The sequence below is a fragment of the Streptomyces sp. NPDC044921 genome, from assembly GCF_056432865.1.
Genome location: NZ_JBWKIF010000026.1, coordinates 1 through 57,671 on the forward strand (window position 1 = coordinate 1; position 57,671 = coordinate 57,671).

Here is a 57,671-nt window from a genome sequence, read left to right on the forward strand (position 1 = left end):
CCGGTCCGGGAGTAACGGCTCGATCCGCGCCCACTGCGCGTCAGTCAACGGCACAACCGGAACAACGACCGACTGATCCAAACGAAACTGCCTAGGTCGCGCGGCAGTCGAGGCGGATGTTGAGCCCACCAGGAATCCCTGATTCGCTGCGCCGTCCCGCCCGCAGCTTGGAGATGTTCAGCCCATCGCGGCGGGCGATGATCGCGAACTGGTCGTACTTGCCGGTGAGCGACTTTCGTTCGAGGCTCTCCAGCGGCGTGCGGCCTCCGGGGGGCGGACCGCTGCCCGGCTTGCCGGGGAGTTGCCGGCTCACTTCGTTGTGTTCGACGCCGTTCAGATCGATGGGCGTGAACTTTTGCGGACGCCGTCGTTGAGCGACGTGCCTGCCTGGAGGCCATGTTCATCGAGCACCGCCTGAGTGCCCCCTGGAGGCTGTGTCTGGAGACGACCGACGTTGTCCTCGCGCAGGAGTGGCTTATCTCCCGGACCCAGGTTCCCGGCATCGAGGGCCTCGTGACCGAAGTAGTCAGCAGCGCTACCTCCCCCCGGTACCCGAGCCCTCATGACGGTGCGCCGCCGGGACACGACGGAGGAAATGCCTCGATTCGATGCGGGTGCCATACCATCCGCACGATGACCGGGGTGTTGCGGTCCGCAGATAGCGGACCGGCGCGTGGAGAATATCGACAGAATTCTTGTGTGCTGCCATCCAATCGAGGTAGTTGACATCGAACCTAGTCGTCTTGTCCAGAGGCTGAGGCCGCCGAGTCGACAGGAAGCCATACTCACAAACAATCACACCCTGGATCGGCTTTCTCTAGTCGCTTAGAAGTCGAACTAGCTTCTGGAAGTGGTTATCTTTCTCTGTGAGTTCTTCGATGTCAATCTGGGCCGCACGGACACGCAACTCGTTCGGCCTCATCGTACTTTTCGCCTCACGCTTGGAAGCGAAACCCAACCATCTCTCGCTCCAGGGGCCTGCGATAACTCCCTCTAGTCGCCCTGCAACGTATATGACTGCATCAGGTAGCTGCTCTGCGGCACTTGCTAGATCCGTGAAGATCACGACAGGTCCGACGCGAGATTCCGAAGCGGCCAGTGCAACGTTCGCAAGTCCCATGGAGCCCTGTGACTGAATTACGGTCAACTTTCGTGTCTTGATTCCCTTGGAAAGGAGATTCTCTGCGATTCCACGGATAAACAACTCGTCGCGCATCCCTTCCACTACCACGGTGAGAGGTTTGTCGCTAGGTTTAATCGTTGCAACGTAGGGAACGAATACCTCCCCCAGCTCAGCTGCCAGGCGGAGCTTGTGTCGGAGAACGTTCCCGAACCCGTGTGTCGCGGCGGCGAAAACGTCATCACGATCAAAAAGGAGCACGTTCAAATTTTTACCTACGCGTAAGGCGTCGACGGCATCAGGGCTGTATTCTGACATGGAAATGAAGATGCCAATTGTTCCAACGAGCTTGCCGTCTACCTTTCCTTTGAACTGGTAGATGGCGGACGCGGGAACCTGGTCTTTCCACCACTTCGCCTCGACTAGGTGAAAGCGTCCCTCATACATAAAGGAACCATCTATCTCTTCCCCTGCAGGTCGAAACGATGTCCTCGGAAACATCCCCTCCGCTGCGAGGAGCCTGTTCAGCCATTCTTCGAATTTGCGCCCCCGTGTCTGAGGTGTCATTCCCTGATCAAGCTTGGCTAGGTTCTCTAGTTCTTCACGTGGCGTCACAGGCGGAACACTACGAGCCTTTGGGGCCAGACCGCAGGCGTAGTTCGGAAAAGGTAGGTGTCCTCCATCGTCACCGCTGTCGAGGAGACTGCCCCGTCACCCCGTCACCCCGTCACCCCGTCACCCCGCCGGGTCCGCAGCGGTCCGCCCCGACTTTGGTGGGCGTACGCACGGTCAGATGCACAAGTCGATGGGGCTCGATGGCATCCGCCCCTCCATTGCATGACAGAAGACAGTTTCGCCTGGGGCAGACAGGAAAGATCCGCGAAAGACTGGCCACCACTCTCAGCGGCATGTCAACGTAGACGACCTTCCCGCAAAACTGCCAGGTCAGAAAGGTGATGACGCGGGACGGTCGACCGCTAGCCGCTTCTCCCGAAGTTCCTTCAACGTGAGACGCCGGCTGGCACGCTGCGTCGCCCCCGTCCCAGAGGTGCCGGAGCCGCCCGACGCGTGCAGCGCGCCCGAACTCCAGGGCTCCGCCTGCTGGCTGGCCGCCCATCCCCATGCAAGGAGGCTGTCCGTGCCGTCTACGGAAATGACCGTTGGAGATCTCATCGACCTGCTGTCCGCCTGCGACCGCGACGCCCCGGTCCGGCAGGCGATCAACCCGTTCTTCCCGATGGAGCACCGCCTCGCCCAAGTCGTCCAGTCCCTGAACGCAGCCGGGCAGACGGTCGTCCATCTCGCCGAGGGCAGCGATGAGCACAGCCAGCTCGGTGTCCTGCCGCCCGAGGTAGCCGTGACGCTGGCCTGGCAGTCTCCCGTCCAGCCACCGCGTCGGCCCCGCCGCACGGCTCGCGGCGGCCAGTAGATCCTCATCATCCTGGAGGTACCCCTGAATCCCGACTTCCCCCTCGACCCCGCCGCACCCGATCGGACCCAGGCCGCGCACTGGGTGGGCCCCCGCCACCTGGCCGGCGACGACGGACGGCTCTACGACACCGTCGCCGACACCCTCACCGGCCTTGGCTGGATGAGCCTGACGATGGTCCGCGGCCGGCAGGAGCCGGACGAGGCGCCGGAGGACCGACAGGTCGTACGCAGCACCGTCCTGCACCTCAGCCCCGACACCCTCCGATGGGCCCAGTGGGTCCTGGCGGACGAGCCGTTCCTGCTGGGGGACCTGCCAGTCGCCTGGCAGGTGTCGGCTCGCACGGACACGGCCAGTCCGCTCGCGCAGTGGTCCGCGTACTTCACCCCCGACGTCCCCGGAGAGGCCGTCGTCGACTTTCTCGTCGCTCTCGACGCACGGCAGCGCCCGGCCGAGAAGTTCGGCGGGACCGAGCTGGTCCTCGACGCTGTCACCACTCACGGCTGGCTCCTCGACATCGACCAGCCCCGTGCGGGAGCGATGGACGCGACCTTCACCTCCCACATCAGCTACGGCACGGTGCCAGCCCTCATTCAGGACGCCGACCCGCGCACCCTGACCGACAACACCGCGACGAGCCTGGACGGGTGGCAGGCATGGGCCGAGCCAGTGCTCGGCGCACGATGCCTGTGGGCGGCGTCGTTCAGCTCCAGCGTCCCGCACGACCTGGTCGCCGCCTTCGCAGGCTCGATCAGTTCCACCGCGCCAGTCCTGCGCCGGGTGCTCCCCGCGAGCACCGAAGACCGGCTCCTGCGCGCCCCGGCCATCTGACGCCACGCATCCCGATCAACTCCAGGCGGCAGTCAGGAGACCGAGGCTGCAGAATCACACGTGCGATCAGTGGGATCAGCAGAGCATCATGCCGGGATGGGCCACTACTCCTACCTCCAGATCGGCACCGCCAGGGCGCTCCTCTGCCGCGAAAGCTATTACCGCGACCTGGCCGCTCTGTTCGTCGAAACTGACTGCTACCGCCGGAAGGAGACGGCCGAAGACTGGGGCGCCGAGGGGCAGTACGGCTACGAAGCCTCGATCCGCGAGATGTCCCAGCGCCTGGAGACGCAGGGCATCACGCCATTGGTTGCCCTGGCCGATCTGGCCGAGGGTTTGGGTAAGTGGACCGAGCAGCCCGCCGGTGGAGAGGGCCCGCAGAATCCAGAGCTGGCTCCGCCGGACATCGAGCAGGTTGAGCGAGATGTTCGGTTCTTTCTCAGCTCCGATCTCGAAACTCTCCCCTACTCCGAGTTCAAGCGAGTGAGCGACAGCGGTGTGCTCATCGACTTCCTGCACTGGTACATGGACACCCGGAGTCTGGTACGTCTACTGCTGCACTGGGCGCCGGACCAGAACGCAAGGATCGCGCTCGACCTGAGCGAGCTGACCGGATGCTGTGTAGAGCTCGACCCCACGAAGCCCTATGCCAGCCAGGCGCGGGCAGAGCAATTGGCGGTCGCAACAACCAACCTTCCGCTGGTCGTGATCACAGAAGGTTCCACCGACGCGCGGCTCCTCTCGGAGGGTATGAAGGTGACCCATCCTCACCTGGTGGATTTCATCAGGTTCTTCGACTACGGGGCTGGCTCCCGGCCGCGCGGCGGCGCTGACGCCCTTGCTGAGGTCTTCAAAGCGTACGTTGCCGCTGGGATCGGGAACCGATTCGTCGCCATCGCGGACAACGACGCCGCCGCCCACGAGAAGCTTCTCGCTCTCAAGAAGAACCGCTGGCCGCCGACGTGCCGGATTCTGCACTACCCCACCCTCCCCCTGCTTCAGGCGTACCCCACCTACGATCCCGCCACCGGCATTTCCGCACCCGCAGACGTCAACGGTCAGGCCGGCAGCTTGGAGTTGTACCTCGGGAAGGACACCCTCACTGACACGAACGGCGACCTGATGCCCGTTCACTGGAAGGCGTTCGAGCCGAAGACTGGCCTGCGCCAAGGGACGCTGAGCGGTCCGGGCAAGAAGGCTGCGCAGAAGAGGTTCGAGGCGAAGCTCAAGGCGGCCCGCTCCGGCCAGGCGGTGGGCATCGAGGACTGGAGCGGCATCAGCGCGATCATCGAGTCGATCATCCGCGCGTTCCAGTGACCGGCTCGCTGTCGGCTGACCAGGCTTACTCCAGTCCCCTCAGGCCGTCTCGGACGCTCTGACGCTCGGCTTTCCCCGCGCTCCAGTGTCCGCTGGTGGACAAGAGGGTCGCGGTGGGATTCGACGGCCTGGCGCACGATGGTGGCCAGGATGTCCGGAGGCATTGCCTCAGCTGGGTGGTGGCGGTGCCAGAGAACGAGCGACGGTCGGTGGTCTTGGGTGGGGACGGTCGTACAGGGCTCCAATTGTCAGGCGACGGTGCCCCGTCCCGCCAGGAACGCGCGGGGCGGGGCACCGAGCAGTGGGAGTTTCAGCGGCCTGCGGTTGCCTTGGTGAGGGCCTTGTCGAGGTGCCGGTCGACGAGAGCGGGCGAACCGGAAACGACCACGAGGACGTTCCCGTCGCGGATCGCGGTCTGCTTCACCACCCTGTCGTGTCCGCCGGCGGAGAAGGCCAGCAGCTGGCTCCACTGCTCCTCGCCGAGGTGGGGCGATGCCGTCTTCTGGGTGGCGATGTCAACGGCGGAGCCGCCGACGAGGATTTGGTACTCGGGGCACCCGGCCATGGCGTCGAAGACCTCGACCATGCCGTCGGACAGCTTGGCGGGCGTGTCGCTGTACAGCTCCTCCGAGACTTCGGAGTCGCTGTGGCCGGAGTAGGTGAAGGAGGTCTTCGCCTGGCGGGGGAAGTCGAGCGATCCTCCGGTGGCCGCCTCGCCGCCGAGGTCGGAGAGGGCAGGGCAGCCGAGAACGGTGACGTCGTCATGCCGTGCAGGGAGCTCGGCCTTGCGGGTGTAGCCGCTGCCCAGGTCGCTCTCGTCGAGCAGGCGGGCGGTGAGTGCGGCCGACGACAGTGGGGTGCTGTTCACCTCATTGACGGCCGGGCTGCCGGAGGCGGCGGAGGACGACGGTGCAGGAAGTGCCGCGCTGTGGGGCGAGCAGGCGGGCAGGGCGAGCAGGGCAACGGCGGTGATGCCGACGGCGGTGGTGGCGACGCGAACGCGCACGACTTGACCCCTTGGTTCTGGGAGAAGGTTGGGCAGTGCGGGCCAGCGGGCCCTGTGGGGTCGTAGGGGTATAGGGGTCAGTGGCCGAGGTGGCGCAGGCAGTCCTCGAACGTGGCGTGCGTGGCATCGACCGGCGCGGAGTTCCGGTTGTACCAGGCCGTGTCCAGGCGCCTCTCCTGCTGCTGGTGACCGGCGCGGCAGCGCAGCCAAATCTCATCTTGGGTCGAGATGATGATCCAGTCCCGGTACGCGCCGCACTCCGCGCAGGTGACGACCTCGCCGTCCAGGACGAGAGGCCGCAGCCAGGGCATCATCCGGCCGGCGACCTGGTCGTGGCTCGGGACCCGCAGATCCGGCGGCAGGAAGTCGTCCCCCTCGGCCACTGGCTCGGACAGCTGCACGCCAGGCTGCGGCATCGGAGGCGTGGGGAGGGGCATGCGCTGCCACATCTCCCACATCTCCTCGTGCCGGCGCTGCATCTCGATGTCGAACGCATCCGGCTTGCGGCGGCGTATCCGATCAAACACGCTGGCTCCTCCTGCGCCTCGTCCTGCTCGCGTCATGATCGTCCTCGAAGGCATGTGACCTGTTCAACTCGCAAAGTCCACAGTCACGACCGGCCTCGCCGGGCGGTGGTCCGGCCCTGCTCCGCGCGTCCGGTGCGGCTGGTCAGGTGCTCCGTCCCGCGGTCGGCGGTCACGGCATTGCTGGTGTCGGCGGGCAGGTCGGCACTACGGCGCAGGCGCCAAACCAGCACGTCGCTGACGGATTCCGCGGTGTCGAGTTCCCTGCGTCCGGCGGCATCGGCGAGGAGCGCGGTGGCGTTGTGGCCGGCGGCTTCGGCGTCGGCGAGGGTGGCTGCGAGCGCGTACCAGCCGGGCTCGGCCAGGACCTGGTCCGCCAACTCCGGCACAGCCTCACGCAGCACGGCCGTCTGCCGCTGCAGGAGAGGGTGGCCCAGGCGCCGGCCGCGCTGGTAGAGGGCGCCCAGCGGCTGGGCGGCGGCGGCCTGGTAGGCGGCACGAAGGTGTTCGGCGGCTTGACGGGCGGAGGCAGCTTGCTGAGCGTGGCCCTTCTTCGCGTGCCAGTGCATGGCCGCGGTGACGAGGAAGAACAACATGTCGATCGCCATCGCGGTGGTTGCCCCGTCCTCCCCGCGGCCGAGCGCGGGCCCGCTGAGGACCAGGTCGCGGGCGGCCTGCCGCAGCGCCCGGTCGTGGCCGCGCTCGGCCCGGAAGTGCGAACGGGAGGCCCGCTCGAAGGCGAGGGCGGCCTCGCGCAGTTGAGTCCGGGTGTGGGCGGCGGAGGTCTTGGCGAGCGCGTCCAGGACCTCGCCGGCCGAGGCGATGTGAGCGGCGGCGACCGCGTCGTCGCCTTCCTCGATGACGATCAGTGCCTGCCATGCCGCGGAGGCAGTGCCGCGGCGCGCGGTGGACGGGGCGCCGGGCGCCGTGCGTGACGGCGCAGCGACTGAACCGCTGGCCTGGTCGTCGTCGGCGGACCAGCGTTCGCGGATGCGGGGCAGCGATAGGTCCGGGGCAAGTCTGGACCCCGAGTAGAAGATGGGTTCGCCGTCCTTGTTGCGGTCGTCGGGCAGCGCGACGGTGTAGCCCAGCAGGTCACCGGAGGGCGCGATCCGCCGCCGGATGAGCAGGCCGGCAGCGGCGAGCCGGTCGAAGAACTCCCTCTCACCGGTGGCTCCGGCCACGGCCCGGCGAACGGTCTCACGCAGTTCCTCGCGCGGGGTGCGTTCCCGCTGCTGTCGTTCGGCCTTGTGGCGCTCGGCGCTGGTCGGCCGCTGGGCGGCGGTGCCGTCCCCGGTGTTGAGCCGCTTGAGGCCGTACTCGGCTTCGATCAGACGGGCTTCGGCCTGAGCGCGTCCCGCGTCGTTGTTCAGGCGGGGCCTACGGCCGTCCTCCCGGACGAGGGTGGCGATGATGTGGATGTGGTCGTCGGCGTGGCGGATGGCCGCCCAGCGGCAGGCGGCGGCGTCGCCGTCGGGGGCGATGCCGGTGGCCGCGACCATGCGCCGGGCGATCTCGCCCCACTGCTCGTCGGAGAGTACGGGGTCCTCTGGCGCGGCACGCACCGACAGATGCCACACATGCTTGGCCGGGCGACGGCTGGGGGCGAGGGCTTCGACCGGCTGGTCGAGGAGCTTCTGCAACTCCGTGTACGTCGCCTGCGGGTCGCGGCCGGGGTCTGGCGCCAGGCTGTCCCAGGCGGCCACGAGGTGCGGGTCGACGTGTTCCTCGTGCGTGCCCGGCCCGTACAGGTAGTACAGCAGCCCGATGGTGCGTGTCCCGCGCTTGTGGACTCTGGGGATCATGCGACGTGGTTCTCGGTGTCCAGGTAGTGCTGGGTGAAGGTCTCCACCCGCTTGGCGGCGCGGTGGACGGCGTCGAGGACGGCTCGGGTGTGCGGGACGTCGGCGCCGGCGTTGGTGGCCTTGGCCACCTGGTTGAGGTTGTTGCCGATCTGGCCGAGGTGCCGGCGTACGGCGAACAGCTCGGTCAGCACTTCTCGTTCGGTGGCGATCTCGGCAGCGGCGCGGTCGAGGTCACGGGCTGCTTTGAGGGCGGCGTAGGCGAGGAAGCTGGCGACGCTCATGCGGCAGGCGGACGCGGCGCGGACGAGGAGCTGGTACTCGTCGTCGTTCATACGGCAGCTGGGCTGACGCATGCGCTTGTGCTCGTCACGCAGGCGCTCGCGCTGGCGCACGTGTGGCTTCGGCGGCGCGGCGTGCTCGCAGTACGCGGTGTGGCACGTGTGCGGCAGCCCCCCTTCTGGATGCGGTCCGCCCTCGGTCGCATCCTGGTGGACCGGCACCTCCCGGTGCCGGTCCGCTCCCGCCATTCCAGAGGCGGGGGAGGCAAGAGCATTGCTCCCGACGGGAGCAATGCTCTTGCGATAACTTGCTCGCCCCCAGACCGAGTTGGGGTCCCGAGCAGGATCCGGGGTGGCGCTGTTCTCGTTCGGGTTCGTCATCGGCTGTCGGGCCTCGCCGTACGGAGCTGCCGCTGGATGGTGGCGGCCAGATCGAGAACGGAGGCCGGTCCGTGCAGGAGCTGGACCGGCCCGTTCGGCACCTGCTGGACGAGCCACTGGCCGGTCGGGACGGGCACCATGGCGTAGACGAGGTGCCGGCGGACCAGGACGGTGGCCCACGCAGCCGCCTCGGTGGCCATGTGCCGCGACGGAGGGTTGGGGTGGGAAACCACGGGATGCCTCTCGGTACGGGGCGGTGGCCCGGGGTGCGCCGGGCCACCAAAGGGGGACAGGGGGAGTGACCTGCTGGTTTGCAGGGTCAGCCGCACTCGGGGCAGCGTCCGACGTGGCCGCTGAGCGCCCGGGCCATCCGCGCCTTCGTTGAAGCGGCGTACGTCGAGCTGGCCTTCGCCGACGGCTTGCCGGCATGCCGCCTGGAGTGGGCGCTCAGATAGCCGATCTCCCGCTCGTATTCCTCACGGATGGCGGCGAACTGCGGGCAGGTCCTCATGGTGTGGTGCTCCTTGTCGTCGTGTTGCTGTTTGGGCTGCGCAGGGCTGCCAGGACCAGGCTGAGTCGGTCGTTTCGGCCGCCGGGGAGCTTCTCGCGGCGGATGATCTCCCTGAGCTGGACTCGAGTCACGGCCGCGTTGCCGTCCCGTTCCAGCAGCGCGGGCACGTGGGGGCGGATCAGCTCGACCAGCTGGTCGATGTCCTGCTCCGGCTCACGCGCCGGACGCTGAGCCTGCGGGCCGCGGGACCGGCTACTGCGTTTGCTCTTCCCCTTTGCCTTGGGGGCCGGCGTCCGGCGCAGGGGAACCTGGGCCCTCCGGTCCCCGGTGGTGTCGGTCACCGTGTCGTTCGGTCCCCGGTCCCCGGTGGTGTCGGTCACCGTGTCGTTCGGTCCCCGGTCCCCGGTGGTGTCGGTCACCGACTCGTCGGTCCCCGGTCCCCGGTCCCCGGTGCCATTCAGGGCGTTGTGCAGGCACTTCATCGACCAGGAGGCCGGTCCCCAAGCGGCTCTCGTGCTCCTCACCGGGCTCCGCGTTCACTGCCTTGGTCCCCGGCTCGTGGGTCCCGTGAATCGAGCCTCGGTCCTCGGTCCCCGCCTCGGTCCCCGCTGCCCGGTCCTCGGTCCCGGGGTGCTGCTTGGCGTTCTCGGTGTCTGGTCTCCGGTGAGGTTGCAGTCCCCGGTCCCCGTTCCGAGTGACGACGATGTGGGGACCGTGGTTGGCCGAGCTGCTCTCGGTGCTAGCGGCGGGGACCGTGGTCGCCATCTCGCCGGAGCGCGGTGGGGACCATGGGGAGGGCAGCGGGACGGTGGCGAGCGCGAGCGCGTGTCGGCGGGCGGCAAGCTGGGCCAGCAGCTCGGCTCGCTGGGCGGGGACGGTGGCGACCGAGGCCCGGCCGATCGCTATCGACAGCCGCCGGGTCAGGCGCCGACCCCGTCGACTCTGCCGCTGCTCGGCTGTGAGTTCGGCAAGCCGGGTGGCCAGGGCCACGGCGCGGGCGGTGGCGCGGTCACGGCTGATCTGCGCAGCGTCGCGGTCCCGGGCGGCGATGCCAAGTCGGGACAGCAGGCGCTCGCGTGCTTCTCGCCCGAGAGTGGCGATCAGGCCGTGGGAGGCGGCACCAGGGGTGCGCAGGCGCAGCTCGATGCCCATGGCCAGGTGCCAGAGCATCGCCGCCATCACCGGTCCGACGAAGGCGCGGACAGTGCCTCCTACGGGACCGCTCTCGGCGTAAGCGGGGATCACTTGTACTCCGGTGATGAGCCACACCAAGGTGCCCGGCAGTCCAGGAGCGCCCTGGGTGTTCAGGTTCTGCCGGGCCATCAGGGCGGTGGCGAACAGGCCCAGTTCCGCGGCGGCGAACATGCTGGCGCGTTCGGCCGTGCCGGCGATGTTGAGATAGTCGGCGGCGAAGCGCCAGCTGGTGTCGGCGCTGTAGGCGGTGCAGCCGAGCGCGGCCAGGGCGGCGACCACGACCGCGGCATTGCCGAGTCGTTTCTGCGGGTTCTGTGCCCGTCGCCGGAACGCCCAGCCGACCAGGGCCAGGGCCAGCGCGGCGGCGGGGACGCCGAGGGCGAGCAGGTGGGAGAGGTCGGGGCTCGCACCGAGGGACAGGGAAGGGTGGGTCATGCGGCCTTTCCGAGAGGGGGGTGCGCCGAGGCCGGCGCCACCGGGCGGGTGACGGGCTGCTGTGTGGCGGGCCGGGCGGACCCAGGTCGGCTGGCCTTGCTGGGTGCGGCCTTCCTTTTTGCGTCCTTGCGACGAGGTACGCCGAGGGTGCGGTCGCGGTCGAAGACCTTGTTGGCGGCCTGCCGCAGCAGGTCCCGGGCGTGCTTGGTGCCGATCTGCAGAGCGACGGCGAGCCGGTCGGGGCGCCATCCGCGGACGTAGGCGTGGTCGATGACGACCTGCCGCTCGGCCTCGGTGAGGTGGACGTCGCGGCCGTTGAAGAAGGCGACCACGCGGCTGTAGTCGAGGCGATGGGGCAGTCCCTTGTGCCAGGGTTCGCGTTCTTCAGCGGTCAGCCCGCCCCAGACGCCCTCCTTGAGGTCGTTCTCCAAGGCGTAGTTGAGGCAGTCGCGGCGCACGGGGCACATGGCGCAGAGTTCCTTCGCGTCGGCGATGGCCTCGTAGTCCCGGGGCAGGGGAAAGAAGGTGGCGTCGGCGTCATCGGGGTCCATGCCGTGGCAGGCGCCGTGGGGCTGCCAGCTGGTGTCGCCGATGCCGCGCAGGCCGGTGGCCGGCGTGGTGTGGGTGGTGATGTGGCGCAAGGTGGTCTCCGGTGTGCTGCCGCGCCGGCCGACAGCAGGTCGGCGTGGGTGGACGCGGCGTCGGGCGCCTGCTGCGGCGCGGGACAGGGGCGCGGCAGCAGGGGCGGGACGGTGGTGTTGCGCGGGTGCACCGGACGGTGCACCGTCGTGCGAGTCGGTCAGGCCAAGGCCGCGTGCTGGGCGGCGGCGAGGTCCAGGCGGCAGTGATGCGGGGTGGCCCGCGGGGCGCTACCGCGTGCGAAACCGTCGGGGTCGACGCGCCGGCGGCGGCACGGCTCGCCGACCGGTGCCTCGCACCAATCGCAGCGCACCGAGAGAGCGTCGGGCTGGCCCTGGGCGAGGGCTGCCTCGCGGGCGGCGCGGGCGCGACGGAAGGGCGCGAGGGCAGCCCTGGCCTCCGGCGGAATGCAGGAGCCGACTTCCTTCAGCCGGGCTTCCAGCCTCGGGCTGACACGGCTTGCGGCCAGCTGCCGGTACATCACCGGCTGGGCGGAGCCGGTGGCGACCGCACGGCGGGTGCCGACCAGCTCAGCGGTCCATGCCGCCTGGTCGTCGGGGTCGGCCGACGGGGTGGGGTCGGTGTGCCGGTGCAGGCGGTCGCGCTTGTAGCTCTCCCACGGGCGGGCGATGTCCGCGGGCAGGATCTGGTACGGCGAGACGCAGATGTGGCGGCGGGCGACGACGCAGGCGTCCCAGCCGTGCGGCGTGGCCAGCGGTACCTCGTCCAGCAGCTCGTGCCACTGGGCGAGCTGGTCACGGGCTTCGCCCTGGTCGGTGCGGATGGTGCGGGGATCGAGTCGGCCGATGTAGGCCAGCAGGGCGGCAGTTTCGCGGCGGTCCATGGGCTACTCCGTTCCGGTCGGCGTCGGCTCGTTGAGGGCGGCGAGGAGAGCGGCGGTGTGGGCCTCGGCGCGGGTCATGCCGCCCGTCGGGGCGTGTCCGCTGCCGGGTATGGCGTAGAGCTTCGGGCGGGCCGGAGCGTGCTCCCGGGCGATCCAGGAGCGCCAGTCGGCAGCCCAGGCAGCGGGCGGTCGGGGGGTGTGCCCGGCGCGGTGGGCGCGCCACTTTGCGTCGGCTGTTCGCAGGCCCTCCTCGCCGAGGCGGTCGAGGTGGCCTTGCTGGCGGGCCCAGGTGTGGCTGGCTGGGTCGACCTGCCAGTCGGCAGCCGAGGTGACGGCAGCACCACTACTGCTGCCATTCCGGTTCAACTTAGGTTCTCTACGGTTCTGTGTGTCGGATTCCGTACCGTGCTGGGGTCGGATTCCGGCACGTCGGGGGGTCAGATTCCGACGCGAGGGGCCGGATTCCGTACCGGCCGGATTCCGGCGGGAGGGGCCAGATTCCGCACCCTTCTTGGGCCAGATCCCGTACCGCCGCAGGCCCTTCTCGGCCTCCTCGTCCAGCTTGGGCACCGGATCGGAGTCGGTCGGTGGGTCGACGTACGCCTCCGGGTCCTCACGTCGAGCGTCGGCGACCTTCGCCAGCCACGCGGCAGCCCGGGGCAGCCGGTACACCGTGGTCCGTTGCGGGCCCTCCAGGTGCCCCAGCACCCTCAGCTCGCCGCTCTTGTCGAGCGCGACCAGCGCGTCCCTCACTGCCGTCCGGCTGGCGTTCGTTCTCTGCACCAGACTCGTCAGCGAGGCCCAGGCGACGCACCTGTCGTCGGCGACCCGGTCGGCGATCGACAGCAAGACCAGCCGCGCGGTGCCCCGGCTGGAGCTGTGCTCCCACACCCACTCGCGTGCGTTGACGCTCATCGGACACCCCCGGCCGCGACGCCCGGCCGGCTGTTCACCGACGCCGGGCTGGCGTGCAGCGTGCCCAAGCGATGCGACGCCAGGGCGAGAGCCGATGCCGCGCAAGCCGGATGACGGGGCCTTTTGCGTATGGCGGGAGGCATGGAAGAATCCCCTTTGCAGTGTTGCCACGCTGAAGCGCCCGTCGGAAAGGGATCAGCGTGGTGATGGTGGGCAATCTCCGCCCTCTCTGGCCTAGCCGGGCCGGATCGGGGCGGTACGTGCCGCTACGCGTTCGGCGTCCAGGAGTAGCCGCTCCTGGGCGCCGTCGCTGTATACGGACCTGCGCGAGTCGTTGGGTTCCTGCCCTCCTCCTCACGCTCGATGGGCACCAGGCGGGGTGCCCGGGGGACGACGAACATACGCACCGACCCGTGTCAAGATCCAGAGTTGGCTCTAAAACTCTGTACTTGTTGCAGAGAGTGACGAGGTCGCACGTCCGGTCGACTGGTGGCGATCGACCATATACTGCTGAGCCGCTGCGGGGCGACTGCCGCGATTACCGGCAGTACTCATAGACACGAAGCCGTAATTCGAGGCGCTAACATCTGCGCAGAAAATATGAGGTGGTCAATTCCGGCGCTTGTCGTCGCCCTCATAGCACCGAATGGCGAATCAATAACCGTCGCGCTGCGCGTACCGCTATCCGGCTTCGGGTTGTTGTTTCAGTGGGCCGGCTCGACGGATGTTCCGGGTCGTCGTCGACGTCGACAAGCAACCGGCTAAGCGGTGGACACAGACCGAAGGACCCGAGCGTCTTGGACATGATCCTCACTGCGACCCCCTTGTGTCTCATGCCACATTGATGAGCGGAACTGCTGGCCAGAGCGATTTAAGTCAAGCCCGTCCGACCCCGTCAACGGCGATCATTTGTCCAGTTTGTGGGGGTAGGTGGCCAGGGTGTTGCAGTAGTTGGTGCGTACCTACGACGCCGTAACTCACCTATCAGGTAAGGGAAATGCCAGCAGCGGTGCCAACCGAATGTCTGCTAAGAAGTGTGGTCTAGACCGTTCACCGCTCCGCTCAGCGAAAAGCGGCAACGTTTTGCCGATTTGCCGGCCACCTCAAGGAGTGGATCTTGAGGCATGTCCGTTTAGGGCGTGAACGTGCCACCATGTCGCGCCTCATTTGTTCGACGTTGAACCATGTGGCCGCCTTTCGCGGGCGACCCACCCGGTTCAAGATCGTTAAGGATTGCGTATGGTTCTTCCGGGAGGCGAAGGGCGGGTCCAGCGCATTCGCTGCCGCTGGGCCCTTATGTGCGCCCAGAACGTTGCGTCTCCTGAGAGTCAAAGGCAGGATTTTCGTGGTCACGCAGGAACAAAAGCCCAGCGGGAATGACGCTACGGGCGGGCAGATTTCGGAGCGCGACGGCAGCGGACAGCAGTTGGCCGGCCACTACATGGGCTTTGGTGCCCTCCTGCGCAGGTGGCGCAAGGCGGCAGGGGTAACCCAGTATCGGACGGCCAGGGCTCTGGGCATGAGCGAGCGCACGTATCGCAAGATCGAACGTGGTGCGACACCGCCCCGACTGTCCCGCACGCAGTGCGAGGCCCTTTCCGAGCTACTTCGGCTGGACCGCGATGAGCGTCACGCACTGCTGCTCTACAACGTCGGCTCGATGCTCGTTCCGCCGAGTGGGTCCAGCCAGCCGGAGCTGCAACAGGCTTTGCGTCTGCTCATCGACCGGCAGATGCCCAGCCCCGCGTACCTGTGTGACCAGCACTGGAACATCCTGGCCTTCAACACCGCCATGGCGGAGTGGTGGCCGTGGGTGATGGAGCCGGGCGCGAATCTCATTCGGTGGGCTCTGACGACGCCGGAGGCCCGCGCCCAGTACCAGGACTGGGACAAGCACGCCTCGGCGTACGTGAAGATCCTCAAGTTCGCCCAGGCCACCAGGCCGAATGACGCCGAGCTGCGCCGGCTGATCGAGGACGTCAAGAAGGACCCCGACGTGCGGCACGTCTGGGAGACCGAGCACGATATGGGGGAGACACGCGATGGCCATGTCTTCCGGATGAACGTGCCGACGCTGGACTGGGAGACGATCGAGGTCGTCAGCCACGTCCTCTATCCCGCGTCGATGCCCGACTGCCGCTTCGTTGTGATCACCTGGGTTGAGGGCCATGGCGACGAGGAGCGCGACGCCCTCGGCGGCGTCCGCGATGCCTGGGCAACCATGACCGCGAACGAAGAGGACGTGGCGACGGCCCAGCGGCACGCGCAGAACCGCGCGGCCGAAGACGCCGCAACCCGCTGGCGAAGGGAGGCGGCAACCCTCGCGTCTCGCATGGTCGTCGCCACTGCAGACGAAGCGGCAGCGCTGGCGGGTGAGAACGGCGTCCCCCTGCCGGCCATCAGCAGAACCGTGGGTCCCGACGTCCATCTGACGCTTTCCCCGGACAAGCGCACCGTGGTGTGGGCCACAGAAGAGACCACCGGCTGCTGGTCCGTCACCCATGTCTCACCGGCCACCGTTATCGCTCGCGTGCCCAGGCACACGATCGAAGGCGCGTGCCTCCTTGAGATGCGTCAGCTGGTGCGCGCTGCGCTGCCGGCCGATCCTGCGGCGGCAAGCGTTCGCATCGGGCAGCTCCTCGACGAGCGCGACACCGAGCAGCGTGTGCTCCGCGATGTCCTGCAGCAGGTTCAGGAAGGCAATGCCGAGTCGCCGAAGAGCTGCATGGCAGGCTGAAGGACCGAGATGGATGGCCTCGCTCAGAGCCGCCCGCCGACAGCATCAGTGGCCCCCATGCCATCTGCCCCCCACACACACAGGAAGACCTTTCTCGTGAAGAAGTACACCTATGCCCTCCCGTTGCGCTGGGCCGACGCGGACGCGTACGGGCACGTCAATAACGCACTCTTCCCCCGGTACATGGAGGAGGCGAGGACCCGGATGTTCCAGGAGATGCTGCCCACCGACGAAGCCGGCCGCCGCCAGCACGCATTCGTGGTCAGCCGCTCCATCGTGGACTACCGCGCTCCCCTGTCCTACCGCGAGGAGCCCGTTGACGTGCACGTCAGGGTCGTCACCTGTCGGGGGGCGAGGCTGGAACTTGCCTACGAAATCCGTGACGCGGACCATCTGTATGCCGAAGCCACGACCTTGATGGCCGCGTACAACCTGGAGACCGGCAGGCCGCGGCGGATCTCTCAAGCCGAGCTGGACTTCCTCGCTCGCTACGACGAGTCCTGAACCGCTGAGCTGTCTCTGCATGCATGCAGGCCCCGGCTGACGACGTCTAGCCGGGGCCCATGCGTCTCTGGCCGCATCCGTCACTGCCGGGAGAGGCGGTTGCGCACGTCGAGAAGCGGGAGCACGTGGCAGGGCTACGTCAGCGAAGCAGCTCGTCGCCGGAATCCTGTGATGGAAGGAACTTCGCGGCTTTTCGGGCCAGGACGGCAGTGAAGTATTCACGTGCGTCGGGACGCAGTCGTGCGAGGGCGACCATGCCAGTGATGACAGCGTCGGCCACCTCGTCTTGGACGTCTGTCCACGTGTGGCTGTGCCCTTTTCTCGGGTTGGTGCCCCGGGCTCCGATGACGGCCTGCGCGGCCTCGCCGACCTCTTCGGCGAGCTTGAGCACTTGCAGGGTCCATTGCTCCTCTGGCGCGAGTCCGTTCTCGGCATCGAGACGGCTGAACGTGTCGGCCAGACGCTGGATCGTGTCCCAGTCGTCGGTCAGAGCGCCGCACCTGTGCTGACCGCGGGATTGCGGAGGTAGTGCGGTTCTGCGCATCAGTGCTGGATCGCTGACGAATCCGAGCCCCTCGTACAGAGACGTGGATTCGTCACTGGCGTGCAGTTCGAAAAGGGTGATGTCCTCCTGCTCCAGGTCGTTGAGGAGCGCGGTGAGGGCGGCTTTGGCGTAGCCGCGACGTCGGTACCCGGGCCGGGTGGCCACGGCTTGGATGCGTGCGGCCAGTCCCTTGGGATACCGGGCTGCGGGCAGTACGGGGCTGACGAGTGCCAGGGCGCAGGTGACGAGTCCTCCCTCGGGTGCTTCGACGACGTAGGCCCGGGCATCGCCGTGAGCCTCGAGGCGTTCGGTCAGTTGGTCTCGGCACAGGGCCAGCCAGTCAGGGGTGAGCGGCTGGGAGAGGATCAGCTCGGACCGCAGGCGGGTGATGCCTTCGGCATCGGCGGGCGTGGCACGGCGTGGAGTGGTCACGGGATCGGTCCTGTTGATTCGGCGATGGGTGAGGCGGTAGGGGGTTCACCGGGCGAGGCCCGCCTCAGTCAGGGCTGGGATGACGCGGAGGCGGTCGTGTGCGGGTCGGTGATGGGCGAGAAGCGGGCGGGGGCGTGGTCGATGGGGAGGTCCGGGCGCCAGGTTGTGAGGATCTGGGCGCTGCATTCGAACAGGTCCGGCGGCAGGGCATCCAGCGGCCACCAGCGCCAGTCTCCGACACTCTCGCCAGGCTGGTCGGCCGGCTCGCCTTGCCAGTGGGTGGCGAGCGCGCCGAAGGTGATGCGGACGACGTCGCCGACCTGGTCGAGGAACATGCCGAGAAGACGGACGTCGGCCGGGTCGGCGCACAGACCGGTCTCCTCGGCGAGTTCGCGCACGACTGCCTCGTGCAGTGACTCGCCCGGCTCCACGGTCCCGCCGGGCAGCTCCCGTGTGCCCAGCCGGTGTCGGCCGAGGAGGAGGCCCTCGGGTCCGAGGAGCACTGCGCCGACGCCGACGGCCGCATGGGCGACGGGTGGCTTCGCGGTGCGGGGACGGGCGGTGATCCGGGCCGGCCGGTGGACCTGGAACAGTCGGTAGGAGGCGTGGTTGTTCCTCTCCGGCGCGTCGAGGACGGTGATGCCCTGCACGCGGAACCCGTAGTGCACGAGCAGGTCTTCCCACAACTCGGGTGTGAGCACCCACATGTGCACCGTGAGATCGTCGCCGCCGGCCATGCGCAGGATCTCCGGGCGTGGGGTGACGGTCGAGGTGGGGCCGTCGCCATCGGAGTTGGTGTGCAGCACGGTGAAGTACAGCCGTCCGCCCGGTTTGACGGCGGTCGACAGGGCGGGCAAGAGCCGATGCGGGTCGAGGAAGTGGAAGGTGCTGAGGGAGTAGATCACGTCGTACGGGGCTGTCGTGCCCAGGTACTCGACAGCGTCGGCGTGCACCAGCCGCAGGTCCGGTACATCGGGGTAGCGGGCACGCGCTCTCTCGATTTGGCTGAGGGAAGCATCGACGCCGTCCACCTGCGCTCCGTAGGTGCGGGCCAGGTGGGCGGCGTGCCGACCAGGGCCGCAGCCGATGTCTAGGACCCGCAGGCCCTCGACGTCCCCGAGGAGGGCGTCCCCGGGCCCGTTCGCTGCAGGGCCCCAGCTGATCCGTTCCACTTCCGGCAGGGGAGTGGCGCGCTCCAGGTGGTGCTTTCCATAGGTGTCCCAGGCGAGGCGGGTCTGATGCTCGATGTCCAACACGTCGACCTCCGTGCTCAGTTCAGGGGCGGAGTGCATAGCAGCGCAGCACGTCGAGATCGGCGGTGCGTACTACGGACCAGCCCGCGGTGAGGATTTCGGCCTCGGCGGGTGTGATACCGAGGTGCCTGTACGGATCGTCCTCCTCGCGGCGGCCGGCGAGTTCGGTGACGACCCAGAAGGTCCCGCCGGGCGCCAGGACCTGTCGGACGCGGTCGAGGAAGGCCGCCTTGTCGTCGATCCACCGGTAGACCAGGCGGCAGGTGACGATCGCATACGCGGCATCCGGCAGGGCGCTGAGGTCGTCGGAGACGAAGTCCATCAGGTGCCAGGCCGGCCCGTCGCCCCGCTGGGTGTTGCGGGCCGCGGCGATGGCGCTGGGCGCGAAGTCGATGCCGATGGTGCGGTAACCGAGCTGGTGAAGGTGGCGGGCGAGTGAACCCTCGCCAGTGCCGATGTCGAGTGCCGGGCGTCCGTGGCCCGGTCCGACATGATCGGCCAGCATCGCTGCCTCGGTGCTGGTGACCTCGCGATACCGGCGTCCGCCGGCCCAGAGCGGCTCCCAGTAGTCGGCGGTGGCCGGCACGGTCGCCACTCGGCCGCTTTGCGAGCGGGCCGAACAGCAGGGCTCATGGTCTTGGGCGTCGGCAAGGGCTGCAGGCGCTGCTTCGCCGGGAATGACGGGCCAGTCGATCTTGATCCGCGTGTGTTTCTTATGGAACACGTGCAGGCCGTCGGTATAGGCGCCGGTCGGTCCGGTGGCGTCCTTGGGCTGGACCGTGATGTGCGGGCAGGGTGCGGCGCGGTGGTTGCGCTGCCAGTGCCGGACGTGCTCGGCCATTTCTGTGGCCGCCAGGTGACCGGCCGGTCCGTAGCCGTGGATGACGAACTCGTAGGCGCCGTTGCCATTTTCGCCGTCTCCGATCCGCTCGTGTGCCAGACGGGCGAGTGACCTCCCACGCACCATGGCCGCGCCGGGCCAGTGCGGGGGTGGGGGACTGATGACGCCGGTGTGGTGGTCCGGGTCGACGGACAGGCGGCAGAAGCCGGGGAGAGCCCCGGCCAGATAGAAGCTGAGGGAGTCGAAGGGTTCCTCACCCCCGACGGTGACGTGTGTACGAACCGTTGAGGGCGCCATGTCGAAGGCCGGGGCCAGCTGGTCGACGGGCATGGGTGTTCCGTCCTCGAAGGCAAGGCGGATGCCGCAGCCTGGGATGGTGCGTAGATTCGGTTCCCATGCGCCGGCGCCTTGCATGGGGACGAAGCCGCACACGGTGAGTGGCTCCTCACTGATGAGTGCACCGTCGTGTTTCGTGAACCCAATGGACCAAACGTACTGGTGGAGGCGTAGCGGGGCGACGAGGCGTCCGCCCTCCGCGACCATGGTGATCCACGGCAGATCCCAGGTGTCGACCGTGACGATCACCGCGTCGAATCCGCCTTCGGGGACGACATCGGCGGGCAGATACTCGGCGTCCGCGGTGAGGACACGGACACGGTCGTATCCGGCGGCGGCGAGGAAGCGGGCGGCGCGGTCGGTGACGTCTGGGTCGATGTCGACGGTGGTGGCCTGTCCGGTCGGGCCGACCAGTTCGGCGATCAAGGCGGCGTTGTAACCGCCTGAGCCGACCTCCAGGACATGGTGGCCAGGCCGGAGGCGGGCCGATTCGAGCATGACGGCCTGGAGCCACGGTGCGCTGACGGAGCTGCTGATCCGGCCGTCGGGCGTGTGGCGTGTGGGGATGATGTCATCGGCGTACGCGGTCTTAACGGGCACTTCCGGTGCGAAGGCATGGCGGGGAACCCTGCGCAGGGCGGCCTCGACAGTGGCGGTGCGTACGTGGCCAGCCGCGAGGAGCTGGTCGACGAGCCGGTGCCGCAGTGCACTGGGATCGTGTTCCTGTGCGGTCGTGGGGGGAGTCGTCACCCGGGGGCCTTTCGAGCGGGTCATGCGGGATCTGCGATGGTGGGGGAGCCGGGGCGGGGGATGGTGCCCGCGGGGGCGTACTGGGCGGCTTGCGCGTCGAACATCGAGGCGTAGCGGCCTTGGGCGGCCATGAGTTCGTCGTGGCTGCCGTGCTCTACGAGGCGTCCGTGGTGCAGGACGTAGATGCGGTCGGCGTGGCGGACGCCGGACATGCGGTGGGTGACCAGGACGACGGCCCGGTTCGGGGCGGCGAGCCGGCGGATGCGGTCGAAGGCGGCGATCTCCGCTTCCGGGTCGAGGGCGGAGGTGGGCTCGTCCACGATGAGCACGCCGTCGGCATCCGAGGTGGCGCTGCGCCAGTGGGTCCGGGCGAGCCCGATCTTCTGCCACTCGCCGCCGGACAGTTCGCTCGCGCCGCGGAACATCCGGGCCAGCAGGGTGCGCAGCCCTTCGGGAAGTTTTGCGATGACCGGTCCGGCACCCGCGTAGTCCACCGAAGGCTGCAGGTGCTCGGGATCGGCCGGCCGGGCGGGCCGGCCGATACGGATGTTCAACGCCGCTGTCACGGGCCAGCGTTGGAAGTCCTGGGTGAGCAGTGAGACGCGGTCGAAGACATCGGAGCGGTCCAGGGAAGCGATGTCCGCTTCTCCCCACCACACGATCCCGCTCTGCGGCAGCAACAGGCCCGACAACACCTTCATCAGAGTGCTCTTGCCTGAGCCGTTCTCGCCGACCACGGCGGTGACCGAGCCCATGGGCAGCGTGAGGGAGACCTCGTCCAGGGCGGGGGCTTCCCGGTCCGGGTAGCGGTAGCTCACTTTTTCCAGAGCGACCTGCCTCACCCGCGTCGGAACGGGATCGCCCCCGCTGGGAATGGTGCGCCGCGCCGCCTCGTCCAGGAAGCGGGCGTGGTCGCGGACGTAGAGGGACTCCTCGTGCAGCTGGTTGATGTTCATCACCAGCGCGCCCAGGCTCGCCGAGCCGGACCGGACGGCGATGACGGCGGTCCCGGCCACGGCCAGACTCATGTGCCCGCTCGTGATCAGCCAGAACATGGCCGCGTACGTCGCCGCCATGGCGAGCCCGGACAACGCGGCGGCCACCCACTCGGTGACCGCCTTGCCGACGGCCAGCCGCTCCTGCTCGGCCTCGGCGCTCTCGGCCATCCGCTCGTAGCGGCTGAGCAGGAACGGCCCGACGGCATGGATGCGCACCTCCTGCGCGGCGGAGCGCTCGGTGAGCAGGTTCCCGATGAGGCGGCTGGCCCGTACGTGCTCGACCCAGGTCATCACCGACACGTACCGTTCCTGCGCCACCCGCATCGCGCCCCAGCCGCGCGGCGCCGCGATCAGGATCAGCAGCGGCAGCAGCACCGGGTGGAGGATGGTGAGGACGCTGGCCGTGGAGATCAGGGAGATGGTGCCGTTCAGCGCGGCCACGCAGGCGCTGATCATGCGGCGGGCGGATGCGGCGCCGTACTGGGCGACATCGATCAGGCGTCGGAACTCCGGGTCCTCGATGGCCTCCAGCTCCACCGACGCGGCTGCGGCCAGGTACTGGGTCGTGGCGATCCGCTCGACCAGCGGCTCCAGCCGGCCCGCCCGCGAGGTGGACCAGCCGGCCAGACCCGAGTTGACCACGGCCGCTGCTGCGGCGGCGACCAGGCCCGGCAGCACCGCGTGCAGCCGCTGCTCGGCGGTGCCCGAGCCGAGCAGCGCGTGCATGACGGCGTTGACCGCGAGCAACCCGACCGCCGCGGCGACACCCTGCCCGATTTCGCTGACGGCGACCGTGAGCAGCGCGCGGCGGTCGGCACGCCACGCCATCCGCAAGGTCGCCCCGACCAGACCGGGCATGGAGCGCAGAGCCGACATCATCGTTAAGTCCAGCCGGGCACGCTCGTGTTCCGACCAGCCCAAGTCGTAGCGCAAAGGACCGCCGAAGAGTTCCTCCTCGGCGTCGGAGACCTCCGGCTCCGCCATCCGCACGCGTCCGAAGAACCTCTTCACCGGGCGCCTCCCGGCTCGGAGCAGCTCAGCGACCGGAGAGCCGGCGTGGGCAGCCCCCGCGCCATGGTGGCGACCATGATCATCCGCACAGAGGCCATGCCGCTGGACTCGTCGCGGTACGAGTACCCATCCCCTCGTGCCACGTTATGGGGAGTCGCATGCGCTGGTGTTCTGGCCGAAGTCAACGTGGTCCCCCTTGACGGTTGTGCGGCTGGTTCGTGTGGCTCAACGAGCCAGCCGCAATTTCGAACACATGTGTTTCGGTCGTGTTGGTAACCCTGGGATTCAGCGCGCGCCGGAGCTTGCGGGTGGCATCGACCCTTGCGGCCCCTGGGTCAGGGGTCGGAGCGGCGGTGGCCAAAACGCCGAGCATGCTGCTGCGGCGCCGGGGACGGGCGCGGTCTCGTCGAAGCGTGTGAGCAGAGCGCCGGATCCAGGGACTGGCGGTCGACCGCGGTCATCAGGAGAAGCGGGCGATCGCCCGCCCGGTGTGAGTCCGCAACAAGGTGCCGGCCCTCGCGAGGTCCTCGGGAGTGTCGACCGCCAACCCATCGTCCGCGACGCCGAGCATCCGTACGTCGTGGCCATGCTCGATGAAGCGCAGCATCTCCACGCCTTCGGTACGTTCCAGCGGCCCCTGAGGGAGACGCCGGAACGTGTCGAGGGCCGTTCGGGTGAAGCCGTAGAGACCGAGCTGACGCAGGTACCTCGGCCGGTCACCGCGCGGGTAGGGGATCGGCTGCCGGGAGAACATGAGGGCGTTGTGCTCGGCGTCGACGACGACCTTGACGACGTTGTGGTCCAGGACGGCACCGGCGTCGTCCAGCTCTGTGTATGCGTTCACTGCCAGGGCTCTGGGTGCCAGGTGCTCCATGGCTCGGGAGACAGCGTCAATCGCGGTGGGGGAGATGAACGGCTCGTCCCCCTGGACGTTGATGTAGGCGTCTGCGGGCAGGCGTTCTGCGCACTCCGCGACGCGGTCCGTGCCGGTGAGGTGTTCGCCTGTCCGCATGCACTCGACGCCCAGGCGGTGACACGCCTTCTCGATGCGCTCGTCATCGGTGGCGACCACCACCCCGTCGAGGCACTTTGCCTCCAGGCAGCGCTGGTGGACATGCCACAGCAGTGGCTTGTCCCCCAGCTGCGCAAGGGGCTTTCCCGGAAACCGGGAGGCTCCCCAGCGGCAAGGGATGACCGCTATGTGGTGGTGGCGCGCGGTGCTCGGCGGTGCGGCGGTGGTGGCTGCCACGGCGTACTCCCGTCGGTGAGTGTCAGGAATGGGTGGGGCGGGGGAGGAGGGCCAGCTTGGCGCGGACGGTCGGCGAGGCAGAGTCCTCGAAGGACCGCCACTCGTAGCCGCTGACCTCTTCGGTTTGGAGCCTCACGGCGTGTTCGGTCCGAATGAGGAAGGCCCAGCGGAAGTCCACGTGCTGGTGTGCCGGCTCGCCCTTCGCGGGGTTGGCGGCGATGTCGTGTACGTCGATGTCCAGCGGCACGGTCTCGAAGCCGGGGAGGGGGACGACGGCATCGCGAGGAATGCCGGCCTCCTCGCCCAGTTCACGAAGGGCGGCACCGGGAAGGTCTTTGTCGCCTGGCTCGTTGTGGCCGCCGGGAGCGAGGGCCTTGCCCGTGGCGTTGTGCTGAATGTGGAGCACCCGGTCGTTGCTGTTGATGACGATGGCGCTGCAGGTGACGTGCGTGGGAAAGGTCTTGCGGCTGGTCGGATCGTCCTCGCCGGTAAGGACGACGAAGAGCGCAGCCAGGGCGTCCCGCTCGGAAGGGTGGCGGGTGAGGTACGCCTCAACGGTGGCGCGGATGTGGTCGGGGGAAGGCGGCATGGGATCACCTGTCGAAGTAGTCGAACCAGATCCTGGCGATGGCTTGGCGGTCGGGTGCGGGCATTTCGTGGAGACCGGACTGGAAGCGGCCGTGGCTAAGGGCCGCGGTGGCGGCGAGTATTTCGGCCTGAACGAGATGGATGTATGAGCCGACGGCGGCGCCGTGCACGAAGTTGACGGCGCCGCCGTCAGCAAGGACGTAGAAGTAGTGGCCCGTGATCTCGTAACGCGTCAGGTGCTCGTTGACCGGGGTGCGCTTGTAGAGGCCATGGAGGCTGCCGAGTTCAAGTTCGTCCTCTGAGGACGTCACCGAGGCGAGATACGCCCCGTTGCGTAGTGCGGAGAAATCGCCTTGGCGTAGAGCGAGGTTGCCTGTGGCACACATGACGAGTTCCGCCTCCCGGAGCGCCTCGGCCGTCGACGCGCTCGTACGGAAGCCATGGGAATGCGCCTGCACTCTCTTGACCGGATCGGTGTCGTGGACGGTGACGCGCAGGTCTTGGGCGCGCAGCGTCTGAGCGATGGCCCGGCCGACCTTGCCGAACCCGATGACGCAGGCGTTTCGGCTGGTCAGAATGTCGCCGCGGGCGCGTACTAGGGCGTCGGTCGAGAAGACGATGGACCGGCCCACTAGGTGGTCCTCGCAGTCCTTCAGCGGGGAGCGGGCCACCGAGACGACGGGGCAGGGCAGGCGGTCGAGTGCCGCGTACCGCTGGTGTCCGTTCTCGGTGTCCTCGACGACGCCGAGGACGCGGCCGGAAAACTTCTCTACCAGGGTGTCGAGGCACGGCGCGAAGTAGCCGCCGATGTCTATCAGGATGACGTTCCGGCCGCCCGCTGTGTCCTCCAGGTACTCCAACGCCCAGGTCGAGTCGGCAAACAGTTCTCGGTTCAGGTCATGGATGGTGAAGGCACGTCGGACCTTTTCTAACGTCGGCTGGTCGACGGACCTGGGCTTGGGTAGTACAGCACCGACCGTGGACGTCGCGGCCATCGCGCGGAGGAACGCCGGCCGCTCGGAGAGCAGGTGCGTGATGATCAGCGTGGTGACGTGCTCGCCAGCGGGGAACCGTGTTGTGATCTGCCGGAAGAAGGCTTCCAGTCGCGCCTTTTCAGGACTCTCCACTGCAACTCCTCCTGGTGTCCCGTTGGTTATGCCGCGCGGCCGTACGCTGCGGTCTCGGCAGCCAGCGTCTGCATGTGGGCTCGCATGCCGTTGTGAAGGTCGACCTGGGGCTGCCAGCCCAAGACCTCATGGGCACGGCTAGGGTCGGCGCGGGTGGTGAGGACGTCGCCGCTGCGGGGGTTTTCCTGGTGAATTTGGATCTCGCGGCCTGAGAGGCTGTTCGCGATGTTGATCACTTCCAGCAGGGAGGCGCTCGAACCACCGCCCACGTTGATCACTCCGCTGGCGGTCGGGATCGTGGCCGCGGCGATGGTGGCGGCGACCGCGTCGTCGATGTACGTGAAGTCCCTGCGCTGGTGCCCGTCTCCGTACAGAGGTAGTGCCTGGCCGGTCAGGGCGGCCGTGAGGGCGCGGTGCGTGAACATGTCGGGGCGCTGCCGGGGGCCGTAAACGGTGAAGTACCGCAGTGCGACGACGCTGGTGGGGCAATGGGCCTGGGCGGAGTGCGCGAGGCAGAGCTGCTCCTCGGCGAGTTTCGTGACCGCGTACGGGGATGCCGGCTGTGGCCGGTCGGTTTCGACGCTCGGACCGCCCTCGGTGGGGCCGTAGACGCTGGAGGATGAGGCCACCACCAGCCGGGGAATGCCCATGCGGGTGATGGCGTCCATGACGCGGTGGGTGGCGAGAACGTTGGAGGCGACGTACTCGCTGAACTGTGGTCCCCAGGAGGGGCGTACCCCGGGGATGCCGGCCAGGTGAAAGACGGCGTTCGCGTCCACGAGAAGCGGCTCGATCGCGCAGTTGAGGAGGTCAGCGGTGACGTGCATGTACCCCGGGAGCCTCTGCAGGGCGGCAAGGTTGGCTGCGGCCGTGGGGTCGGTGGCCGGGTCGCGGCGGTCGACGCCGACGACGACGGCGCCGGCCTGGACGAGGGCATGGGCGAGGTGGGAGCCGATAAAGCCGGCGGCGCCGGTCACCACGGCCCGGCGGGGGACGGTGGTGGTCAGGTGGGATGCGTGCTGTGACACGGAGTTCTCCAGGAATCCGAGGAGGGTGGTGGTTCAGGCGAGCCGGGCGAGAACGGTGCGGCCGTGGGCGCTGAGGGCGAGATCGTCCTGCTCGTGTCCGCGGACCAGGGCGGTGACGGCCTCGATCGCGCCGAAGGACTCCAGCAGTCGCTGTTCGGTGTCGTTCAGCGGCGTTCCGTATCCGGCGAAGAAGGCCGTGCGGAGGTAGGGGGCGGCCTGCCAGCGGCGGAATTCGAGCCGGGCGAAGTCGCGGATGCGGGCGTCCCGGCGCATGTGCTCGAAGTCGCACATCCCGAAGACCTCCCCAAGGAGCCAGTTTCGCGGCTGGTAGTCGAGGTGGCACACCGCGCTGTCCATGAGCGTGTTCGCCAGGACGTCCGCGCTGTGGCTCATGCGGTCGCGTTCGGCCGTGGAGATGAGGCCGGCCCGGACTGCACGGACGATCCACTCGCGTAGCCGCTGGGCGAGTTCCGTGCCGACGGCGCCGGTACGCGGTACCGAGGTGGCGTGATGCAGCTTGCCCAGCACGCGCCCGGCCTCGTAGTGAGCCTGCTCCTCCTCCGGCGACCCGGGCGCGACCGTATCCGCCCGTACGCCGCGCACCGCTGTGAGCAGCAGGGTGCATGTTCTGTCCTGCTGGCCCACCACTCGGGGGACGTGCCCGATCAGGTGAGCTCCCCAGGCGAGATAGGCATGGAGTTCTCGGGTGTATCGGTCGCGTTCGCTGTGCTGCTTGGCGAAGAACTCATTGCCGTCGGCGTCGACGAGACGTAGGACTCGGGGCGGGAGAGTCGGATCGTGCACGATCCGGACCGCTCCCAGCGCGCCGCGTGCCAGGCTCAGCCGCGGATCATCGGACAGCGTGATCACGCGACAGCCTCCTGCGATAAGGCGGCCAGGTGCTCCGTGTCGTTGTGGCGGTCGAGCATCCACCGTCTCTGCCCAAGCCGGTTGAGGTGGTATTGCCACCGGGTGATGGACCCGTGAGAGACCGTGAACCCGGCCGGAGATCCGAGCGGGATTCCCAGGAGCAGGGTGTGGGCGACGATCACGGTCTCGCCGTGCGCGGCGAACAGGATGCGCTCACCCTCGTGATGGTCGATGAGCTCCCGTAGGAGGCGGCCTGCCCGCTCCAGGTAGCCGTTCCACGTGTCGGATCCAGCAGCCCAGGGCCTGTCCGGGTGGGCGTGCGGCCCGCCGTCGGCGGCGGTTTTCACCTCGGCCCAGGGTCTGCCGTCGGCGGCACCGTGGACCGGACCGTCGAGGCGGTCGTCGGTGGACATGGGGAGGTTGAGGGCCTGGCTGATGATCTCGCCGGTCTGGCGCAGGCGGAGGCGCGGGCCGGTGTACAGGGCGTCGAACGGCTTGTCGCGGTGCTCGATGGCGAGGCGGAGCGCGACATGTTCGGTCTGTGCGTATCCGCGGTTGGTAAGCCCGGTGCAGGTGCGCGGGCCGCCTACCAGGCCGTCGACGTTGCACTGGGCTTCGCCGTGGCGGACGAAGACGAGTTCGGTGGTGATCATGCGGATCCTCGGGGGCAGGGTCGGGGCAACCAGCTGTAGCGGTAGCCGTTGCGCCCGGCGTACGGAGCGGTCAGCACGGCGTGCAGGGCGAGGAAGTCGTCGAGCCGCTCGCGATCCGTGATGCCAAGCTGGGGGTCGTGGCGTACGGCGGCCTCGTTGTAGGCGCGCAGGGCCGAGTCAATGGTTGGAGCCGGCAAAGGCCCGTACGTCAGGACCAGCGTCGCGATCAGTTTCGCCAGGTCGTAACCCATCGGCGCCAGCGTCAGATCGTCGGTGTCGACCGTGTAGATCTCGCCGGCCTCGGTGATGATGAAGTTTCGCGGGTTGCTGTCCTTGTAGAAGGCGGTCGGCCCCTCGGCGGTCTTCTCCAGCAGCGTCAGCAATGCGTGCAAGGCCCCGCGGTCCGGCAGGTACCCCTGTTCCAGCCTTCTTCGCAGGGCAGCCTGCCGGGGACCGATGTAGTCGCCGAACGCGATGCCGTCACGGAAACGGTGGGGCCTGTAGAGCGCGGCCGGCCGGAGGTCGGTGATCCAGGCGGCCCCGTGGACATCGCCCAGCAACCCAGCCAGGGCCGGCAGGTCCTCGGTCCGGGCAGGACGGCCGTCGATCCACTCGTATGTCAGGCTCGTCGGCCCCACCACCGTCAGCGCCGGAAGCCGCAGCGGCGGTGCGTGCTCGACGAGCCAGGCGTGATGGCGGGCTGCCGAGGCCACCCGGCCGGGGGTCTCGTAGTGCTTGGTGAACTGGCGAACGCTCACGACCGTCCTCCCCCTGACTGGGCCACCACGAAGGTGACGAGGGACTTGGTGGTGAGGGGCCGGTCCGGCAGGAACTCATGCAGTGTTGCCGCGAGCGCGCCAGGATTGCCGTAAAGGCCCGGGGCGAGGTCGTACTTCGGGTTGGTGGCCAGGTACTCCGCCACGTGGTCGTGTCCGTCGAAGGTGAAGCGGTGTTCCTCGTGCTCCACAGCGAGTACGTCGAGCGACACGGCGGCCAGGTGGGCGAGGTTGTCGCTGTGCGCCGAGATGTACAGGCTCTCGTGCTGCTCGGCCCGCGGGTCGAGGCCGGCGGCAGCGACCAGCTGGTCCATCTCCCAGTAGCTGTCGAGTCCCTTCGTGACGAGCACGGCCAGCCCTCCCGGAGCCAGCACCCGCTTCATCTCCGCGACCACCGTCTGAGGCTGCGGTGAGTGGTAAAGGCAGAAGGCTGCGACAGCGACGTCGAATGACTGGGCAGGAAGCGGCAGTTGGTGGAAGTTGCCCATGAGGAAGCTGACTGGGACGTTGGGGAGCCGTTGAGCGCGGTGCAGGGCCTGTTCGATCAAGGCCGGAGCCGCGTCGAGACCGAGTACCCGCTGCGGCCGGAGTTGCTGGGCCAGGGCCAGACTGCTTGTACCGCGACCACAGCCGACGTCCAAGACCAGGCCGAGCTTGTCTGCCCGCTCGTGGTGGGCGCGCACCAGGCGCACGATCGTGTCTGGTACCGGGCGTCCGGAGGTTTTTGCCCGCATCAGGGCATTGGACCGGCCGGCCAGCCGCGAGGCGTGCCCATACAGCTCCGCTTGCCGCGCGGGGTCCAGGAACGGGTTGGCGCCGCTCATGCCGCACCCTCCCCTCGGGGGCGCGGAGCGCTCAGCGGTGCTCGGCGGCGACCTTGCCCAGCCAGCGGTGCGTCTGTCGCCGGTTGCGCAGCAGCACCACCTCGGCACGGCCCGAGGCGAATTCCTCGATCTTGGCCATGACGCGCGGGCGCATCTTGCGGCGGTACGTCGCCACGTACTTGATCACGCCCCAGTGGATGCGGTTGTGCACCCCGTTGCCCTTGTGCCCTGCCCCGTGCCGGACCTGACGGGAGAAGATCCCGTACAGCGCGGCCACGGTCGAGACGTCCATGAGGACCACCGTGTCGCAGGCTTCGAGCCGGATCTGCAAGGTGGAGTTGTAGTTGCCGTCGATCACCCACTTCGGCTGCGCGACCAGGTCCCGCTGCAGGGCGGCGAACTTCTCCATGGGCAGCGCGTTCCACGCGTCGTCGTAGAACGCGGCGTCCAGGTGAGTGACCGGGGCGTCGAGGATCCTGCCCAGCTCGCGTGCCAGGTAGGACTTGCCGCTGCCTCCGCAGCCGACGATGGCGACCTTCTTCATGGTGCTCCAGCGTAGAGGCGCTCGGGTGCCCGGTCGGACCGCCCGGTCGGACACGTTCGGATGATCCAGGTGCCATGGTCTGGGAAGCCAGCTGCATCACGCCGCTCCCCGCTCCACATTTACGGGGCTGGCAGCCGTGTCCAGTACGGCTTCCAACGCGTCTACCTGCCGACTCAGGCGGAACAGGTCCAGGCGGTCCAGGCAGGCTGCGATCAGGTCCGCGTGCTGCTGGGTGCCGGCGATCCGCTGGAGGTGGGCGAGCCGCTCGATCACCTCGCTGCCGGAGCTGACGATCAGTTCCTTGGGCACGAAGCGGTCCGCGTGCAGGATGTCGGCAGGGGTGAGCGGCAGGCAGCCGACGAGGACGGCCTCGAAGATCCGCTGCGTCATCTGCCCGACGACGGCGTACCGCTCCGGCAGCATCAGCACGGTTGCCAGAGACCTGCCATACACGGCGTGGACCGCCTCGAAGGGGAGCCTGCCGAGGAACCGGACGTGCGGCCAGCGACCGGTCTTGGTCCACTTGCCCCCGACCAGGTGATCGAAGCGGGTGGCGGCCGACGCGAAGAAGCGGTCGAAATGCTCGTCGCGGTCGTACTGGTTGCCGACGTACCCGAGGACGAGATCCCTGGGCTTCTTGGCGAGCACGATCGGATCCGCCTCATCGAGGAGACGGTCGTCGACCGGGAAGAGCAGGCGGTGGGCGTTCGCCGTAGGTTCGAGAGCGGCCTCGCACACAGTGGTTTGGCGGATACGCCGCCACACGCTGTCCGGCCGGAGCTGGCGGTCCTTATCCCAGATCACGGTCGGGGTGCCGAGCCGAACTGTGTACCAGGTGACCAGCTCTGTCTGGCGGTGCAGGTCGCAGGTGTGCCCCTCGGTGCCGCACGGGGTGGTGTTGCGCCCGTCGATTGCCCAGCGCCACTCCAGGAACAGGACGTCGATGTCCGGGGTGCCGCTGTGGAAGGCGTAGGCGTTGCCGAGGTCGTCGCCAGCCTCGATCAGGTCGCGGTTGGCCTGTAGGAAGACGATCTCGTGGCCGCGGCCGAGGAGGGCGTCGATCAGGGGCCGGCGGTGGCTGCGGCCCCCGTCTGGGGTGTCGGTGATTCCGTTGCCGAGGAATCCCCAGAAGCTGTATCCGATCTTCACTTTGTGATCCACCGACCTTCCAGCAGCAGGGCGTCCAGTCCGGAGTTGGCCAGGCAGTCCAGCGCCATCTCTGGTGTTCCGCAGATCGGCTTGCCCTTGACGTTGAGGGAGGTGTTGATCAGCACCGGCACCCCTGTACGGCGGGCGAAGGCGCTCAGCACGTCGTGCATGAACGCGTTCTGCGACCGGGTGACGGTCTGGAGGCGGGAGGTGCCGTTGGCGTGCACGATGGCCGGCACGCGCTCGCGCGCCTCGTCGGTTACGCCGGACGCCATCGACATGTACGGCGCCTCTTGGCCGAGGGTGAAGAACTCCGCGGCGCGTTCGGCCAGGACCATGGGGGCGAATGGGCGGAACGGCTCCCGGAACTTCACGGTGGCGTTCAGACGCTCGACGACCCCGGGCTCCAATGGAGAGGCGAGGATCGAGCGATTCCCAAGGGCGCGAGGGCCGGCTTCGACTCGTCCCTGGAAGAGCCCGACGATCATGCCGTGGGCAAGCTGGTCGGCGAGGAACTCGGCGGACTCCACGCCCAGCGTCTTCTGCTGGAGCCCGGGCCATGGCGTGAGGTCAAGGGCCTGGTGCTGGTACGACGGGCCGAGATAGCAGGCCCGGGCGACGCCGGACACGGGCCGCCGGCTGCGGCTGCCGGTGTGTGCGGCGATGGCGGCCCCGATCGCGGTGCCGGCGTCGCCCGGGGCGGGCGGGACGAAGACTTCGTCGAAAATTCCGGCCTCGACGATCCGCCCGATGCTCACGCAGTTCGTGGCGACTCCACCGCCGACACACAGGCGGCGCGATCTGGTGATCATCCGGGCCCTGCGGGCCAGATGCAGCATCACCTGCTCGGTGCGCTCCTGGAGGGCGGCGGCCAAATCCCGGTGGACGTCTTGGATCGGCTCGCTCGGGTGGCGCTCGGGGCACGTCTCGTCCATGAAGCGGCGAGAGGTCCTCGGGTAGCCCGAGGTCAGCACGCGCGGCGGGAAGTAGGCGGGGTCGACCGAAAAGCCCGTGGGTGTTGTGCGCAGGGCCCGGGCAAAAAGTGGGCGGAACCGCTCCGGATCGCCGAGGGCGGCGAGCGCCATCACGGTGCCCTCCTCGTCACCACGGCGCCACCCGAGGTGCTCGGTGACCGCGCCGTACACATAGCCCAGGGAGGCAGGGTCGTTGATCGCCTCCAGGGTGCGGGTGGAAGGGTGGAGCGCGTTGTGTCCACAGGCGATGGTGGTGGTCTGCCGCTCGCCGAGGCTGTCCACGATGAGCACGGCGGACTCGTCCCACCCTGAGGCGGCGAAGGCCGTCAGCTGGTGAGCCCGGTGGTGCAAGACAGGGATGACGCCAGCGGAGGGGAACCGCCGACCGAGGGCGCGGGTTCGCAGATGGGTGCGCAGCGCCACCTTGGTGAAGCCGTGAGCCCTCGGCAGCGCCCGATCGCGCGTCGTCGGCGACAGAGACAGGCGCAGGGCTGCTGGGGACTCGGCCAGGTAGTGGGCGGGCTGGAAGTTGTAGGCGACGGCGTCGACGTCGGCCGCGGTGAGCCGGGCCTCGCCGAGCAGCCACTCGACTGCGTAGCCGGGGTAGTCCTTGGTGTGTTTGTGCTGGGAGAGGCGCTCCTCCTCCACGAAGCCGATTAGCTCCCCGTCTACCAGCAGGGCAGCGGAGGAGTCGTGCGTGAAGGAACACAGCCCGAGGATGACCGAGGGCGCGCGGTCCATGGTGGCCATCACCGCGTCCCCGCCGTCTCGCGCGCGGTCGAGGCGCCGGCATGACGATTCAGCTCGCCGTACCAGGCGATGAGCGCCTCGCCCAGCGGCCCGTCGATCTTGTCGGCGACCCGCCACGCCTGCTCACGCGCGCCGTCCTTCCACAGGCGGTAGCTGCGCAGTGTCTCGGCCATCGTGTCCCAGCCCGGGTGGCCGGTCACGTCCCGGGCCTCGACCTGGTCGAGCAGATCGTCGAAGCCCCGCCACGGTGTGGTGAGGTTCGGCATGACCGCGCTCGCGGTCACCGCGGTCAGCTCTTCCGCCTGGTCGAGATGGTTCTCGTAGATGTGCAGTGATCCCACGTGGTGGTGGAACTCGCCCAGCTCGGCGCCGAGCCAGCCCGCGACCAGCTCATGCAGCACGGTGTAGAAGAACAGGTCGTACGGCATGCCGATCCACACGTCCTGACCACGCATCGTTGTCGACATGTGCAGGCGGCCGGTGCGCAGGTGGAAGCCGAAGCCCAAAGTGCAGGGCACGTCCTTGTGCCCGGCGGCGTCCTGGGCCGGGTCGTAGAGCTGGATCAGGGCCCGGCGGGAGTCGGGGTCCTCTTTGAGGATCTCGACGACGCGGCTCAGCTGATCCACTTTCCCGGCCCACTTCCGCATCCGCGGCCCGTACGCGCCCCGCAGGACACCGTCGTCGGCGTACTGCCGCAGGCGTGCGTTGTAATCGAAGATCCACGGGGCGTCCGAACCGGAGAGGTGCCACACGGTCTCCGCCACGGCGAACGCGGGGTTGATGACGCGTGCCGGCGGCGTGTACAGCAGTCGAGCCCGCGGCTGCGTCAGCCGCATGTGGACGTCTCGCACCTCACGGGTCGCCATGCCGCGAGGGCTGACCCTCTCGCCGCTCTTGGCCAGGGCGACAGCGCCGACGAAGAGTTCGGCGACGCTGTCGGCGGTCAGGTGTGTCATCGGACAGGTACTCCTTCGCCCTGCGGCCGTCCGGACTCGGCGGCGCGGGCATCGTGGTTGATGTGGTGGGAGTGCATGGCATGGCCGCCCGAGCGGCGGGTGATGAGGCATGCGACTTGGGCTGCGCTGTCACCGCGCCAGCGGCACACCGCGTCCGTCGCCGCCCGGTCGGCAGGCGGGTGCGGACCGCGCAGTGCGACGAGAGCGTCGGCGATGTCATCGGCGGTGCTGCACCGCCGTGCAAGGCCGTGGTCGGAGAGTCCGAGCGTGCGCTCGCCGGGCGAACCCAGTTCGAGCACCGGCACGCCCATCAGCGCGGCTTCGATGCCGCACGTCGAATAGGCGCTTGCCAGGGCGTCGGCACCGGCGAGGCAGCCACGAGCGCTGACCCGGGGATCGGCCACGGCCATGAGCGGCCGACCGTGCCGTTCGAGCAGGGGGGCGAAGACGTCGATGCTCTGCGCCGGGTGCGGCGCGATGACGAGGCCCCAGTCGCTGCCGGCCTGCCACAGACCGTCCAGCAGCAGGTCGGCCTGGGCCTTGAGCCGGTCAGGACCGAGGGGCTGGCAGGCCCACACCGCGATACGGGCAGGACTGCGACGCGGGCCGTGGGCCAGCAGATGTTCCAGGTAGCGCCGCTGGGTATCGCGGCCGAGGCCAGCGAGTACATCGAAGCGGGGCTGGCCCAGGACATGGACTTCGGCGTCAGGGTGGCGCACCCACTCCTTCGCGAGGGGGAGGTCCCGCTCACCCATGACCACGATGTCGCGGCTGTGCAGGGCGGGCCATGCGACCGACTCAGCCGTCCAGGCCCCGTGCTGGACGTGCACCGTGTTCATCCCATGGCGCTCTGCCACATGTACGGCCAGCGTACCCAGCGGGCTGGTGTCGTTGCTGACCAGGACGGTATGCGGCCGTACGGCGGCGAGAACGCCGTCCAACCATGTCTCCGCCCGGACCACGGATCGCCAAGATGGCTGGGTGCACCCGCCGCTCGTCTCCAGAAGTACGGACACGAGGCGGAGCAATCGGGCCAGTCGGAGCTCGTGCTCGTCGACTCGAACGACGGGGCCGTCATCCTGCGGCCTCAGCCCGTCCACGACGCCGGAGAGGTCGAAGAGACTGGGCGGAGGCGAGCACAGGGTCACCCCCGCGACGCCCGAAGCCGGGCACCGCTCCGCCGGGTCGGTCGCCAAGTCCACCACGAGGCTGGGGCGCCCGCTCCTGGCCAGCTCCTCCAGCACTGGCAGCAGAGTGGCCGCGTGACGGGACGACCACGACAACGCCACCACCTCGCTCACTGGAAGCTCCGAGGGAGCCGAACTCGGCACCGATGCGGCCGTCAGGGCAGGGGGGAGGTTGCGTAACTGCGCGGATCGGAGGGGATTGTGAAGGGCTGCGGCTCCGAGCAGGTAGGCAATGCCCGACCAGGTGACCGTGTACGCCCGGTACTCGCGGGAGCTGCTCGACCGCAGCCCGACGAGTCCTTCGTAGGGCGCGAGTCTCAGCGGACCTGGGGCCTTGGCGAACGGCTCCCACGCGCTGAGCGCCGCCAGCTTACGTACGACCTGTGCCACCAGGCGCCGCGCCGGCACGTGCTGGACGTACAGCCACCCCGCGCCACCCGGAGTCCTCGCGAGGTCGGCGCCGTACGCTTCGAGGGCCTCCACCACATGGTTGACCCGTGCTTCAGCATCGCGTTGGTCTATGGGCAGGGCCTCCAGTTGGGAGGTCGTGATCCGGTCGGACTTCATGGTCGCGAGCGCGCCCTCGCCGACCAGCGCCCAGAGGGGCTTGCCATCGGAGTCGACGCGGGCGATGCCCAAGGCGCTGCGCTTGGTCGGCGTCATACCAGGCTCCCTTCGAGGATCGGCCCGGTGTCCATGAGCCGCAGCAGGTCCTTCGGCGATTTGGCGACCACGGGGGCCGGAGGGCTCGGGGTGCCGTAGCCCCAGGCTGCGTGCACGTACGAGACGCCGGCGCGACGGGCTGCCTCCTGGTCGACCGCCATGTCTCCGACGTACAGGGCATCGGCCGGGTCGGCGCCCAGGTCGATCAGGGCGAGCAGGATCGGGTCTGGCGCGGGTTTGCCCCGCCCTACCCCGTTCGGCGTGCGCACCGTGGCGAAAGGGACGCCGAGCTGAGCCAGGAGAGGGGTGGCTCGCGCCAACGGCTTGGACGTCACAATCCCCAGCCGCCAGTCGGCAGCGGCGAAGGCATGGAGGACCTCCGCGACGCCGTCGAACTGTCGGGCGAGGTGAGAAGCGGCCGTTGACGCCTTGGCGTAGGTCTGATGGATCGACTCGGCTTCAGCGAGCCCGAGCTGCTGCATGATGTCGGAAAACGGGCGGCCCAAGTGGCGTTCGTACTTCCCGAACGGCACGTCGAGGCCGTGGTCCTCACGGACCTGGCGCCACGCGCGCTCCATGACCGGGCGGGTGTCGACGAGCACGCCGTCCAGGTCCAGCAGCAGCACACGTACGGCTTCGGTGTCGAGGCCCAGCCTCGTTCCGCCGGAGGTGGGCGCGGGTAAGGACGTAAGCCGGGATGACATCAGGGATCTCCAAGGAAAGGGGTTAGGAGGTGAAGGGCGACTCGGTGCGCCTCACGAGAGCGATCACTCTCTTGCCGCGTCCGTCTTCCTTGGGGCAGGCAGCCCAGGCGTCGGCCGCTGCCGACACGAGGTGTAGGCCCCGTCCGCTGGTGGCATAGAGCGAGACGATCTGAGGCACCGGGGGCTCAGGGGAGTTGTCTTCGACCTCGATCCCCACAACACCGGCCTGCAGGGCTAACGTCAGCGTGATCTCTTCGACGGGCTCGCCTTCCGCTCTGGACGGAAGGCTCAGGTCGACGCCCGGAGTTCGGCCGTGCCGCTCGGCGTTGGTGGTGAGCTCGCTGACGATCAGTACAGCCTGGTCCAGAAGGTCTTCCACACCCCACGCCATCAGCGCTTCCCGGGTGAAGGACCGCGCCTTGCCCGGAGCCCTGTCGTTGGCGGCGAGCGTCAGGGTCTTCTTCTGTTCGGGAGCGCTGATCACACTCCCCAGACTTTCGATTCGGTCCATGCTCGCCTTCTCACAACTGGTGCTTGAGCCCGCGGAGGACTCGATCGGCGGTCTTGTCGGAGTGGTCGAAGCGGCGGAGGTTTTGCACGAGCACGGCCACCGGCGGGGGGTGGTCGAGGTGCCGTACGCCAGACGTCGGAGCGGGAGCGCGCCCGTCGCCCGGCACAGTCCGGGTGTCGGTGCCAGTCGTGTGGCTGGTCTTCACCGGTTTCCTCCCGGACAAAGGCAGTTGGTGGTTTCGTTGATTACGAGCGAACCGTGGATCACATCGCGGCGGTATCTCCCGGCGGCTGCCGGGGCCGTCAAACCCGTCAAAGATCGTTTTGGTGAACCGAGGTAGACGATGGCGCGCGAGCGGAACGTGAAGCTGGCCGACGCGATCGCGGAAACAGGCTGGTCGCAGCAAAAAGTGGCGGCTGCCTTTGTGCGGGTCGCGGCCGAGGTGGAAGCGAGGGAACTGCTGGGCACCAGCCGCTCGCACATCGCCATGTGGGTGGCGGGAACACAGCCCTCGGGCAGAGCGCCCTTTATCTTGTGCGAGACGTTGTCCCGACGACTCCAACGCCCCATCACACCAGCCAAGATTGGGCTCTCCGCGCCGGAGGCGGGTGCAGCCGCAGCATCGGAGTGGAACGTCGATACGCTGACTGCGCTGGTAGACCTTGGGAGAAGCGACGTGGATCTCGAACGCCGCCGATTGCTGGCCGGCGCCGCCTACTCGGTGGGTGGCCTGGTTCTGCCTGGACAGCAGTGGTGGGATGAGGCTCCCCAACGGGCAAAGTCCCGCCCCGCCGCGACGAGCCGCAGGGTCGGGGCCGCCGAAGTCAGCGCTGTGCGTGAGATGACAGAGTTCTTCTCTCGAAGAGACCAGCGACACGGCGGCATGGATGGCCGCACGGCCCTCTACCAGTACCTCGTCGACGACGTTGCCAGGTACGTCGGAGGGGTATTCACCAGCGACGACACTCGTCGCGCCCTCCTCGCCGCTGCCTCCGAGGCGGTGTATGTCGCCGGCTGGATGAGCTTCGACGCCTCTCACCATGAGGCCGCGCGGCGCTACTTCACGCTGGCGCTGAAGCTCGCGGCGGAAGCCGACGACGCTCCCCTCGCCGGCCACATCCTGCGGGCGATGGCTCACCAGGCAACGGATCTCGGCCACCCACGGGCTGCCGTCGACCTCGCCACGGCTTCCGTGGAGCGTAAGCGGTACACCCTCGCGACGCCTCGCGAGCGGGCACTGCTCGGAGTGGTGCAGGCACGCAGTCTTGCTGCCAACGGACAGAAGCGGGCCGCGATCGCAGCGCTTCTCCGCGCCGAGGACGACCTGGCTGCGGCTGACGTCGGTGACGAGGATCCGAGTCGGGTGTGGTTCTTCCAGCGGGCTTCCCTGGCCCACGAGACCGCCCGCACCCTGTGGACGCTCGGCGATCTCGACGGAGCGCTCCAAGAATTCAACAACAGCGTGCTGACCAGGAAGGCCGACACCTTCAGCCGGACCCACGCGGTGACGTTGGGCTACATGGGCACTGTGCAGGCCCGCAAGGGGAACGTGGAGGCCGCGTGCCACACGTGGGCACAGGCCCTGGACGCGATGGAGGGCGTCCAGTCGGGCAGAGCACGCGAGGCAGCCGTGAACATGCGCCGGGTGCTGTCCCCTTTCCGCAATCGGGGAATCAGCGTGGCGGCGGAGATCGACGAGCGAGCCAAGGCCGTACTCGAACGAGTAGCCTGACGGCGCCATGGTGGTGAAGGCGGGCATGCTGTGGCTGACCGCCTTGCCGTGCCGCGAGCGGAGAAGGGGGAACCCGTGTCCACAAAGTCCATCGAGGTGCCGGTGATCGCCGAGGTGGTCGGGGGCCACAAGGGGCGCCTCGACGACTTCAAGGGCGGTGTGGAGTCGATCATTCGGCTGCGCCCGGAGTACCCGGAGGAAACCCTGCAGGGGATCGAGGAGTTCTCTCACCTCCAGGTCACCTGGTTCTTCAACTTCGGCTCTCCTGAGGACGTTGCCCTCCACGCGCGAAGCCCGCGGGACAACCCGGACTGGCCGGCGACGGGAACCTTCGTGCATCACAACCACCGGCGTCCGGCTCGCCTCGCGACCTCGTTCCCGCGGTTGCTCCGCGTCGACGGACGGGATCTGCACGTGACGGACCTCGACGCTGACGACGGCACGCTGGTGGTGGATTTGGTGGCGGTCTTCAAGGAGTTCCTGCCGCGCGGCCCCGTCACCCAGCCCGCGTGGCCCGGCGAGATGCTGAAGGACTACTGGAGGCACGCCGCCGAGCGCTGACTCGAGGCATCCTCCGTAACCGAGGCTGGCGGCCGGCCGGGACGTAGCCGCCCGAGCGGGCGCCAACCACGCTCGCGCAGGGCTGTACCGGCAGGCACTCATCACTCGGTGCCTCCGGCGGCGAGGGCTGCGGCGCCTTCGCCTGGGGGAGCCGTCTGTTCACCACGGATCAGCAGCAGATGGGCGCCGGTTTCGGTCAGCTGACTGCGCCGTTCAGCCGCTATGGCCTTGGGGCCGAGGTGCGACGGGGTGGGAAGTACCACCCCATAGGACCGAGTGGCCGTGAGGGCATCGAGCATGCCCACGAACGCGGACGGCGTGGAAGAGCAACGCTCCATGTAGACGCCGGCCAGTGTCAGCTCGTGACGACGGCAGTAGTCGCTGATCGCCATCGTCAGGGCCAGCTGACGAGCATGCGAGACCCGCACCAGGCGCAGATAGCCGAACACGAGCGGACCGGTGACGTGCCGCTGTTCGGTGAGGGGTTCCAAGATCATGACCGTCCATCAGGCCGTCTTCGGAGGGGCACTTCGAGCCTGATGGTGGCCGGGCGGTCGGGGAATCCACGGCCGTCCCACTTCTGTCCCACTTCCGTCCACCTGGCGCGACTCAGCGTGCTTCGATGGCGACGGAAAGGAGTGGCACGTGGCGACCGTTCATGAATGGACCGGCCTGGAGGCACTTGCCCTCCGGAAGGCTCTCCGCTTGAGCGTGCGCGCCTTCGCCGAAAGACTGGGCGTCTCGGTCAATACCGTCAGTAACTGGGAAAAGTTTCTGGCCAAGCGGCGACCCAACACGGAGAGCCAGGCCATCTTGGATACAGCGCTGGCTCAGGCGAACGCGCAGACCCACGTGCGTTTCGAAACAGAGCTCGCCAGACTCGCCGAGGGGGACACCCCGCCGGAAACGACCGGGCGTGTCACCATTCCCCGCCCACGAGCTTGGGACTACGAGACGTGGGCCGACGACCTGGAGCGCGCAGTGGTGGCCCTTGCCCGTCAGAACTTTCCCTTCGCAGAATCACTTCTGCACCGCTGGACCTCTCGCTACAAAGCCTCGGAGCTGGATGAACGGGGCTTGTCCCTGCTGGCACGTTCCACCGCGCTGCACGGAGACCTGATGCGAGACCAGGGGGCCGTCGTTGGCCCACTCTCGGCCCAGCGCGCATACGCCAACGCTCGTTCGCTCTATATGCAGTTGGCGATCCCGCGCCGCGTAGCTCAGCTCGATCTCTCCCTAGCCGTCGTCACGGAGATGGTCGGCGAACTTGAGACAGCGGCGCGCCAGTACGAGGACCTGGCAGCCGACGATCGACTGTCCCCTCGTGACCGTGCCCGCGCTCGCCTGTGGGTGGGCACGGCTCTGAGCAAGGACGGCAACCACGACTATGCGGTCAGCGTGATGGAAACAGCGGTCCACGTTTTCGAGGACCTCGCCGAACAGGAGGACTGGTCGGTCGCGCAACAGAAGCTGGCCCTCGCTCACCGCGGTTCCGGAAACCTCGACGCCGCCCTGCGCCTCATCGACCTTGCACGCAGTACTGGCGTCACGGAATCGCCCATGCAGCGGGTACGCCTGGACACCGCATATGGCCACATCCTGCTCTCCGATCCCGCCACCCTGGATGATGGGTTACACGTCCTCGACGACGCTGCCAGGGAGGCGGCCCAGTACGGGCTGAGCCACCAGCTCCGCAGCATCACGGACATCCGGAGGACGGCCGACGGGGCAGCCCGCCCCACACGACGGTGACCAGGGAGATAAGCGAGTGACCGACAACCAGCCGGCCATCACCGAGGAGCAGATCAGCAAGGCCAAGCTGGTCTGGGACTTCCACCAGATGCATCACGACGTGAGCCCCGTCGACGTCGCGATCGGGCTCGGCAGTCACGACCTCGGCGTGGCCGCCTTCAGCGCCGAGCTGTACCGCGCCGGCCTGTTCCCCACTCTCGTGTTCACCGGCGGCAACAGCCCGACCACAGCCAAGGTGTTCCCCCGTGGGGAAGCCGTGCACTACCGCGAGCACGCCCTCGCCCTAGGTGTGCCGGATAGCGCAATCCTCGTGGAGCCGAACGCCGGCAACACCGGCCAAAACATCACCCTGTCCCGCGAGGTCCTCGCATCCGCCGGCATCACGCCGAAGTCCGTGCTGCTTGTCTCCAAGCCCTACATGGAGCGCCGCTCCTTCGCCACCGCCCGCAAACTCTGGCCCCAGGTCGACGTGACCTGCGCCTCGGAGCCCATGGAGTTCGACGACTACCTCAAGAGCATCGGCGACGAGAAGCTCGTCATCGACATGCTCGTCGGCGACCTCCAGCGCGTTATCGAGTACCCGAAGCTCGGGTTCGCCATCGAGCAGCATGTTCCGGAGGACGTACATGCCGCGTACGAGTCCCTCATCCGCGCCGGATTCACCAGCAGACTCATCGCCTCATGACCTCCCCGCGCCCGGCGGGCTATGCGCGACCAGCCGAACTTCCTGCCGCGACTGAACACTCTGGCCAAGCTGTTCGCGGCGGATTACTGGATCGTGCTCGACGACGTCCAGTTCGCCCGCCGCGACTACCAGCACCGTGCCCGGCTGGCCAGCATGTCCCACCCAAGCCGGCGTCAATGGCTTTCGATCCCTACCCACCTTCCTCATGGTCGGTCGACCCTCATCCGGGATGCTCTTCTGGTCGACCCGGAACGCTCACGTCGACGAGTCATGCGCATGCTCGCGCAGCACTACGGCAGCTCCACTGACTGGCCGCTCTTCCGGGAGGAATTGGACTCTGTGCTCGACGAGTTCTGGCGAACGGATAAGACTGCTGATGTGGCCGAGGCATCCACGCGGATGCTCCTCGGACTGATGGGGTGGAAGGGCCGCATCCTGTACAGCAGTCGTTTGCCCGCCCGCTCTGAGCGGTCGCAGCGACTCGCCGACCTCGCAACGGTGACCCAGGCCCGGAGCTACATCTGCGGTACCGGCGGTACACGCTACCTCGGTGTGGTCCCCTTCACCGCTCACGGGATAAGCGTGGTTTCCTTCCGTACGCCTGCATCTGGGGTGTGGGATGGCGGGCACGAGCTAAGCGCCGTGCACCCCCTCATGACCTACGGTATCCGGGCCGTAACCAAGGAAGTGCGTGCCGTTGCCGCCTTGTACCGCTTCGCCGATTAACATGCAAACTATTCGCATTAGGTCGGTGACAAGACGGCCTGCGACGGTCCTACTCCTTCGGCCGGGTCGATCTACGGCCGGGCGGTCATTTCGTCCTTACTGGGAAAAGCGTAGCCAGCGGTGAGAACGCTCCAAACAGCTCCGCAGCCCGCAGCAACTAAGCGTATCCGGGGCATAAAGGGACCTGTGGCCTTCAGTATTCGCTCACGGCAGACGAGAAAGCACGTCCAAAGGCTGGAACGCTACGCGGGGCTATGTCAATCTATAAGACCCCGAAAGCATGTGGGCAGGTGAATGGCCCACCGCTCGCAAGGTGAGGATCTTCTTCTTAGGTGTGCTAGCTCATATCAGTTCGGTTGACCATCCTGTTGACCTTCCCTTTTGGTGCCTACCGCTTGGATTTCACCCAGCAGGCCCTAGCACCGGAGCGTCTCAGCGGCCATGGAAGTTGGTGCCGTGGTTGTCAGCCGATGGTCGGCTTCTTGCCTGGCGCGACCGGAACATAGACCACGATCGCCGGTTAGCCAAACCGGCGATCGTGGCGACCATTGAGGGTGTTCGCGGTCGGCTGTGCTTGGCGGTGGGGCCGCAGCGAACGCAGGACAGCGCTTGGACCGGAGAGGAGAGCAAGAGCGTCGCTGGCCTGTGACCTTCTGGCATCAACAGCACGCCTCCGCCGAGGGGGGCAATGCCTCTTCCTGCTCAACAGGCCAGCTGAACCGATGCGCCGGCTCCTTTCGCATCCCACTCTCAAGGACTCACCATGCCTGCCCGTCTGCTATCCATTCCCGCTGTCGCCGCAGCCTTGGACGTCGATCGCCGCACTGTCTACCGCTTCATTGCGGCCGGGGAACTTCCGGTCGTCGACCTGCGCACCGGAACGGGCCGCTCGCGCGTCCGTGTCCCCGCATCCGGCTTGGAGGAGTTCATTACCAGCCGATCAGTAGCTTCCCCGCGCCCCCGCCGCTGACCTTCGCTGTCAGCTTGGTCCTCACCGTCCCCGGAATAAAGGAGTAGTGCCGCGTACCTGCGCAAGTTGAAGTCCGGCAAGTGGCAGGCGACCGTACGCAACCAGACAGGAGACCGGTTCAGTGAGTCATTCCCTCTCAAGGCTCAGGCGCGAGCTTGGGGCATTGAGATGGAAACTCAGTTTGCCCGCGGAAGCATGCGCGACCCGAGGGTTGGCGAAATGGCGTTCCGTGAGTGGCATGACCGTTGGTGGAACGCCCGCGTGGTCGAGCGCCACACCATGCGAGGCGACGCCTCCTGCATCAAGAACCACGTGATGCCCTACTGGGCGGACTGGGAGATGCGCGCCATCACCCGAATGGACGTCCAGAGCTGGGTCCGCTCCCTGGTCGAGAAGGGCGCGGGTGCTGCCGCGATCAAGCGGGCCTACAATCTGACGTCCTCGATCATGCGCGCGGCTGTCGACGACGACGTGATCACGGTGAGTCCTTGCCGCAGCATCGACCTGCCCAAGATCGCAGTTAAACCGCCGCAGTGGTTCACACTCGATCAGGCGCAGAGCGTCCTGGATGAACTGCCGTCCCCCTGGCGGACGATGTGCCTGCTCGGCTTCTACACCGGACTGCGCTGGGGTGAACTTTCCGGCCTTCATCGACACCGCATCGACCAGCGTCGCTCGCGACTGTTCGTGGTGGAGGTCAACACCAAGAGTGGCATCAAGGAGTACCCGAAGAGTTCCAAGAGTCGCCGGGAAGTTCCGCTGCCAGCCCATGTCCTGGAGGCACTTGAGCGCCACATCTACGGTCTAGACCGTGACGCGGTGGTATTCACCACCATCACAAAGGGCAGGGCCGGACGACTCCTCGATGACGGCAACTGGCGGAGGCAGACCTGGTGGCCGGCTGTAGAAGGCGCCTACTACTTTGACGGCGACGGTGAGCAGCAGCTCGTCCCGCGCTACCCACCGCACTCCATGCGCCACACCTGCGCCTCGTGGCTGGTTCAAAAGGGAGTCTCGCTCTACGAGGTCCAGCACCTCCTCGGCCACGAAAGCTTCCAGACCACGCAGCGATACGCCCACCTGCAGCCGGACGCTCACAAGGCTGTTCTCGGGGCATGGGAACGTCTGGAGACGCCGTTGACCATAGCTGCATAAAAGTGACTTCACCCTGTCCGTACTGGACAGGGTGAAGTCGTTTCGTGTCGTTCAAGCCCGGGTCATGGGAGTGGGCCGACTCGTCGGTGAGATGGTGTGCGGCTCACCGACGAGTCTTAGTGATCGTGCTCCAGTGGGCAGAAGTTCGGGTACGGCGAGACGGTGAGAGTAGGTTAGGTCCTATACCAGAGCCCTGACTGGCCTTGGGGCTGGCACGGTGTAGCAGCTGGCGGTCGGCTCCGGGGTGGTTCGCTGTGAGGCCGCATTACTCTGCGGCCGCGACGCTTATCGCTGTGACCTGTATGTTCTCCCGCCTCGATACATCGGGGCATGTTTCCGATGGCATTTCCCTTTACCGTCACCGATGTGTACTGACTCTCTTACTTCTTCGAGATCGGATGGGAGACTCCATCTGTTGGGTAAAACTGGTAACGCAGCCCCCGGCCTACCACCCGGAACCGGTCACGTCCGGCCGCCGCGAGTGGGTTTGGCAGTTCGAGCACGCGTCGCCGTTCTGGATCGAGGGCAGAGGTGATCAGCAAGATCCGATAGCGGGTGCTGCGTGCGTACTCTCGCGCAGCCCTTTCCTCGGAGACACCAAGTTCGAACTCCATCTGCTCCGTGTAGGACTCGCTGGTTGCCTTCACCTCGTAAAGGCGTGTGCTGCCGCGGTAGGCCACCTCAAAGTCGTAGCCGTGGGCGTCGGATGCTGCCGCGTCCTCGAAGAGGACCGCGGCGTAGCCCGAGACCCAGTGGACCTCGGCGTACCGGTGCTCCAGCCAGGCGCGTGCGGAGACCTCGCCCACCAGGCCGATGGCCGCCTTCTGTTCCTCGGTCAGCTGGGCCTTACGCGATACGACGACCCTCGTCGTCCGTGCGTCTGGTGTGCGGCGGGGTTGCGGTACGGGCGCCATGATGTCGAGACGCACCTTCCCGGACTGCCCGAGGAAGGTCTCGTCGACCGTGTGCGCCGCCAGGTCGGCGATGGCTGCAAAGTGGTCCCGCCCCACGACGATCTCTTTCTCGCCGATCTTGATCGTGGGCTGGACGGATCCGCGGGATCCGACGATGCCGGGTGATGGCACGGGCGGTTGTGCGAGGTCGTGGGCCGTGAGGCCCAGGAAGCCGGGGTCGGCACTGTGCGGCATGCCGGCCGGCCAACCCACGTTGCGGGCCACCTCGCTCAGGAGCCGCTTCTCGCTTAGGACGAGAAGGTCGGCCAATCCTGAACCGTGCACTGCGGTCCGCGCCTCCATCATGGGGGTGCTGTTCCAGCTGGGCGGCACGGGGACGCGGTGACGACGGCACCAGGCGGGCACCAGTTTCGTCAGTACGGAGACCAAGCGGTGGAGCGCTGCCGTGTTGAGGCTGCGTAGCTCGTCGACGGGCTCCAGATCACCCGCGCGTTCCAGGTCGTCTTCGGCTCCGTGAGACCGCAGCCAGTGGGCGACCCGTGCTCGCATCTGCTCCTCGGGAGGGGAGGCGAAGCGGGGCAGCCAGTCCGGGTCGGCAGTGAGGTCGTCCATATGGCGGGCCGCTGCGTACGCGGCCACGTCGCCTCCTCCTGCGGCCTGTGGCGCGTACCGCTCGCGCAGGCGGTCCAGGATGGAATCGGCGTGTGCGCGGAGGAACTCGCTGAACGTCCGGTCGTGGAGGTCCGGGTCGCAGACGGGCTTGTATGGGGCTCCGAGGGCGGCGAGCGCCTCGTTGAACGCCTGGTAGTCCAGCGCCAGGGCCTCGCGAAGCTCGGCGGGCGTCGTGGAGGTACGAGCGACGGTGAGCAGCTCGGCGGCGGGGAGCGGGAGGATGCACGGGAGCCCGCCGAGGACGGCAACCAGCTCCTCCTCGCTGGTGGCTTCATTCAGGGCCTCGGAAACCGCGCTGGCGCGGTCGGTGCCAGCCAGACAGACCAGGACGGGGCGGAGTTGCCGGACCGTGTGGTGCAAGTCGTTCGTGAGGCTGCGTCGCAGTTCCGAGATCCTGGACTCGGTCGTGTCGAGCGACAGCGCGAGTGTGCGGTCGTCGATGTGGTCCGGCATCTCGCCGCTCAAGTGCCGCTGCATCTTGACGAGAACGAGCTCCAGGGCGTCCTGCAAGGACGGCTGGTGGAGGAGCTGCGTGACCGCCGATGTGGCCGCCTGTAGTTCGTCCCAGTCACCGTCGCTATCGCTGGCGCCGTTCCAGACGACGACGGTCGGGTGGGCGGGATGGGGCAGCGGCAGGCTGCGGGTCGTCGGTGGGGGCTCCACGCGCTCGCCGGCGATCAGGATCTCAATCTCCTCGGCCCGGACGATCCGGATCGCGCGCAACCGGTCGAGCAGGGAGCGCACTGTGCGTTCGCTCCGGCGCAGGAACGCGCCGGACTTGAGCTCTATCACCAGGGCCACTACTAGGATCAGCCACTCCCGGCCCTCGGTCAGCCGGGCATGGTCGTCCGACGGCTTGATTGGCTTCTTGTCTCGGTTGTTCACCTGCACCCGCGCGTCGGAGAGCCGGGCCACGTTCACTCCGCCTGACTCCATTTTCTTCGCGATCCTCGCGCCGTCGTCGGATCCGGCGATCAGGACGGGATGACCTGCCAGTTCGACGAGTGTCTCCTTAAGCGGGTCGGATTCGTCGCAGACGTAGACCGGTTCCCCCTCGGAGGAGGGCGTGAGGGTGGTCAGTGTTTGCTCGCGGACCACCGCCAGCTGGACCGGCTCTCCGGCCGACCAGGGCCAGCGCCCGCTTTCCGCCACATAGGACCACGCCCTCCCGTAGTGCTTCTTGAACGAGACGCTGAGGTGGTCGGGCACCCCACCCGCGGCCACGATCGCGCCGAGGTCCCGCACGGCCGCCCCGGCGTGTTCGGATTCGTCCCAGAATCGCAGACCGCAGCGGCGCAGACGTTCGAGTACCGCCTTGTCGGCCAGAGCCCGACGGATCGAGAGGGGGAGTGAGGGGACGAACGCTGGAAGGTCTCCTTCGGCGCTGAACCAGGCACGGTTAGGCGGGACGAAGGCCGGACCGTCGGTGTCCCTGCCCTCCACCGGGACCCAGGGCATCGAGCGGAGGAAGGAGGCGAGCGGGCTCGGCCAGGTGTGGGGGTCGGGATTCCGGTCGTGGTAGGGCCGGTGAAGGGGGACGGTGAAGGCCGTGTCTCCCCAGGTGCGGAGCCCGATGAACAACAACTCCGCGAACTCTCGGCGGGCGGCAGGGCCCAGCTCCGCGACCTCGACGGCACCTGGCAGGTGCGGCAGCTGCCGGCGGAACTCGTACGGCGTCCAGGGGTGGGCGAAGCCGCTCCACGTACGGTCGACGTCCTTTGCCCAGACCCGTCCGAGCACGTCGCCGAGCGGCAGTCTCCTGGCCACGACTCCCGGTTCCATGTCCCGGCCGTTGGCTGCCCCGAGCCTGCCGCCGGCCCAGGAAAGGGGGAGGCCGTCGCCGACACCGATGGCCTTGAGGAAGTCGACGTAGGCCGCGAGGTCGCTGACCGGAACGGGCCAGTCGTCGGGGTCACTGAGCCAGCGCTTACGCAGGGCGGCCAGGGACGGGATCTCGTTGCCACCCGCGTCCAGGAACTTCGCCAGGCGTCGTCCTCCCTCGGTGCCCCAAGCGGGGGAAAAGAGGCAACGTGCCGCCTTGATCCAGTCGCCCTCACCAGTGGGCAGGCGGAAGCCTGTCTGGGGGAGCCGACGGCGCTCGACCTCGGTGAGTGAGGGGAAGAGGCGGAGGGCGAAGGACAAGGCATCTCGGCACAGGGCGTCCGAGGGGCTCTTGGCGAGGAGATCCCTCAGTGCCTCGAAGACCCGGCCGGGCCGGTACGGGCGTACCAGCCGGTGGGCTTCGAGGAAGGTACGTCCGGGACGTCCCCAGGCGATGCCGGGATGAGTGAAGGCCATCCGCCGACGCAGGGCCTTCAGCGCCTTCGGTACCTGAGCGGTGCCGTTGCCGCCCTCGTCCTCGGGATGGAAGAAGACGGTTTGCTCACTCTTGCCGGCCGTTTCCGCACCACCGAGCGCGGGCCAAAGCCGGCCGTCCTGATCGAGGATGATCCGTCGGCCGCGAAGGTCTTCGGGGTGGTCGGCGAACGCTTGCGCGAGGTCGTCGTAGAAGTCCGCCCACAAGGGATCTGGCCGTGCCTCTCCAGAGGGCTGCAACCGTTCGGCGACGCGCTCCACCCACGCCGCAGCCGTCCGTGACGAAGGGCGCATGAGCTTTGCGAGAAGGTCTTGGTGGAGTTTGAGCAGACGGGTCTCCCGAAGTGGCCCGACGGAAGGATCGAGGAGGCGACCTCCGGCCTCGGCCAGCGCCTCGGCGGTGAGGACCTTCCAGGGGCGCTTCTTGTCGGGCCATGCGAACGAACTCCGAAGCGTGCCCCACGAGTCGGCCCCGACCAGGGGAACGATTGGCTCGTCCGCCAGCTTCCCGTCGAGCACCCTGTCGATTCGGGCCGGGGCGTCCCAGCACACGAGGTCCAGGATGATATGCCGGACTGCGGTACACGGCCCCTGGGCGCGCAGTGCCGAGACCAACTGCATGCAAAGTTCGGCCAATTGGTCCAGGAGGAACGCGTTTAGACCCACAGCCTCACTGATGTGAAGCCGGGCCAGCTTGGTGAAGAACGGAGCATGGGCGTGGCCATGGAAGGGCGCACGGGCCGCATCCGACATCGGGAGGAAGGTGTACAGCAGACCGCGCTCCAGGTCTTCGTCCAGCCGAAGCGCGATCCCGACCCAGGCTTCGCCTTCCCACTTCAGCCACTTCGCGTCGATCTCCCGTGCCTCGATGCTCTGTTCGATCGCCCGTCGCAGCCCATCGGGGGCGAGCGTGCGGCGGGCCAGCAGATAACGCCCGCCTTCCGCGAGGTCGACCTCCTCGACCCACCCTCCCTCCTGTCGGGCCACCAGCCTGGACGGGGTCACCGAGCGCGCCAGTACGCGGCGACCGCCCCGGTCCCCGCTGTCCTGGACGTCCACGATCAGTTCACCTACCCGGTCCAGGAAGAGCAGGAGCGGTGCCTCGCCATCGATCGCTTCGGTGGCTTGCGCGATCGCGGCCTCCACCGCGTGCTTGTTGCGCAGCGGCAGACGTACGACCGTGGAGAATCCCTCCGCGGCCAGGGACATGAGCGTGGCATCGGGGTCCTGGGCCGGGACTGGCAGGGCCAGCGGCGAGATGTCCTCGATCACCCGGTCTGCCAGCTCCGGATCGTCCACCAGCTCGCGCACGTCCTCGGGACGCGCGAACCGGAAGCAGAAGCCGTCGAACTTCACCGATGACGGGGATGCCTTGGAGTAGACCTCGGGCCAGTCCGTCAGCTGGAGCACACTACGGAATCCGAGCCCCTTATTGCCAATGCCCTCCCCGGCGCCCTTGTCCGACAGGGCGACTTCCGTGATCGCGCGGAAGTTGCTGTCGGTGAATCCAGCGCCCTCGTTGGCGACGTACAGGACACCGTTCTCGCCGGCATGCGGGCAGACCAGGACAGCGATCCTTCCGGAGCTGGACTCGGCCAGGGCATCGTGCCCATTCTGGATGAGCTCCAGTACGGCCCGACCCTCGTACTCCTGGGCCGTGTCCTCACTGACCGACTTCAGGCTCTCGGCAAAGCGCCAGTCCTCGCCCGCCTGCTCGTAGATCTGGATGCGCCGCTGCGTCAACGCCGTGATGATGTCCTGGAAGGCCGTGCCAGCCTCCGCGTCTCCCATGGATGAGATGACTTATCCCCCTCAGTGACCACGCACTCAACCGGTGCGTGCCGAAACCATGGCGCTCGCGCGGGGCCGCCCGCATCAAGGCTCGCTCTTTCTAGCCAACCTTGGTAATGAGCCATGGGCTGGCCAAAGACAGCTGCGTGGTGGCTCGGGATCAGAAGTCACCGGATGTGAGGCGGCCGTGAGATGGCTCAAAAGGATACTTCACATGCCCTAACTGTCAGTAACAGATGCTACGGCGCTGCACCGCACCATCGCACCGCCGAAGTCTCCCTCACGGGCGACCGGTCGAACGACGGAACAGGTCCATGACGGGTACGTCGGGACGAATCGTTCTGGACGACGCGCCGCGTCGCCGTGGAATGGCGGAGATCGTGAAACCGGATCGGCCGGAGGTGGGCGTCGCCTAGACCCTGTCCCGCACCCGGCGCAGCCGCGCCAGGTCGCTCAGCTTTGCCCCGCTACTCGGGCGGCCCGTACGTCATCTCCAGCGAATGCTCCTCCAGGCTGCGGAGCGTCAGCTGGTCGTCCCGGGCTTCATTGAGCAGGAAGAGCTCCCGGGTCCGACACTCCTCGCACAGGCTGACGACAGCGAACGGCCAGAGATCGACCGGAGCGCCGTACGGGGCACTGTCCACGTAAATGCGGTCGGGCCGAAGCGGCTGGGTGCTCGACCGCTCGAACGGCTCCCAGCTCGGATGGCTGCCCCTCAGCCGGAGCCCGACTATCCGGTACGAGCCCTCGTCGAGGTACTCGCACCGCTCCACCCAGTCCCAGTGCGTCCCAGAGAGCCAGCTGACCGCACTGATCGCCCGCACGATGTGCGGTTCCAGCCGCTCGACGTCCTCCGCCAGCTGATGGCTGGCGCGGACGCCGTGCGCGTGATGCGAGGTGTTTCTGAAATCCTTGATGTGGCCCAGTAGCGCGCGTGCGTTTCCCCGGTCGCGTACGGTGGCGAGCTGTTGGATGCGGGGCTCGATTCCCTCGGCCTCCAGCCGATCGAGGATCCAGAGCCAGGTGCCGAAGGTGGCGCCGGTCCGGAACTGCTTGCGCAGGTTCCGGGAGAAGCCGTTCGACGCGGCGAGCTCGGTGAGCGCCAGCACACCTAGCACCCGGGCCAGGCCCTCGCCCAACTTGAGCAGTCCGTCCTTCCGCTCCGCCGGGTGCGTGCTGACCCGGTACCGACGAGATAGCGCGGCGGCGTGGTACGGAAAGCTCCACTCGGCGCGCGAGATTGGGTCGTCCAGCGGGCGCACGAGTTCGCCGATCAGGCCGGCCTCGTGGGCGGCGGCCCTGATCTCGTTCCGAACCCCCTGGACGTCCCTTTCGCCGCTGCCGAAGACGTTGGGCAAGATTCCCGACATCGTGGTCCGCAGTGCGCGCCGCCCCTCCTGCACGGTCTCCAGGAGGCTCTCCACCTCGCTGTCGGTCACCAGGTCGACGGGGACGTGCGTGTCCAGCAGATCGCGAGCGCTGGGGTACTGACCGTTGTCCTTGCGGGAGTTCAACCACTCGCAGAGCGCCTGGCCGCTGCCTCGGAGCGGCTGCAGCACGAAGAGCGAGGTCGCCGCCTCGCCGAAGCCCTGCGGCAGCAGGCGCCAGTTCCCCGGCCGTCCGACGAGCATGCCGCCCGAGCACAGGGTCAGCGCCACCCCATCCTCCGGCGCGTCCGGGAGCTCAACGGCCGAGTCCGCCTCGTGGAGGTCCTGGGCGCGCAGGTGCTTGGGCCGGTCGGCGCCGTCCTCCTGCTCCTCGCCGCGCTGCGGCGGGTGGACCCGCGTGGTCTCCAACCTGGCCAGGTTACGCAGCAGTTCGAACTCGCCGTCCAGTTCCGGCCGGTAGAAGAGCGCGGATGGGATCTCGCAACCCACCCGCGTCCTGCTGTCGTCGATCCAGGCATCCGGAGCGGTCGGGTGCACTTCGCGTCGGAGGTGGTCCATCGGATCCACCTGCAGCGGCAGGTGGACGAACTCGCGCAGCTCGGGATCCGGCTCGTACGCCTCGCCGATCCGCTGCGGCTCTCCGTCGCCATCGCGTACGCCGACGGCCTTGCGGACCGCCGCCTCGAAGACCTTCCCGCGCGGCCAGCTTAGGCCGGCCGAGGCGACCGCCCGGCGTAGCGCCGTGACGGCCTCCTGGCCCCTCGTCCACGTCGAGCCGACCAGCGGACGCAGGGCGGCCACCAGGGCAGCTGGATCATGGGTCTTCTGGATGACGCGCGATTCGGCGAGCCGAGTCAGGACCTCCTCGGACAGCTCGTACCTGAGCCGCAGCGGTTGATCGATCGTGATGCGCTGGTACATCAATTCGTGGGTGGAGACGACGCGGACCCGGTCGTCCGGCTGCTGGGCGGGGTCGGCGGATATGGTTTCCAGGTAGAGCCCGGTGATCTCGGCGATCTGGTCCGACGTGATGTATTTGCGCTTAGAGCCGATGGAGCGGCGCATCCGCTGCCACTGGTCCTGAGCGTTCAGCAGCAGCACCTGGCCCCTGCGCTGTGCCGGCTTGCGGTTGCTGAGGACCCACAGGTAGGTGCTGATGCCGGTGTTGTAGAAGAGATGGTCGGGCAGCGCGACCACGGCCTCGAGCCAGTCGTTTTCCACGATCCACCGCCGGATGTCCGATTCGCCGGACCCCGCACCCCCGACGTACATCGGGGAGCCGTTGAAGATGACCGCGATTCGGCTGCCGCCCTCGCCCGAGGCGCTCACCGGCTTCATCTTCGCCAGCATGTGCTGCAGGAAGAGCAGTGAGCCGTCGTTGATCCGGGGAAGACCGGCTCCGAAGCGGCCCGCGAAACCGAGCTGCTCGTGCTCCGACCGGACCGCGTACTCGCTCTTCTTCCAGTCAACGCCGAACGGCGGATTGGCGACGAGGTAGTCGAAGGCAGTTCCCTGGTGCCCGTCCTCGGCGAAGACGTTCCCGAAGGCGATCGTCGAGGCCCGGCGGCCACTGGTCATCATGGTGGCACGGGAGATCGCCCATGACTCCCGGTTTATCTCCTGGCCGTACAGCGTGACGTCCACCTGGGGGTTCATCAACGCGATGTACGAGGCAGCCTCGGTCAGCAGGCCGGCCGTCCCGCAGGCCGGATCCAGGATAGTGCGGACGGCATGCGGCGACGTCAGGAGGTCCGAGTCGGCGGCAACGAGGAAGCCGGCCATCAGGTGGGCGACGTCCCGGGGGGTGTAGTGCTCCCCGCTCGCCTCGTTGCCGCTCTCCGCGAACCGCCGGACGAGCTCCTCGAAGAGGCTCTCCATGTGGTCGTCGGTGATCATCTGTCCCAGGTCGATCGACACGAACTGCGCGACGACGCGGTAGAGGAGTCGGGCCTGGTGTAGGCGGGTGACGGTCCGCTCGAACTCGAAGCCGTCCAGCAGTTCCCTGACGTTTCGGGAGTACCCGTCGACATGGGCCAGGAGCAACCGGTCGGCGTTCTCCGGATCGCTGAGCACGCGCTCCATGGAGAACCGGCTGGAGTTGTAGAAGGGCCAACCCGAGGCGGCCGTCAGGCGCTGCTCACGCTCCTGCTCGCCGTCGGTGTGCTCGGCCTCATCGAGCACCGCCTGCCGGCTCGGGGCCAGCAGGCAGTCCAGCCGACGCAGCACCGTGAACGGCAGGATCACCCGCCCGTACTCGGAAGACTTGAAGTCGCCGCGCAGCAGATCGGCCACCGACCAGACGAGCTTGGACAGATGCCCGGTGCCGTCACTCATGCTGTCCTCCGCAGGCCGGTGCCCTACATGGGACTGATCATCCCATGGCGGTGGCCGGGTCGGCCCACGAACGACGATGCCGAGGACGAGCAGGAGGGCGAACACGCCGACCATGCCGTACTGGACGAAGCTGCCGAGGATCGTGCCGACATCGGGTCCGCCGCTCGCCTCTTCGGCTGCGGCCAGGAGCGCGATCAGGTCAGGGATCTAGGGGAGCTCCTTGCGTGGGTGTGCGCAGGAAGATCCGGCGTGGGTCTGGGCATGCGAAAGGCCCCGGCCTGGGGACCGGGGCTTCGGGGGAGACGATCAATCCAGATCGACAGTTTCGGTGCCCAGGAACTGCTCAATCTTCATGCGGAAGGTCTTCTCTGAGGGCACTGCACCATCGAAAAACGTTGAGACCTGGAACGCGGCCAGATCATCAGCATGCTTGACGTCGACGCCAGAGGCTTCAAGCTCATCCCGAGTGGCCAGCTTCAAATAGCACATGGGGCAACGCAGGGCAATGACCGTGAAGTGGGGGGTCTCCTCCGTGCCCTGGTTCACTGAGAGAACGTGGGCTGCGCTCCTACAAGCTGGACACGGCTCGCGGATCGCGATCTCAACGCCGTTCTCCGCGAAGCGCACCCCGAAGCCGCCCAGCTCCAACTGCTCGACTGCAAGACGGTCCTGAAGATGTTCAGGAAGGTCCGAGAACCGATCGTCATACCGGTGTTTCGCCTGCCTGATTCTGACCTGCACGTTCCGATAGATCTCGCCGCGCTTGTTGTCCACGGCCATGCGGGCAGCGGTCGTCCACCGGCCCCAGAAGGCGTCCAGCGGGCCTCCGAGGTCCCCGAGCAGCGTTTCGACGGTCTTGGCGAGGATCGGCAGGAAGTCCTTGGCGTCCTCTTCGCTCCCCGTGTGGGCAACGCCATTCCGCACATCGATCAGCATGTCCAGCTCCTTGTCCAGAGCCAGGACCTCCAGCGTTCGTAGACGAGATATCGCCTCTGACGCCCCAATCGTGCGGACTTTCTTCGCCTTTCGGTGACCGCCCATGTGGAACAGCATGTCCACGCTGGCGTTGCCCCTGATCTCCACGATGTAGACCGGATTCTTCGAAACCAAGACGGCCTTGGCGAGGCGCTCCACGGCCACACCGGCGTGCAGCGCGAACTCGTCGTACTCCTCGCGCCCGTGGTCCTCCATGGCCCGGTGCGCGGCCTTCTTGGCACCCTCGCAGAAGCTCTCGAACGAGAGCGAATCGTCCATGAAGGGACGGTATCCACCCCTGTAGTACAGGGCGATGGAATTTAAGAAGACGCGGCCCCGACTCTGGGAGCCGGGGCCTTCGACGTGACGATCAGCCTGTCCTGGTCTCGCCGATCACGAGGCGTGCCTGTTCCTCCGGGGTGAGGGTGGGACCGTGGGATACGGACACCGTGGTGGTCAGTCCGGGGGTGTTGACCTTCCGCAGGGCGGCCATCTCGTCCGGACCGTGCACCTCGAAGTTGCACAGGTAGCAGCCGAAACCGTTCGCGGTGAACGTCGTCTCCGTGGCCGTATGGCCAATCGGCTCGAAGGTGAGGAGGCCCTGACCGCCACAGGCCGGGCAGTTGCCGCCCGAGGTCTTCAGGACGAGCAGGTCTCCGTCCCTGACCTCCATCGGCTTGGCGAACCACTCCTCCTTGCGGGGCTGGGGTGCCTTGAGAGCGCCTTCCTTTACCTCCGCCGGGAGACCCACGAACCGGTCCTCGAACGCGTGCCGGGCCTGGACCATCCGGAGCTGAACCTCGCGGAAGACCTGGTCCTCCTGCTCGTTCACAGCGTTCTTGACCGGGTCCGTCCACCGTTCCCAGAACTCGACCAGCGGCTTGCTGAGCTCGTCAAGCAGCGTCTCGATCGTCCGGGCGAGTGGAGTGATCATCCCCTTGGCCAGGGTGCTGTCCGATGCAGCATGGGCTGCGCCGTTGCGTATCTCGATCAGCAAGTCGAGATCGGTATCGGCCTTGAGCACACCGATCTTTCGGAGTCGCCTGATGGCCTCCGTGGCCCCGACAGTGCGGACTCTCTCCTCGTCCAACTGAACATGTCCGCCGAGATGCATGATCATGTCCGCACTGTTATTACGGATCTCCGCGACGTAGACCGGATTCTTCGCGGCGAGGGCCGCCTTGGCGAGCTTCTCGACCGCGACACCGGCGTGGAGCGCGAACTCGTCGTACTCCGGGCGGCCATGGTCGTCCATGGCCTTGTGGGCGGCCTTCTTGGCGCCCTGGTAAAAGCTCTCAGACGAGAGCGAATCGTCCATGTCGGGACGGTAGCGGCACCTGTGCCACACCCGCGACGGGTTAGGTGATCCATCTAAGCTGACGGCTGCCCCACCTGAATCGGCAGAGTGGGCGGGCAGGCGATGGCCGCCATTTGGGCTGCTGGCAGCGGCTTCAGCGGTGGCCACGTCAGCGTGGCGCCGACAGGCCACAGCGGATGGAACATGGGATGAGGGTCGAAGGGCGCGAGAACCTGATCGTCACTGAGGGACCCGGCCCGGACCAGCTGAATCAACAACCAGCCGATCCTCAGTGTCGAGATATACGTCGGGTTCGCGGTAGGGTCTGGCCCGCTGTACTGAGGGCAAACGAATTCCACCATGGCTGAACCCTCGTCGTTCTCCCAGGGCTCCATGGCACCGATTCTGGCGATCATGAAGCGACTAGGCTCACGATCGTGACAGAAGGCGGCACAGTCCTTCAGCGGCAGCATCTCCAACCTGGGATGCTTGTTCTGGCCTGAGAACATGAACATGGTCTTTAGGGACCAAGAGGCCAGCGCCCTCTGGTCCTCTGGGGTCAGCGTGACCGCTCGTCCGTTGATCAAGTCGGGCAGGAACGGACGCACCTCGTTTTCGAGTCTGTTCATCCATCCGTTGTTGCAGGATGCACAAACGATCTTGACTGTGGCGTCGAGAGCCGAGGCGACGTGTTGGACCCGGGTTGATTCTGTCTCTCTGATGTGGAGGGCCCGAGAGCCGCCGGGCGGCAACGCAGACTTGAGCCACCTGGGGAGTGTGTGCTCCTTCGTCAGCGGAGTGGCGCCACAGAAGACACAGGTACGAGCCATGCCGAGGACCGTACCGCCGCCTGTAGTACAGGGCGATGGATTTTAAAGACCCGGCCCCAGGGCGAACCACCCAGGAACTCCCCAGGGTCGGGGGTGGGGGGCAAACCTCGGGAGAGCTGGCCGGCTCGGTGAGCTCGGGCACGAGCTGGGCGTCTCCGTTGGCGTCGCCACTGTCGTCGGTCGTTCCTCGGCAACCGTCGATCAGCCGACCGGACGGCAGCCGTCGTTCTCTCTCAGTGAAGCCGCTCCACCTGTCCAGACCTCATATCTGCAACGTGCTCCGCACCAGACATAAACGCCAGACCTGATGAAGCACTGCTCGCTGAATTCCACCCGTTCCCTCGTCCGCCGCAGCTGGCGCGTTCGGGCGCGGGCGGCCTGTCCC

The 57,671-nt window shown here is 67.7% G+C and carries 49 protein-coding genes; 12 read left to right on the forward strand and 37 right to left on the reverse strand.

The genetic code is table 11. The features are described from left to right. Window positions 1-91 precede the first annotated feature (91 nt). Both AC07DA_RS31135 and AC07DA_RS31140 read right to left on the reverse strand, forming a co-directional pair. Window positions 92-313, reverse strand: a complete 222-nt coding sequence (locus AC07DA_RS31135; protein ID WP_351348543.1) for a hypothetical protein — start codon at window positions 311-313, stop codon at window positions 92-94. Between the two features lie 504 nt (window positions 314-817). Further along, the gene (locus tag AC07DA_RS31140; protein WP_351348546.1) at window positions 818-1,735 is read right to left on the reverse strand and encodes a restriction endonuclease; all 918 of its coding nucleotides are present in this window, start codon (window positions 1,733-1,735) and stop codon (window positions 818-820) included. Window positions 1,736-2,258: 523 nt separating this feature from the next. On the opposite strand from AC07DA_RS31140, the gene AC07DA_RS31145 reads away from it, so the two are divergent. The 3 genes from AC07DA_RS31145 to AC07DA_RS31155 all read left to right on the forward strand — a co-directional run bounded on the left by AC07DA_RS31145 (window position 2,259) and on the right by AC07DA_RS31155 (window position 4,697). Then, on the forward strand, window positions 2,259-2,549 hold the full coding sequence (locus AC07DA_RS31145; RefSeq protein WP_351348549.1) for a hypothetical protein: 291 nt from the start codon (window positions 2,259-2,261) through the stop codon (window positions 2,547-2,549). 12 nt (window positions 2,550-2,561) lie between these two features. Further along, entirely contained in the window at window positions 2,562-3,380 is an 819-nt protein-coding gene (locus tag AC07DA_RS31150) for an SPDY domain-containing protein (RefSeq protein WP_351349563.1), read from the forward strand. A gap of 96 nt (window positions 3,381-3,476) precedes the next feature. Beyond that, window positions 3,477-4,697 carry a hypothetical protein gene (locus AC07DA_RS31155; RefSeq protein WP_479131588.1) on the forward strand — a complete coding sequence of 407 codons (1,221 nt, stop codon included), beginning with the start codon at window positions 3,477-3,479 and terminating at the stop codon, window positions 4,695-4,697. 310 nt (window positions 4,698-5,007) lie between these two features. Here the strand turns inward: AC07DA_RS31155 and AC07DA_RS31160 are convergent, their stop codons facing one another. The 10 genes from AC07DA_RS31160 to AC07DA_RS31205 all read right to left on the reverse strand — a co-directional run bounded on the left by AC07DA_RS31160 (window position 5,008) and on the right by AC07DA_RS31205 (window position 13,229). Beyond that, the gene (locus AC07DA_RS31160) at window positions 5,008-5,703 is read right to left on the reverse strand and encodes a hypothetical protein (RefSeq protein WP_351348555.1); all 696 of its coding nucleotides are present in this window, start codon (window positions 5,701-5,703) and stop codon (window positions 5,008-5,010) included. Window positions 5,704-5,780: 77 nt separating this feature from the next. Then, on the reverse strand, window positions 5,781-6,140 hold the full coding sequence (locus AC07DA_RS31165) for a hypothetical protein (RefSeq protein ID WP_479131650.1): 360 nt from the start codon (window positions 6,138-6,140) through the stop codon (window positions 5,781-5,783). A 173-nt stretch (window positions 6,141-6,313) separates the two neighbouring features. After that, window positions 6,314-8,032, reverse strand: coding sequence for a relaxase/mobilization nuclease domain-containing protein (locus AC07DA_RS31170; RefSeq protein ID WP_351348558.1), 1,719 nt, complete (start codon window positions 8,030-8,032; stop codon window positions 6,314-6,316). Continuing rightward, window positions 8,029-8,385, reverse strand: a complete 357-nt coding sequence (locus AC07DA_RS31175) for a plasmid mobilization protein (RefSeq protein WP_466386199.1) — start codon at window positions 8,383-8,385, stop codon at window positions 8,029-8,031. The genes AC07DA_RS31170 and AC07DA_RS31175 overlap by 4 nt, the downstream gene beginning before the upstream one ends. A 302-nt stretch (window positions 8,386-8,687) precedes the next feature. Beyond that, window positions 8,688-8,891: a hypothetical protein gene (locus AC07DA_RS31180; protein ID WP_058083009.1), complete on the reverse strand. Its 204-nt coding sequence runs from the start codon at window positions 8,889-8,891 to the stop codon at window positions 8,688-8,690. A gap of 119 nt (window positions 8,892-9,010) precedes the next feature. After that, the gene (locus AC07DA_RS31185; protein WP_058083010.1) at window positions 9,011-9,202 is read right to left on the reverse strand and encodes a hypothetical protein; all 192 of its coding nucleotides are present in this window, start codon (window positions 9,200-9,202) and stop codon (window positions 9,011-9,013) included. Between the two features lie 252 nt (window positions 9,203-9,454). Then, on the reverse strand, window positions 9,455-10,831 hold the full coding sequence (locus AC07DA_RS31190; RefSeq protein WP_479131589.1) for a hypothetical protein: 1,377 nt from the start codon (window positions 10,829-10,831) through the stop codon (window positions 9,455-9,457). Continuing rightward, entirely contained in the window at window positions 10,828-11,472 is a 645-nt protein-coding gene (locus AC07DA_RS31195) for a WhiB family transcriptional regulator (protein ID WP_351348568.1), read from the reverse strand. The genes AC07DA_RS31190 and AC07DA_RS31195 overlap by 4 nt, the downstream gene beginning before the upstream one ends. A gap of 158 nt (window positions 11,473-11,630) precedes the next feature. After that, window positions 11,631-12,314, reverse strand: coding sequence for a zinc finger domain-containing protein (locus tag AC07DA_RS31200; RefSeq protein ID WP_351348571.1), 684 nt, complete (start codon window positions 12,312-12,314; stop codon window positions 11,631-11,633). 3 nt (window positions 12,315-12,317) lie between these two features. Continuing rightward, window positions 12,318-13,229, reverse strand: coding sequence for a helix-turn-helix domain-containing protein (locus AC07DA_RS31205; RefSeq protein WP_351348574.1), 912 nt, complete (start codon window positions 13,227-13,229; stop codon window positions 12,318-12,320). Window positions 13,230-14,574: 1,345 nt separating this feature from the next. Between AC07DA_RS31205 and AC07DA_RS31210 the strand changes: the two genes are divergently transcribed. Both AC07DA_RS31210 and AC07DA_RS31215 read left to right on the forward strand, forming a co-directional pair. Beyond that, window positions 14,575-15,966 carry a helix-turn-helix transcriptional regulator gene (locus AC07DA_RS31210; RefSeq protein WP_365169629.1) on the forward strand — a complete coding sequence of 464 codons (1,392 nt, stop codon included), beginning with the start codon at window positions 14,575-14,577 and terminating at the stop codon, window positions 15,964-15,966. Between the two features lie 96 nt (window positions 15,967-16,062). Continuing rightward, window positions 16,063-16,470: an acyl-CoA thioesterase gene (locus AC07DA_RS31215; protein WP_351348580.1), complete on the forward strand. Its 408-nt coding sequence runs from the start codon at window positions 16,063-16,065 to the stop codon at window positions 16,468-16,470. Between the two features lie 139 nt (window positions 16,471-16,609). Here AC07DA_RS31215 and AC07DA_RS31220 read toward each other — a convergent pair whose 3' ends face one another. The 19 genes from AC07DA_RS31220 to AC07DA_RS31310 form a co-directional block, all read right to left on the reverse strand. After that, entirely contained in the window at window positions 16,610-17,446 is an 837-nt protein-coding gene (locus AC07DA_RS31220; protein WP_351348583.1) for a GNAT family N-acetyltransferase, read from the reverse strand. Between the two features lie 68 nt (window positions 17,447-17,514). Further along, a complete protein-coding gene (locus AC07DA_RS31225) occupies window positions 17,515-18,699 on the reverse strand; it encodes a bifunctional class I SAM-dependent methyltransferase/NUDIX hydrolase (protein WP_479131590.1) in 1,185 nt (394 codons plus the stop codon). A 22-nt stretch (window positions 18,700-18,721) separates the two neighbouring features. Next, a complete protein-coding gene (gene fxlM, locus AC07DA_RS31230) occupies window positions 18,722-20,650 on the reverse strand; it encodes a methyltransferase, FxLD system (RefSeq protein WP_479131591.1) in 1,929 nt (642 codons plus the stop codon). Then, a complete protein-coding gene (locus AC07DA_RS31235) occupies window positions 20,647-22,635 on the reverse strand; it encodes an ATP-binding cassette domain-containing protein (protein ID WP_479131592.1) in 1,989 nt (662 codons plus the stop codon). Before AC07DA_RS31235 ends, fxlM begins: the two co-directional genes overlap by 4 nt. 460 nt (window positions 22,636-23,095) lie before the next feature. Then, window positions 23,096-23,884, reverse strand: a complete 789-nt coding sequence (locus AC07DA_RS31240; RefSeq protein WP_351348592.1) for a 3-deoxy-manno-octulosonate cytidylyltransferase — start codon at window positions 23,882-23,884, stop codon at window positions 23,096-23,098. A gap of 22 nt (window positions 23,885-23,906) precedes the next feature. Further along, window positions 23,907-24,473, reverse strand: a complete 567-nt coding sequence (locus AC07DA_RS31245; protein WP_351348594.1) for an NUDIX hydrolase — start codon at window positions 24,471-24,473, stop codon at window positions 23,907-23,909. A gap of 4 nt (window positions 24,474-24,477) precedes the next feature. After that, window positions 24,478-25,599 (reverse strand): adenosylhomocysteinase, encoded by a 1,122-nt coding sequence (locus AC07DA_RS31250; RefSeq protein ID WP_351348597.1) that lies wholly within the window; start codon window positions 25,597-25,599, stop codon window positions 24,478-24,480. 26 nt (window positions 25,600-25,625) lie between these two features. Further along, window positions 25,626-26,627 (reverse strand): NAD-dependent epimerase/dehydratase family protein, encoded by a 1,002-nt coding sequence (locus tag AC07DA_RS31255; protein ID WP_351348600.1) that lies wholly within the window; start codon window positions 26,625-26,627, stop codon window positions 25,626-25,628. 33 nt (window positions 26,628-26,660) lie between these two features. Further along, window positions 26,661-27,497: a phosphotransferase gene (locus AC07DA_RS31260; RefSeq protein WP_351348603.1), complete on the reverse strand. Its 837-nt coding sequence runs from the start codon at window positions 27,495-27,497 to the stop codon at window positions 26,661-26,663. After that, on the reverse strand, window positions 27,494-28,150 hold the full coding sequence (locus AC07DA_RS31265) for a histidine phosphatase family protein (RefSeq protein ID WP_351348606.1): 657 nt from the start codon (window positions 28,148-28,150) through the stop codon (window positions 27,494-27,496). The genes AC07DA_RS31260 and AC07DA_RS31265 overlap by 4 nt, the downstream gene beginning before the upstream one ends. Next, window positions 28,147-28,908: a phosphotransferase gene (locus AC07DA_RS31270; protein ID WP_351348609.1), complete on the reverse strand. Its 762-nt coding sequence runs from the start codon at window positions 28,906-28,908 to the stop codon at window positions 28,147-28,149. Before AC07DA_RS31270 ends, AC07DA_RS31265 begins: the two co-directional genes overlap by 4 nt. Next, complete coding sequence (locus tag AC07DA_RS31275; protein WP_351348612.1) at window positions 28,905-29,750, reverse strand: class I SAM-dependent methyltransferase; 846 nt, start codon at window positions 29,748-29,750, stop codon at window positions 28,905-28,907. Before AC07DA_RS31275 ends, AC07DA_RS31270 begins: the two co-directional genes overlap by 4 nt. Before the next feature lie 31 nt (window positions 29,751-29,781). After that, window positions 29,782-30,294, reverse strand: coding sequence for a P-loop NTPase family protein (locus AC07DA_RS31280; protein WP_351348615.1), 513 nt, complete (start codon window positions 30,292-30,294; stop codon window positions 29,782-29,784). 96 nt (window positions 30,295-30,390) lie between these two features. Then, window positions 30,391-31,455, reverse strand: coding sequence for a glycosyltransferase family protein (locus tag AC07DA_RS31285; RefSeq protein ID WP_351348618.1), 1,065 nt, complete (start codon window positions 31,453-31,455; stop codon window positions 30,391-30,393). Next, the gene (locus AC07DA_RS31290; RefSeq protein ID WP_351349571.1) at window positions 31,440-33,158 is read right to left on the reverse strand and encodes a carbamoyltransferase family protein; all 1,719 of its coding nucleotides are present in this window, start codon (window positions 33,156-33,158) and stop codon (window positions 31,440-31,442) included. Before AC07DA_RS31290 ends, AC07DA_RS31285 begins: the two co-directional genes overlap by 16 nt. An 8-nt stretch (window positions 33,159-33,166) precedes the next feature. Further along, window positions 33,167-34,123, reverse strand: a complete 957-nt coding sequence (locus AC07DA_RS31295; RefSeq protein WP_479131593.1) for a thymidylate synthase — start codon at window positions 34,121-34,123, stop codon at window positions 33,167-33,169. Further along, window positions 34,120-35,973 carry a hypothetical protein gene (locus tag AC07DA_RS31300; RefSeq protein WP_351348624.1) on the reverse strand — a complete coding sequence of 618 codons (1,854 nt, stop codon included), beginning with the start codon at window positions 35,971-35,973 and terminating at the stop codon, window positions 34,120-34,122. The genes AC07DA_RS31295 and AC07DA_RS31300 overlap by 4 nt, the downstream gene beginning before the upstream one ends. After that, on the reverse strand, window positions 35,970-36,599 hold the full coding sequence (locus tag AC07DA_RS31305) for an HAD family hydrolase (RefSeq protein WP_351348627.1): 630 nt from the start codon (window positions 36,597-36,599) through the stop codon (window positions 35,970-35,972). The genes AC07DA_RS31300 and AC07DA_RS31305 overlap by 4 nt, the downstream gene beginning before the upstream one ends. Before the next feature lie 100 nt (window positions 36,600-36,699). Further along, the gene (locus AC07DA_RS31310; protein ID WP_351348630.1) at window positions 36,700-37,188 is read right to left on the reverse strand and encodes an ATP-binding protein; all 489 of its coding nucleotides are present in this window, start codon (window positions 37,186-37,188) and stop codon (window positions 36,700-36,702) included. Between the two features lie 343 nt (window positions 37,189-37,531). Here AC07DA_RS31310 and AC07DA_RS31315 point away from each other — a divergent pair, with 343 nt between their 5' ends. Together AC07DA_RS31315 and AC07DA_RS31320 are read left to right on the forward strand one after the other, a co-directional pair. Continuing rightward, window positions 37,532-38,920 carry an NsdA family TPR-like regulatory protein gene (locus AC07DA_RS31315; RefSeq protein ID WP_351348633.1) on the forward strand — a complete coding sequence of 463 codons (1,389 nt, stop codon included), beginning with the start codon at window positions 37,532-37,534 and terminating at the stop codon, window positions 38,918-38,920. A gap of 75 nt (window positions 38,921-38,995) precedes the next feature. Then, entirely contained in the window at window positions 38,996-39,481 is a 486-nt protein-coding gene (locus AC07DA_RS31320) for a TrmO family methyltransferase domain-containing protein (protein ID WP_100829610.1), read from the forward strand. A gap of 101 nt (window positions 39,482-39,582) precedes the next feature. Here AC07DA_RS31320 and AC07DA_RS31325 read toward each other — a convergent pair whose 3' ends face one another. Beyond that, window positions 39,583-39,978, reverse strand: a complete 396-nt coding sequence (locus AC07DA_RS31325) for a hypothetical protein (RefSeq protein ID WP_351348637.1) — start codon at window positions 39,976-39,978, stop codon at window positions 39,583-39,585. A gap of 148 nt (window positions 39,979-40,126) precedes the next feature. Between AC07DA_RS31325 and AC07DA_RS31330 the strand changes: the two genes are divergently transcribed. From AC07DA_RS31330 to AC07DA_RS31350, 5 genes are all read left to right on the forward strand, one after another. Further along, window positions 40,127-41,233: a helix-turn-helix domain-containing protein gene (locus tag AC07DA_RS31330; RefSeq protein ID WP_479131594.1), complete on the forward strand. Its 1,107-nt coding sequence runs from the start codon at window positions 40,127-40,129 to the stop codon at window positions 41,231-41,233. Between the two features lie 16 nt (window positions 41,234-41,249). Continuing rightward, on the forward strand, window positions 41,250-41,918 hold the full coding sequence (locus AC07DA_RS31335; protein ID WP_351348643.1) for a YdcF family protein: 669 nt from the start codon (window positions 41,250-41,252) through the stop codon (window positions 41,916-41,918). 21 nt (window positions 41,919-41,939) lie between these two features. Next, window positions 41,940-42,644, forward strand: coding sequence for a WbqC family protein (locus AC07DA_RS31340; protein WP_351348645.1), 705 nt, complete (start codon window positions 41,940-41,942; stop codon window positions 42,642-42,644). A 763-nt stretch (window positions 42,645-43,407) separates the two neighbouring features. Beyond that, window positions 43,408-43,614: a helix-turn-helix domain-containing protein gene (locus AC07DA_RS31345; RefSeq protein ID WP_208898215.1), complete on the forward strand. Its 207-nt coding sequence runs from the start codon at window positions 43,408-43,410 to the stop codon at window positions 43,612-43,614. Between the two features lie 219 nt (window positions 43,615-43,833). After that, the gene (locus tag AC07DA_RS31350; RefSeq protein ID WP_351348649.1) at window positions 43,834-44,769 is read left to right on the forward strand and encodes a tyrosine-type recombinase/integrase; all 936 of its coding nucleotides are present in this window, start codon (window positions 43,834-43,836) and stop codon (window positions 44,767-44,769) included. Window positions 44,770-45,149: 380 nt separating this feature from the next. Here the strand turns inward: AC07DA_RS31350 and AC07DA_RS31355 are convergent, their stop codons facing one another. The 5 genes from AC07DA_RS31355 to AC07DA_RS31375 all read right to left on the reverse strand — a co-directional run bounded on the left by AC07DA_RS31355 (window position 45,150) and on the right by AC07DA_RS31375 (window position 57,085). Continuing rightward, window positions 45,150-50,462, reverse strand: a complete 5,313-nt coding sequence (locus AC07DA_RS31355) for a sacsin N-terminal ATP-binding-like domain-containing protein (RefSeq protein WP_479131595.1) — start codon at window positions 50,460-50,462, stop codon at window positions 45,150-45,152. A gap of 467 nt (window positions 50,463-50,929) precedes the next feature. Next, window positions 50,930-54,298: a type I restriction-modification system subunit M gene (locus tag AC07DA_RS31360; RefSeq protein WP_479131596.1), complete on the reverse strand. Its 3,369-nt coding sequence runs from the start codon at window positions 54,296-54,298 to the stop codon at window positions 50,930-50,932. A 192-nt stretch (window positions 54,299-54,490) separates the two neighbouring features. After that, a complete protein-coding gene (locus tag AC07DA_RS31365) occupies window positions 54,491-55,438 on the reverse strand; it encodes a hypothetical protein (protein ID WP_345576790.1) in 948 nt (315 codons plus the stop codon). A gap of 91 nt (window positions 55,439-55,529) precedes the next feature. Further along, complete coding sequence (locus tag AC07DA_RS31370) at window positions 55,530-56,477, reverse strand: hypothetical protein (RefSeq protein WP_351348658.1); 948 nt, start codon at window positions 56,475-56,477, stop codon at window positions 55,530-55,532. Window positions 56,478-56,530: 53 nt separating this feature from the next. After that, the gene (locus AC07DA_RS31375) at window positions 56,531-57,085 is read right to left on the reverse strand and encodes a hypothetical protein (RefSeq protein ID WP_351348661.1); all 555 of its coding nucleotides are present in this window, start codon (window positions 57,083-57,085) and stop codon (window positions 56,531-56,533) included. Window positions 57,086-57,671: the final 586 nt, after the last annotated feature.

Coding starts and splice junctions, on each gene's coding strand:
- AC07DA_RS31200 (WP_351348571.1), bottom strand. CDS start 12,314: ATGGACCGCCGCGAAACTGCCGCCCTGCTGGCCTACATCGGCCGACTC.
- AC07DA_RS31165 (WP_479131650.1), bottom strand. CDS start 6,140: ATGCCCCTCCCCACGCCTCCGATGCCGCAGCCTGGCGTGCAGCTGTCC.
- AC07DA_RS31345 (WP_208898215.1), top strand. CDS start 43,408: ATGCCTGCCCGTCTGCTATCCATTCCCGCTGTCGCCGCAGCCTTGGAC.
- AC07DA_RS31180 (WP_058083009.1), bottom strand. CDS start 8,891: ATGGCCACCGAGGCGGCTGCGTGGGCCACCGTCCTGGTCCGCCGGCAC.
- AC07DA_RS31325 (WP_351348637.1), bottom strand. CDS start 39,978: ATGATCTTGGAACCCCTCACCGAACAGCGGCACGTCACCGGTCCGCTC.
- AC07DA_RS31375 (WP_351348661.1), bottom strand. CDS start 57,085: ATGAACAGACTCGAAAACGAGGTGCGTCCGTTCCTGCCCGACTTGATC.
- fxlM (WP_479131591.1), bottom strand. CDS start 20,650: ATGACCCGCTCGAAAGGCCCCCGGGTGACGACTCCCCCCACGACCGCA.
- AC07DA_RS31365 (WP_345576790.1), bottom strand. CDS start 55,438: ATGGACGATTCGCTCTCGTTCGAGAGCTTCTGCGAGGGTGCCAAGAAG.
- AC07DA_RS31350 (WP_351348649.1), top strand. CDS start 43,834: ATGGCGTTCCGTGAGTGGCATGACCGTTGGTGGAACGCCCGCGTGGTC.
- AC07DA_RS31185 (WP_058083010.1), bottom strand. CDS start 9,202: ATGAGGACCTGCCCGCAGTTCGCCGCCATCCGTGAGGAATACGAGCGG.
- AC07DA_RS31315 (WP_351348633.1), top strand. CDS start 37,532: ATGGCGCGCGAGCGGAACGTGAAGCTGGCCGACGCGATCGCGGAAACA.
- AC07DA_RS31280 (WP_351348615.1), bottom strand. CDS start 30,294: ATGAAGAAGGTCGCCATCGTCGGCTGCGGAGGCAGCGGCAAGTCCTAC.
- AC07DA_RS31265 (WP_351348606.1), bottom strand. CDS start 28,150: ATGATCACCACCGAACTCGTCTTCGTCCGCCACGGCGAAGCCCAGTGC.
- AC07DA_RS31360 (WP_479131596.1), bottom strand. CDS start 54,298: ATGGTCGGCGTGTTCGCCCTCCTGCTCGTCCTCGGCATCGTCGTTCGT.
- AC07DA_RS31170 (WP_351348558.1), bottom strand. CDS start 8,032: ATGATCCCCAGAGTCCACAAGCGCGGGACACGCACCATCGGGCTGCTG.
- AC07DA_RS31275 (WP_351348612.1), bottom strand. CDS start 29,750: ATGAGCGGCGCCAACCCGTTCCTGGACCCCGCGCGGCAAGCGGAGCTG.
- AC07DA_RS31310 (WP_351348630.1), bottom strand. CDS start 37,188: ATGGACCGAATCGAAAGTCTGGGGAGTGTGATCAGCGCTCCCGAACAG.
- AC07DA_RS31190 (WP_479131589.1), bottom strand. CDS start 10,831: ATGACCCACCCTTCCCTGTCCCTCGGTGCGAGCCCCGACCTCTCCCAC.
- AC07DA_RS31300 (WP_351348624.1), bottom strand. CDS start 35,973: ATGACGCCGACCAAGCGCAGCGCCTTGGGCATCGCCCGCGTCGACTCC.
- AC07DA_RS31205 (WP_351348574.1), bottom strand. CDS start 13,229: ATGAGCGTCAACGCACGCGAGTGGGTGTGGGAGCACAGCTCCAGCCGG.
- AC07DA_RS31245 (WP_351348594.1), bottom strand. CDS start 24,473: ATGCCGCCTTCCCCCGACCACATCCGCGCCACCGTTGAGGCGTACCTC.
- AC07DA_RS31290 (WP_351349571.1), bottom strand. CDS start 33,158: ATGGACCGCGCGCCCTCGGTCATCCTCGGGCTGTGTTCCTTCACGCAC.
- AC07DA_RS31370 (WP_351348658.1), bottom strand. CDS start 56,477: ATGGACGATTCGCTCTCGTCTGAGAGCTTTTACCAGGGCGCCAAGAAG.
- AC07DA_RS31155 (WP_479131588.1), top strand. CDS start 3,477: ATGGGCCACTACTCCTACCTCCAGATCGGCACCGCCAGGGCGCTCCTC.
- AC07DA_RS31340 (WP_351348645.1), top strand. CDS start 41,940: ATGCGCGACCAGCCGAACTTCCTGCCGCGACTGAACACTCTGGCCAAG.
- AC07DA_RS31295 (WP_479131593.1), bottom strand. CDS start 34,123: ATGACACACCTGACCGCCGACAGCGTCGCCGAACTCTTCGTCGGCGCT.
- AC07DA_RS31175 (WP_466386199.1), bottom strand. CDS start 8,385: ATGCGTCAGCCCAGCTGCCGTATGAACGACGACGAGTACCAGCTCCTC.
- AC07DA_RS31355 (WP_479131595.1), bottom strand. CDS start 50,462: ATGGGAGACGCGGAGGCTGGCACGGCCTTCCAGGACATCATCACGGCG.